The following is a 49,771-nucleotide window of genomic DNA, read 5'->3' as shown; positions in this document are numbered from 1 at the left end:
GCCGCTGCCGCTGCCGCCGCTGCCACCGCTGCCACCGCTGCCACCGCTGCCACCGCTGCCGCTGCCGCCGCTGCCGCTGCCGCCGCCGCCGCTACCGCCGCCACTGCCGCCACTGCCGCCACTGCCGCCGCCGCCGCCACCGCCGCCACTGCCGCCACTGCCGCCACTGCCGCCACTGCCGCCGCTGCCGCCGCTGCCGCCGCTGCCGCCGCTGCCACTGCCACTGCCACCACTGCCACTGCCACTGCCACCGCCCTTACCGCCGTTGCCTCCTCCACCACCGCCGTCTCCGCGTGAGCCATTCGCGCCGGCAACCGAAGGACCGCCGCTCGGCGCGCCTTCTGACGTGGCACTGCTATCGGCGCCGCCCACGTCGCCTACATCATTGCTGATACGTTTGAGACATGCCTCATAGTCGGGATTGCCTTCACAAGGATTCTGCTTCGCGGCGGTACCGTTGGCCTCGTTCTGGGTTGGACCCCCGGCGGCCATATCGCCTGCGTCCGCATCGACGATCGTGCTCGGGGCGAGCGTCGAGTTGACCATGTCGTCGGGACTGATGGCGGCATCCGCGTTACTACCGAGCAGAACCACCAACGCACTCGCGAGCGAAAACCTGACGATGTGTGCAGACAGATAGGACTGCTTAGTTTTTTCAGTGCTTTTCATGGTTCGTCCTGCATGAAAACGGCAAGCCGTCGCCGGTGCCGCCCCAGCCCCGACGAGCAGACCCGCATCGGTCCGCATCAGCTACTTATTAAGTAGTCCTAACGAAGCACGAGTAAGGGCGCGCCGACCTCGAAGAGGTAGCGGTGGCTTCGTCGATAGGGAAGGCGCGCGCACGCGCATCCGTGCGGCCTTACTGCGATAACCGTGCCATTGCGGCGAATGCGCCGCCCCATCGGGCGTTCATCGCGCGCGCGCGGCGTGGCGAAGCGAATACCGCAGAAAACGTTTCAGGCTTGATACCCGACGCGCGAAAAAAGGCGGGAAAGGCAGCGCTTGAGTCGGAAATGCGATGGGCATTACACCGCGATGGCGGAGCGCGTGGCGCATGAATACGCCGCTTGTCCGCCGCTGAAGCGCGCGTTATGTCGGCGCGGTCTCGTGGCGTGCGATGTGCAATTCTGAGACTGGGATGTGGCAGCGGATCAAATGGCCGTTGCCCGCATCGGCGAACGGCGGATCGTGCTCTTCGCAGACGGCGCCGAGCTTGCGTGGGCAACGCGTGTGGAACGCGCATCCCGAAGGCGGTGTCGTCGCGCTCGGTGGGTCTCCGAACAGACGTACGCGCTCGCTTTGCGCATGAATCCCCTGCAACGTCGGCATCGCCGACAGCAACGCCGCGGTGTACGGATGATGAGGACCGTCGAACACATCGTGGACCGAGCCGATTTCGAGCAGCCGTCCCACATAGAGCACAGCGATGCGATCGGAGACGTATCGGACGACGTTGAGATCGTGCGAGATGAAGATGTAGCTCACTCCGCGCTGACGCTGAAGATCGACGAGCAGGTTGAGAATGGCGGCCTGCACGGACACATCGAGCGACGACGTCGGCTCGTCGCAGACGACGACGCGCGGCTCGCCCGCGAATGCGCGTGCGATCGCCACGCGCTGCTTGAGGCCGCCCGAGAGCTGCCGCGTGCGAGCGCCAAGATAGCGCTGCGGCAGCCGCACGGCATCGACGAGCATCGCGAGCCGCTCGTCGTGCGCTTTGCCGCGCAGCGCGGCGAGCTTCGAGAGTGCGCGGCCGATCAGATGCTTGACCGAATGAGCGCGGTTGAGCGCCGAGTCGGGATTCTGGAAGACGATCTGCAGTGACTTCACCTGATCGTCGTCGCGGCGGGTGACGCGTGGCGGTAAAGGGGCGCCGTCGAGCTCGAGCACACCGCCCGCATCGGGTGCGACGAGACCCACGAGCAGCTTGGCGAGCGTCGTCTTTCCGCTGCCCGATTCGCCGACGAGTCCGAGCGTCTCGCCGGCCGCGAGCGTCAGCGACACATCGTCGACGGCGCGCAGCGCGTGAGCCGGCGTGGCGAACGTCTTCGAAAGATGCGCCGCGCGCAAGCGCGGTTGTCCGTCGCGCGCGGCGAGGCGTCCGATCGCCGGACCAGAATCTTCCCCGCGCGGATCGGCCCGGTCGCCCGCGCTTTGCGCATCGAACGCCTCTCGCGACGCGGGCAACGCATGGGCCCGCTCGTGATAGTGACAGCGCGCCATTTGCGCGCCGCGCGCCGCGGCAATGCGATAAGGGGGCGGCGCCTCGCGCCGGCAGCGATCGTCGGCGAGCCGGCAGCGTGGGGCATAGATGCAGCCGCCCATCGTCGTGCCCGGTGGCGGAAGGCTGCCTGGGATCGTGTCGAGCCGCTCGACGTCCTTGCTGCGTCCCGGGCTCGGCAAGCAGCGCAGCAGGCCGACGGTATAAGGGTGACGCGGCGCGCGGAGCACGTCTTCGCTCGTGCCTTCCTCGACGAGCCTTCCCGCATAGAGGACGCCGACGCGGCTGCACATGCGGCTGATGACGGCAAGGTTGTGACTGATGAACAGCACCGCCGTGCCCGATTCGGCGCGAAGACGAGCGACGACATCGAGCACCTCGGCCTCGACCGTCGCATCGAGCCCGGTGGTGGGCTCGTCGAGAATCAACAAGGCGGGATTCGAAGCGAGCGCCATCGCGATCACGATGCGCTGCTGCATGCCGCCCGATAGCTGATGCGGGTAGCGCTCCATCACTTGACGCGGGTCCGCGATTCTCACCCGTTCGAGCATCGCGAGTGCTTCCTCGCGCGCTTCACTTCGCCCGATGCCGCGTGCGACCTCGAATGCTTCGGACAACTGAAGACCGACCCTCAGCGACGGATTCAGCGCGCGGGAAGGATCCTGATAGACCATCGAGACCGCTGTCGCCCTCATCGTACGGAGAGCCCTCGCATCGAGCGTCGCGACATCGATTCCGTCGATGGCGATCCGGCCTGCCTTGATCGTGCCGTTTCTCGGCAGATAGGTGAGTGCGGCGAGCGCGACCGTCGATTTGCCGCAGCCCGATTCGCCGACGAGCCCGTAAGCTTCGCCGCGCCGCACGCGAAACGTGACATCGCGCAGCACCTCGCGGTTGCGGCCGCGCACGCGGTAGGCAACCGTCAGTCCGGTCACCGTGAGCGCGTCCTCGCCGGCGCGCGGCGCGGGCTCGAAGCCGGGAGGCGCTTTGCGCGGGACGTCGCTCATGGCTGCAGGATCCCTTGCACGCTGTCGGCGACGAGGTTTACGCCGACGACGAGCGTTGCGATGGCGAGTGCGTCGAACACCACGGTCCACCCGGCACCGCCCGTCATCAGCGAATACGACTCGGAGAGGGCGAGTCCCCAGTCCGCTGAAGGCGGCGCGACGCCGAAGCCGAGAAACGAAAGCGTCGCGACGGCGAAGATGGCGTAGCCGAGGCGGACGGTCGCCTCGACGACGATCGGCGGCAGGACGTTGGGCGCAATCTCCACGAGCATGATGTAGACCGCATGCTCGCCGCGCAGCTGGGCGGCGGCGACATAGTCGAGATGGCGTTCGGCGAGCACGGCCGCGCGCACGGTGCGCGCCGTCATCGGCATGAACGTAAGCGCGATCACGAGCACCACGGTCGCATTCGATGCGCCCAGCGCCGCCAGTGCCGCGAGTGCGACGATGACGAGCGGCAACGCGAGCAGCGCATCGATGAGGCGTCCCGCGATACGATCGAGCCAGCCGTCGAAGTAGCCGAGAAGGAGCCCGAGCGCCGTGCCGGCGAGCGTGCCGACCAGCGTCGCGAGCGGGGCGATCGCGAGGATGTCGCGCGCACCGACGACCACGCGCGAGAAGATATCGCGGCCAAGCTGATCGGTGCCGAACCAGTGCGTGCCATCGGGCGGCATCAACGAGTCGAGCGGATCGGCCGCATAGGGATCGTGCGGCACGACGAACGGGCCGACGAGCGCGCACGCGATCCAGAATGCGACGATGAGCATGCCGACTACGAAGGTCGGCGAGCGCAGCAGCAGGCGCAGTGTTTCCGCCGGCGACGTGGAGGGACCCCGTTCGACGGCCGGTGTCCCGGTCGGAGCCGATGGCGTGGTGCTCATTCCGTTCCCTCCGTGCGCAGGCGCGGATCGAGCGCGACGAGCCAGGCGTCGGCGATGAAATGCGCGATCGTGTAGACGACGCCGACCGTCAGCACGCCCGCTTCGAGCATCGGGAAATCGCGGGCCGTTGCGGCGTTGTAGATGAGCGAGCCGATCCCTTGGTAGTGGAACAGCGTCTCGACGACGACGAGCCCGCCGACCATATAGCCGAGTTGCGTGGCGGCGACGGTGATGGTCGGCGGCAGTGCGTTGCGCAGCACGTGACGAAAGATGACGACGCGCTTCGGCAGCCCTTTGAGGATCGCCGTGCGCGTGTAATCGGCGTCGAGCGCCTCGACGGTGCCGGCACGCGCCATTCGCGCGATGTAGCCGAAAAAGACGAAGACGAGCGGCAGCGCGGGGAGGATCAGATGCCGCAGCGCGCCGAGCCAGCTCGTGCCGGGCGGATAGGCGGCCTCCGTCGGCAGCAGGCGGAGCCAGACGCCGAATACGAGGATCAGCACGATGGACGAGACGAACTCGGGTACGACGGTCGCCGAGAGCCCGACGATCGTCAACGTCCGATCGAGCCAGCGTCCCGCGTTCAGCGCGGCCCACACGCCGCCCGCGATACCGAGCGGCACGACGATCGCAAAAGCGAGCATCGCAAGCTTCGCGGAATTCGCGAGCGCATGAATGACGAAAGGCGCAACGGGTTGGCGAAAGGCGTAGGACATGCCCATATCGCCGTGCAGCAGTCGAGCGATCCATGTGCCGAACTGCACGAGGACGGGCCGGTCGGCGCCGAGTTGATGATCGAGCGCGGCCACGGCGCGCGGGTCCGCTAGCGGCCCGAGCATGGCGCGCCCGACATCGCCGGGCAGCAGCTGCCCGAGCGCGAACACGAGCGCCGAAAGCAAAACGAGCGTGACGAGCGAAAGCGCGAGCCGCACAGCGAGGAAGCGCGCGATGCGCGCGGCGGTGCCATGGGCGACGCGGACGCGCAAGGGAAGGGCGAGGGTCGGCATCTGCTACGTCGTCTCCGATCTCCACTTCGGTTTGCCGCTGCAATACATTCGAGAATGATCAGTACTGCAGACGAATCCGCCAACTCAGGACACTAGTGTGGCACGATCGAAGTACATCTGCGAAATCGCGGTGAAGCGCACGCCGTCGAGGGTTTTGCGTCGAGCGATCAGCATGTCGAAGAAGTAGGGAATGACGACGGGCGTTTCATCGAGCAGCAAGGCTTCGATCTGATGCGCGACTTTCTTTTGAGCACTGACGTCGAGTGCACCGACGTAGTCCGCGACGAGCTTGTCGTACGTGGCGTTCTTGAAATGCGCGGCATTCCAGGCGCCGTTGCTCGTAAGCGGCGCATTGAGAAAAAGGTTCGGCACGCCGCGGTGTCCGTAATCGGTGATGCCGAGCGTCGAGTCCAGCCAATCGGATTTGCCGAACGTGCCGGCGCCATAGTAGAGGCTCTGGCTTTCCACTTTGAGCTGCAGGCGCATGCCGATCGCCTTGGCGGCGTTTTGCACGACCACGGCGAGATCGGGAATCTCCATGAACTTCTCGGTCGTCAGCGTCAGCGTGGCATCGATACCGTTCGGGTGTCCGGCCTGCGCGAGCAATTGCTTGGCCTGACCGACGTCGATCCGGCGTTGCGGCACGGACGGATCGTACGAAGGGAATACCGGCGCGAACGGATGATCATTGCCGACTACGGCACGCCCCTTGAATAGCCCCTTGACGAGACGATCGCGGTCAAGCGCAAGCGCGAGCGCCTGTCTCACACGCTTGTCGTTGAACGGCGGTTGATCGCAGCGCATGTGAATCTGCCGATGCGCGCTCGACCTGACCGACTGGACGACGAACTCCGGATTGTTGAGGAGACCCGCGCCGCCTTGCACGGTGAAGTCGCCCATGACGTCGGCCTGCCTGCCCTCCATCGCGAGGATCTGCGCCTGTTGATCGGCGTAGAACGAGAATTGCACGCGCGAGGGCAGCGCTTTTTCGCCCCAGTATTCAGGATTCCTCACGAACGATGCGCCGACCTTCGGTTCGTATCGCTCGAGCTTGAATGGCCCGGTGCCGATAAAGCTCTTCTCGTATCCGCCGCTGTAGCTCGCGGGAAGAATCACGGCGTTGTAATTGTCGGATGAGACGTAGTAGGGGAAGTTGCCGTTCGGCGCGTCGAGATGAAACGCGACGGTACCGTCATCGATCGCGCGCGTGCCGCCCTTCGAGAGTACCCCTTTGAGCAGCGAAAGCGCGGCCGAGCCGCTTGCGGGGTCCGCAAGCCGATCGAACGTCGCCACGACGTCTTTCGCCGTAAGCGTCTGCCCATCGTGAAACTTCACGTTGGGGCGCAGCTTGAACGTCCAGACGTCGCCCTTCGCGTTCGCTTGCCATGAAAGCGCGAGGGCCGGCGTAAGCGGCTTGTCCGTGCTTTGGTCGTCGATCAGAAACTCGCCCGTTTGCGCGATCAGCGCGAGGCCGGCGGGGTCCGCGACGGTGAGCGGGTCAACGGCGCCAGCCGGCGTCAGATGTGCCACGCGGATCGTCGCGCCGGCGCCGGACGGCTTCGCTTGCGCCGCGGCCGCGCGCGGCAGCGCAAGTCCACCTAGCACGAGCGCGACGCCGGAGAGGCCCATGACGCCGGCATAGCGCAGCAGCTCGCGGCGCGAGAGGCGCTCAGCCAGGTACTCGTCGATGGCATGGTTGCCGAGCTCGCCGGCATCGCGGCGCACGGCGTCGAGCAGGGAGGGGCGATCGGAGCGAGTTTTCATCGGCGGGCGCCTCATGTCGGATGCGCGCTCAAAAGCCAAGCGCGAAAAGCGGCGAAAAGCGGCGCGGCGGCGGGCACGCCCGGTCGCCGCGCCGCGCGGGGATTACTTCGTCTTCGCGCTGATGACGGCGTCGGCCACGTGCGCGGGCGCCTCGGCGTAGTGCTTGAACTCCATCGAATACGTCGCGCGGCCTTGGGTGAGCGAGCGCAGGGACGTCGAGTAGCCGAACATCTCGGCGAGCGGCACCTCCGCCTTCACGAGCTTGCCGCCGCCGCCCGCGATGTCCTCCATCCCTTGCACGATGCCGCGCCGGCCCGAGAGGTCGCCCATCACGTTGCCCATGAAATCCTCGGGCGTCTCGACTTCGACGGCCATCATCGGCTCGAGCAGCACGGGCTTCGCGCGCCGCATCGCCTCCTTGAACGCCATCGAGCCGGCCATGCGGAACGCGTTTTCGTTCGAGTCCACGTCGTGGTACGAGCCGAACGTCAGCGTGACCTTCGTATCGACGACGGGGTAGCCCGCGAGCACGCCGCTTTGCAACGCTTCCTGAATGCCCTTGTCGACGGCCGGAATGAACTCGCGCGGAATCACGCCGCCCTTGATCGCGTCGACGAACTCGTAGCCCTTGCCGTGCGGCTGCGGCTCGAGCTTGATGACGGCATGGCCGTACTGGCCGCGCCCGCCCGACTGCTTGACGAACTTGCCCTCGACATCCTCGACGGTGTTGCGGACCGTTTCGCGGTACGCCACCTGCGGCTTGCCGACCGTCGCCTCGACGCCGAATTCGCGCTTCATGCGGTCGACGATGATTTCGAGGTGCAGCTCGCCCATGCCCGAGATGATCGTCTGGCCCGACTCCTCGTCGGTCTTCACGCGGAACGACGGGTCTTCCTGCGCGAGCCGGTTGAGCGCGATCCCCATCTTTTCCTGATCGGCCTTCGTCTTCGGCTCGACGGCTTGCGAGATGACAGGATCGGGGAAGATCATCCGCTCGAGGATGATCGGCTTGGCCGGGTCGCAAAGCGTATCGCCCGTCGTCGCTTCCTTCAAGCCGACGGCCGCGGCGATGTCGCCCGCGTAGACTTCCTTGATCTCCTTGCGATCGTTCGCATGCATCTGCAGGATGCGGCCGACGCGTTCCTTCTTGCTCTTCGTGGAGTTGAGCACGGTGTCGCCCGAGTTGACGACGCCCGAGTAGACGCGAAAAAAAATCAGCTGCCCGACGAACGGATCCGTCATGATCTTGAACGCGAGCGCGGAGAACGGCTCGTCGTCGCTCGGATGACGCTCGGCCTCGCGATCGTCCTCGTCATGACCGAGAATGGCCGGCACGTCGATCGGCGAAGGCAGGTAGTCGATCACCGCGTCGAGCATCGCCTGCACGCCCTTGTTCTTGAACGCGCTGCCGCAAAGCATCGGCACGATTTCGTTGGCGATCGTGCGCTTGCGCAGGCCGGCCTTGATTTCATCCTCGGAGAGGGAGGTATGGTCTTCGAGGTACTTCTCGAGCAGCTCCTCGCTCGCCTCGGCGGCGGCCTCGACCATCTTTTCGCGCCATTCCTCGGCCGTGGCGAGCAGCTCGGCCGGAATGTCGCGGTATTCGAACTTGACGCCCTGGCTCTCCTCGTCCCAGATGATCGCTTTCATTTTCACGAGATCGATCACGCCCTGGAAGCTGTCCTCGGCGCCGACCGGAACCTGGATCGGCACGGCGACGCCCTTCAGCCGCTCGCCGATTTGCCGCTGCACGCGGAAAAAGTCCGCGCCCACGCGGTCCATCTTGTTGACGAACGCGATGCGCGGCACCTTGTACTTGTTCGCCTGCCGCCAGACCGTCTCCGATTGCGGCTGCACGCCGCCCACCGAGTCGTAGACCATGCAGGCGCCGTCGAGCACGCGCATCGAGCGCTCGACTTCGATGGTGAAGTCGACGTGGCCCGGCGTGTCGATGATGTTGATGCGGTGCTCGGGATAGTTGCCGGCCATGCCCTTCCAGAACGCGGTCGTCGCGGCCGACGTGATCGTGATGCCGCGCTCCTGCTCCTGCTCCATCCAGTCCATGATCGCCGCACCTTCGTGAACCTCGCCGATCTTGTGGCTCACGCCCGTGTAGAACAGGATGCGCTCGGTCGTCGTCGTCTTGCCGGCATCGATGTGAGCGCTGATACCGATATTGCGGTAGCGCTCGATGGGAGTCTTGCGGGGCACGTCGATCTCCTTGCAAACGGGCGCCGGCATCGAGCCGGGCATGATTGCCGGCGCGTCACGCGGCGCGTAGATTTTGGTTGCAAGGATAGCGCCTGGCGGTGGCTTTTGCAGCCTCGTTCGTCACTGGGGCCGCGGGAGCCCCTGAATCCTGGTGCCGGGCGTGATCCCTTTGGAGGAAAACCAGCCCTTGCTCATTTCCAGCGCATAGACGCCGTTGTTGCGCGGACAATGATTGTTGGTCGTTTCCGCCTGCATTTCGTCGATGTCGGTAATTGTGCCGTCGGCGCGCATGAATGCGATCGACAGCGGAATCAGCGTGTTCTTCATCCAGAAGCAATGGACGGCGTTCTCGCCGAACACGAAAAGCATGCCTTCGTTCGGCGCGAGCTGGGTCCGGTACATGAGCCCTTGCTCGCGATCGGCGTCATTGGCGGCGACGGCCGCGTCGATGACGAACATGCCGGCGGTGAGCTTCGTGCGCGGAAACTCGGACGGCTGCTTCACGCCGGCGGGCATTTGCTGCGCAAAGGCGTTGGCGGCGGTGAGCGAGGCGGCGCCCATGACGGCGGCCGGGATCGCGGCGGCGATGCGCGCGAGAAGCGGGCGAAGCGAAACTCCCACGAGAGGCTCCTTGCTGAAGAGATCCGCGCATGTTACGCGAGCGGCTGGCGGCGAGGCAAAGCGAATGAATATCGGCCGTGCCAAACGACAAAAAGGCAGGCGCCCTGCGGCAGCCTGCCTTCAACGCCGTTGAAAACGGCTGGTGCTTCTTTTTGACTTCTTGCTTTACAGGAAGCTTACTCCGAAGCGCCCGAAGCGGCTTCAGCCTTGGCGGCCTTCTTCGAGTGCTTCTTGGCGTGCTTCTTGGCGTGCTTGGCGGGAGCGGCAGCCGGAGCCGAAGCGGCTTCCGTGGCCGAAGCTTGTGCGAAAGCAGCCGTTGCGAACAGGCCAGCGATGAGAGCGGCGATCAGCTTCTTCATGTCTTGAATCCTCAGCTTTAGTTGATTAACCAAATGACCCGGTCATTGAGTCATGTCGGTAAACGTGCCATCCACCTTTCGGTTGACAGCCGCATCGAAAGAATTCGTCGATACGTCTGCAAGCGCATCAGACCCGCTCTTCGCCGCTGAAAGACTCGGAAACGGAAACCCGCACGCTAATGCCGGATAGCTTAAAAGCGGCATCTGCGTCGAATAACGCATGATCGGTTGCGGTGGTTGACGCCGCCGCCTCAATTTTGTCGAACCTGAGGACCGGGGCCGTGAGGCGGGCTCGGCAAGGATCGGCGGCAGGCCTGTTGCCGCCGAAAAAAGCCTGCGGCGACAAGCAGTTAAGGCTTGCGGGAGCGCCGAGCGGGTGCGGCGCGCGGCTTGTCTCTCCCGATCTCGCCGGCCTCGCCGGCCTGGCCGCCCTCGCCGCCGTGCCACGGCGCCGTCGGCGGCAGCGTGCGCCACTTGCCTGGCTCGAGTCCGAGCGCGAAGAGATCGAGCGCGCCGATGCCGACTCGCACGAGACGCAGCGTCGGAAAGCCGACGGCCGCCGTCATGCGCCGTACCTGGCGGTTCTTGCCTTCCGTCAGCGCGAGCTCGATCCAGGCCGTCGGAATCGCCGCGCGATAGCGTACCGGCGGGACCCGCGGCCAAAGCGATGCCGGCGCCTCGATCGCCGCCGCGCGGCACGGGCCCGTCACGTAATCGCCGAGGTCGACGCCGCGCGCGAGCGCTTCGAGCGCGGCCCCGTCGGGCACGCCTTCGACTTGCGCCCAATAGCGTTTGACAAGTTTGTGACGCGGCTCGGCAATGCGCGCCTGCAAGGCGCCGTCGTCCGTGAGCAGCAGCAGGCCTTCGCTGTCGGCATCGAGCCGCCCGGCCGGGTAGACGCCCGGCAGCTCGACCCAATCCGCCAGCGACGCACGCGTTTCATGAGGTGAAAACTGGCAGATCGTGCCGAACGGCTTATTGAGAGCGATGAGGCGCATGACGAGCGTCTATGGCAAATGGCGGGATCTTAATGCATAATACGGCACCGCAAGTCTTCTGTCTTATATAAGACCTCGAAGCACTCCCGCATCTCCGATCGTCCCGTGGTCGCTGCGCTGTCGCCGCGAGAGCGGCGGCCGGCCGCGGTTCGGGCGCTTGCGGTCGCCGTCGTGGATACGTGGGCTAGAATAGCGAGCCAGCCGTATCTACGCGGCGCTGTCAAGCCGACGCGATTCGAACGCACGAGGCGAAACTCGAGACCCACTGCGAAACGCAACGGGGTGGATGGCTCGATTTCGCGGGGTCCGCTTGCTCATCACCTGCACAGCCAACACTGGAGTCGATCATGCCGTATCAGCACATCAAGGTTCCGACGAGCGGTGACAAGATCACCGTCAATTCGGACTTTTCGCTCAACGTTTCCGATCAGCCGATCATTCCGTACATCGAAGGCGACGGCACGGGCTTCGACATTACGCCGGTCATGATCAAGGTCGTCGATGCGGCGGTCGAGAAGGCGTATGGCGGCAAGCGCAAGATTCAATGGATGGAAATCTTCGCGGGCGAGAAGGCCACGAAGGTCTACGGCCCGGATGTCTGGCTGCCCGAAGAGACGCTGCAGGTGCTGAAGGAGTACGTCGTTTCGATCAAGGGCCCGCTGACGACGCCTGTCGGCGGCGGCATCCGCTCGCTCAACGTCGCGCTGCGCCAGGAGCTCGACCTGTACGTCTGCCTGCGCCCCGTGCAGTACTTCAAGGGTGTGCCGTCGCCGGTGCGCGAACCCGAGAAGACGAACATGGTGATCTTCCGCGAGAACTCGGAAGACATCTATGCCGGCATCGAGTGGGCCGCCGATTCGGAGCAGGCGAAGAAGGTCATCAAGTTCCTGCGCGAAGAAATGGGCGTGAAGAAGATCCGCTTCCCGGAAACGTCGGGGATCGGCGTCAAGCCCGTCTCGAGCGAAGGCACGCAGCGGCTCGTGCGCAAGGCGATCCAGTACGCGATCGACAATGACCGCCGCTCGGTCACGCTCGTCCACAAGGGCAACATCATGAAGTTCACGGAAGGCGCGTTCCGCGACTGGGGCTATGCTCTCGCGCAGAAGGAGTTCGGCGCCGAGCTCGTGGACGGCGGCCCGTGGATGAAGTTCAAGAACCCGAGGACGGGTAACGAGATCGTCGTGAAGGACGTGATCGCCGATGCGTTCTTGCAGCAGATCCTGTTGCGCCCGGCCGAGTACGACGTGATCGCCACGCTGAACCTGAACGGCGACTACGTCTCCGATGCGCTGGCGGCGCAGGTGGGCGGCATCGGCATCGCACCCGGTGCGAACATGTCCGATTCCGTCGCGATGTTCGAAGCAACGCACGGCACCGCACCGAAGTACGCGGGCAAGGACTACGTGAACCCGGGCTCGGAGATCCTCTCGGCCGAGATGATGCTGCGTCACATCGGCTGGAAGGAAGCGGCCGACATCATCATCTCGTCGATGGAAAAGTCGATTCTGCAAAAGCGCGTCACCTATGACTTCGCCCGCCTGATGGAAGGCGCGACCCAGGTGTCGTGCTCGGGCTTTGGTCAGGTGATGATCGAGAACATGTAACAGGGCTCGCTTGTAGTTTCAAGCAGCGTCATGCGGTAGCAAAACGCCGATAGATCAACGATTTATCGGCGTTTTTGTTTGGTGGTTGTGTGTTACCTGCTGTCACGGGATGGAGCTGGATGAGCTCATCCATCAATGGCGGCATGTCGCGGAGCGCGGTGTCACCGATTTGTCCGAGAAAGCCTGATCCGGTGCTTTTTGTCGCGAGCCGATGGTAAAGTCCAGACAAAACAGCACTAAGAGAGGGCCACGTGTCACGCAGCATCATTTGCGTCGGCGACACCACGTCGCACGGCGGCAAGGTTCTTGAAGGAAATCCGACAGCCACACTCGACGGCAGGCCGATTTCCGGCGTCGGGCACATGGTCGCATGCCCGCAATGCAAGGGCATATTTCCGATCCTGCCTGACCTGCTGGGTCGCCGTTATCCCCATGTGATGGACGGTCGCGATACAGCCGTCGAAGGTATGCGCACTGCATGCGGCGCGACGCTGATCGCGTCACAGTCGAATTCCACCATCAGCGACGAAGGCGAAGGCCATGCAAGTACCGGCGTAGGCGTCGCAACGTCGGCGACTGCATTGCCGCTGTCGCCAAGCCCGACGCTTTGTCTCGAATGCTTGAAAGCGGCCGCGCAAAGCGGCGCAACGATGGTCATGCGGGGGTAGTCGTGCCGCCCGCAAAAATCGAAGAGTATTTCTCGCAGCGTCAGGCGCAGGCGTCATTGCCCGTTCGCCTGTACGCGCTTGTTGACGCGCTGTTATACGGACGCGGTGAAACGGTCGGGCGGCCGGCAGCCACTATCGGATTATTCGACGGTACGTCGGACGCATCGTTGGCTGACGCCGGGCCGTGGCTGATCGATTTCGCGGAAGCGTCCCCCAGCGTCAAACAGTCGTTATTCGCGATGGGCGCGGGTGCAGAGGGCGTTTCTTGGCTCATTAGCGCATATCCCTTTGCCGCGCTTGCCGAAGTGCTCGCAGGGCGTTTGAACGCTCGCATGCCTGACGGTCGTACCGCGTTGCTGCGCTTTTACGACGCGCGGTTGATGGGAGAAATCGCGCGTTTGTTCTCGTTCACGCAGCGCATCGAATTCTTCGCGCCGACATTCGACTGGCTCGCGCAAATCAACGGTGAACTGACGAGGTTGCATCCGCATGCTTGAACTGACGACAGAGCAGATCGCAGCGCTTGCCGAAATCGATGCGAAGCGGTTCGTTGAAGGCGTGCGCGTGGATTTGTGCAACGACGATCCGAAGCTGGCCGACGACGCGACACTTTCATCACGGTTGTGGCGTGCGTTCAAGGCCGCGCGCGAAATCGGCATCCAGCGCGACGAAAATCTGGTTGCGTTCCTCCGCGTCGAAGCATATGCGCCGGGCTTCTACGAGCAGCCTGCGATACGCGCATGGCTGACGCGCCCGGGCCGCACGCCGGATGAACGGTTTCACGACTATATGCGCGTGGTGCGCTGGCATATTGAACATCCTGAATTTGAGGGAGGATTGAATTATGGCGGGTCTGGCGGTTCCGATGATAGCGGGGGCAGCGCGAGCCCTTGGTCCGGTCTTGGCGCGCGCTGGCGCAGCTTTATTGGGCGGGGCGGCGGTAGGGGCAACGGGTAGTCTCTCGGGCGATACGAAGAAAGAAGACAGCAAGGCCGCGCCTGCGGCACGGACGCTGCCGCGTACTGATGAAAGCTGCAAGAAGTGCCCGCCAGAAGGCGGTAAGTTCAGGCACGCCAATCACCACATGACGAAGGCGGCACGAGAATACCAAGGCCGGATTACCGGCTGGCCGTATAGTGTCGAGGAAGGATGGAGCCAAGAGTGGGAATGGTTGGACACTGATTTCGATGGCTTCATCCCGGCACAGTGCATGTTGCAGGAAGCCAAGGGCAACTACGACCAGTTTGCCGAAGCCGAGTGGGCGAAAGATGTGTTCAAAGGTTTCGATGTGATGGAAGATACGATAGCAAGGCATGGGCGACTAGTGCGCCAGAATCCGCCGACTCAACTCATGTGGTACTTCCAAGGCCCGAAAACGCGAGCAAAAATGGTCCGGTTGCTTGGGCGCTGGGGCATTCAGTCTGTTGTTGTACCTTGAGGCATCGATATGACGAACATCGAAATTCACGCTGAATTCCTTGACGACGCGCTCGGGCTGCACGATTTTGAGACGGTGATAACGCGGCTGGGCCGGATCGCGGATGCGATTGCGCAGCGCGGCGGGATCGCAAAAAGCGAGTGGCACTTGAAGGGCTATACAGAGGAAGAGGCGAGCCTGTATCCGGTTTTCAATGGCGATGTACCGGCAACGGCGGCGCTGGCCGTCACCCGGGAAGAATTCCGAAATATTAACGATGTAACATCGGTAGGCATGTGGGCGCATCCGGAAGGAACGCAAATCGGCGGCAGCATGACATGTCGCCTATTGCCGCAGGGTGAGCCGAAATCCATTGAGGTGTCGCTGACAAATCGCGCCGAAGTAAGCAACGGTGAGTTAATAAATTACGGAGACTTTGTTCACTACGTCACCCTGATCGCTAAGGAATTCAACCCGATCATTACTGAAGTGTCGCCGCCCGATTACTTCGAAAAACGGGTGTTCGATGACAAGCCGGGCGTCGGCTGGATGCTGTATCTGCCGAAGGTCATCACTGTGCAACAGGTGCCGGAAGCTCGCGCGTTGATTCCTGTTCCCGAGCCAGACAAGAAGCAGGTCGGCACGATCATAGTTAGCGTCGCGGATGGCGTGTTTTCTGCGGACAACCCCGAGCATGTCGAAGTCGCGAACCGCATCGAAATCCGGTTGGTCGATCAAGACTTGTTGCCCGCATACGCGGATATCTGACGCCTGACTGGAGCGCCGACGCAACGTCTTCCAACCGTGATCCGAACATGGAAATACATGCGATGTTTCGGGACGCTTCACTGTCGTCTCAAGACTTCCGGGAGATGCTGACACGTGAATCGCGGCTCGTAGCTGCGCTGGCCGCCAAACAGCCTCGGATGGCTCATGTGAACTGGCGGCTCACTGCGGATTCGCTCGAAGAGGCGAACGTTTATCCCGCCTTCGATGAGAACGGGGACCCTTCGACGCCAGCACTGGCGGTGTTGACGACACGCGCCGGGAGCAAACGCCAAAGCGTGTCACACGCCGCGATTTGGAATGCAGCGGAAGGGGATGATAGTGCCGTGATTTCCTGTCAGGTGTCCGACGCAAAGGTATTGCCTGACCGTGTGACGCTTGATATCGATGCGGGCCTCTGTCCGCCGTCCGCCGATGATATGGCTGCCAGCATTCAGGCCGTCGTTGCCAGCTTCGCGCCCCTGGTCGTGGAGGTGGCGCCGAAGGAGTATTTCGACAAGCGCGTGTTTGACGACAAGCCTGGCGTCGGCTGGATGCTGTTTCTGCAGAAGGCCATCACCGTACAGCAGGTGCCCGAGGCCCGCGCGTTGATTCCCGTTCCCAAAAGCAGGCAAGAAGCAGGTCGGCACCATCATCGTGAGCGTCACGGATGGCGCATTTTCCGCAGACAACCCGGAGCATGTCGAAGTCGCGAACCGCATCGAAATCCGCTTGGTCGATCAGGATTTGCTGCCCACATACGCGGACATCTGAGCGCTCAAATGAACGTCTACACCTTTGACCATCCGGTAAAGAAAGAACTAGAGGATGTGATCGGCTTGCGGGGCGACATGCAAACTGCGCGCGACTGCATACGGCTCCTGATTGGCCCACCCGCGTCGCTCGGCGGGGCTCGGCTTTTGTCGCGCGCGCTCTACACGCAGGCGTTGGTATCATATGTCCGTTGCTTTGCGTCTGGCCGCAGGAAGTGGCTGCGCAGGGAGTTATTCGCTGACCGCCCGGACCTTGCGGCACGCCATGAAGACCTCAAAGCAATGCGGGACAAGCACGTCGCCCATTCCGCTGAATACGCAGAGCACGTGAGCGTAGTGGTAGCGGCTGAGCACGAAACTGCGCCAGCGGTGGGGCTCAGCGTCCGCAACTGGTTTTTTGTCGGTGACGGCCCAGACGGCTTAGCAACGTTCCTTGAATTGGTCGAGTTTGTCGAAGCGCACCTTGCCGAAGAAGAAATTCGACTCGGAAACGAAGTTGCAACGCTCGTTCTGGGCGAAGGGGCGACATGGCAAAGCGCGTTGCAGGCTTTCAGCGAGGCAACGAGCTACCACCATCCAGTGTACGGAATGACGAAGCAACTTGTGAGGGGCGAAGACGATGGAATCGTCTGCTAGGCTCGGCATTCGTTCGCGCCATTGCGTACGCATGCATTTCTTTCGTCAGACGCAGAGTAGGCTGCGGGAGCCCAGAGCTACTTGAAATGGAATGGGCGAAAGACAGGTTCAAAGGCTTCAGAACGATCATGAGGCAGGCGCTCATAGTCCGCGCAAGCTCCGCCTGCTAAGCTCATATGGTATTTCCAGGGTCCAAAGACCCGAGCAAGAATGCTAACGTTGCTCAGGCGCTGGGGCGTTCAATCTGTTGTCGTACCTTGAGCCATCAACATGACGAGCATCGAAATTCATGCTGATTTCCGCGACACCACGCTTGCGCCCACCGACTTCGAAACGCTGCTAACGAGGCTAGGTCGGATCGCGGACGCAATCGCGCAGCGCGGCGGAATCGCGAAAAACGAGTGGCATTTGCAGGGCGACACAGAGCAAGAAGCCAAGCTGTACCCGGCGTTCGATGGTGACGCGCCATCAACGGCAGCGCTGGCCGTCATCCGAGAGGAATTCCGCAATGTCACAGATGTGACTTCTGTGGGCATGTGGGCGCACCCGGAAGGAACGCAAATCGGCGGCAGCATGACCTGTCACATACTGCCGCAAGGCGAGCCGGATGCCTTTACTGTATCGCTCACGAATCTAGCCGACGTAAGCAACGGTGAACTAGTCAATTACGACGACTTCGTGCATTACGTAAGCTTGATCGTAGCGGAGTTCAGCCCGGATGTGATCCAAGTAGGGCCGGTGGAATATCGCGAGAAACAGGTGTTCGATGACAAGCCGGGCGTCGGCTGGATGCTGTATCTGCCGAAGGTCATCACCGTGCAACAAGTGCCAGAAGCCCGAGCGTTGATTCCGGTTCCCGAAGCCGGCAAGAAGCAGGTCGGTACGATCATCGCGAGCGTCACAGATGGGGTATTTTCAGCGGACAACCCTGAGCATGTTGAGGTTGCGAACCGCATCGAGATCCGGTTGGTAGATCAAGATTTGTTGCCAGCATACGCGGATATCTGAGCATAGGGCCGCCGCAAATTTGAAACATCTGCCGCCGAGCCGCGACGGCGACGGGGTACAGATCAGCCGTGATCCTATGAACATTCTTGCTCAATTTCGTGATGCGCCAGACTTCGCTGGCGCGGGTCAATTCGAGGTTCATCTGCGGCGATTGTGGTCTGTAGTGGAACTGCTCGCGAGTAAGGACGAGCGCCTTGCGCAGTGGTATTTGACAGGCGACACGGAGTTCGAGGCACGTCTACATCCAGTCTTCGAGGCTCCCGGCGTGCCATCGTCTGCGATATCGGCCGTTCTTTCCATCCGATACGAAGGCGCAAGAAAAAATCGGCCCAAAGTGATGGGCTTTTGGAACGGTCACAACAGTTCGACCGATGGCGCGCAATTAAAGCTCTCGATTGACACGGGCGTGATGCCCTCGGAAGTCGAAGTTGACCTGCCGGAGCAAGCAGAGCCGACGCAACGGCTTGGCGACTACGCGGCTATGGAGGACGGCGTTTCTGTGATTGCTCGCCTCTACAACCCTGCTTATGTGTCGGTCGCTCCTAGGGCATATTTCGGGAAACAGGTGTTCGATGATAAGCCGGGCGTCGGCTGGATGCTGTATCTGCCGAAGGTCATCACCGTGCAACAGGTGCCGGAAGCCCGAGCGTTGATTCCGGTTCTCGAAGCAGGTGAGAAGCAGATCGGCACGATCATCGTGAGCATCACGGATGGCGTATTTTCCGCGGACAACCCGGAGCACGTCAAAGTCGCGAACCACATCGAAATCCGGTTGGTCGCTCAGGACTTGTTGCCCGCATACGCGGATATCTGACTGCAGGCTACGGACGGCGCGTTCGCCGAAACGCCCGTTTCTTGACTCAACGCAATAATCCGGCGTCAGCCTGCGCCGAGAATGGCATCGTGATGCTTTGGGAAGGTGTACTGACCGGACTGGTCGGGTTCAGGTGGCCGCGGCGGGATTTCACAGCGCGAAAAAAACCCGGCCGCAGCCGGGTTTTCGAATGCACAACGCTCGAACGATGTCAGGCAGCAGCCTGGATGTTCGACGCTTGCTTGCCCTTCGGGCCTTGGACCACCTCGAAGGACACCTTCTGACCTTCCTTGAGCGTCTTGAACCCGTTCATCTGGATGGCCGAGAAATGCGCAAACAGATCCTCACCACCTTCGTCCGGCGTAATGAACCCGAAGCCCTTCGCGTCGTTGAACCACTTGACCGTACCAGTTGCCATACCAACTTCCCCTGTAACTCTCATGTCCTACCACGAGCACGCTCGAAAAGCCGGACAGCCGCTCTCGCAGCCGCCCCCTCCGCACAAGCTCACCTCGGCATTTTTTCGTACTTGCACTTGTTGCAGCCAGCTGAAAAAAAGTGCCAGCTTGATTGTTGGACCTCTTTAAGGAAGTGTCAAGGGAATTTTGAGATGATGCGTGCGCGCTTGCGCGCGGTTGTTGCCTGTGAGGGTTTTTCCGACTTCTCAGTGTGCGCTGACGCAAGCGAGGTCACTTGAAAAGTCGCATAATCGACGCACATCGGAGTAGTGCGAGACATATCAGCCGGTGTGCGCCGCATCGCCGGCGGCGCGACCGGCACGCGTTGTGCGATACTCGATCGAACTGCGGACCGCGCCCTCGAAGGGTCGCCCAACGGCGACGGGGAAGCGGCTCCACGGCGGGTTCGCGCGGTGCATGGGGTTCGCGCGGGTGCATGCCGATCGCACCGCGGCGGTGCGCTCGGCGGCTCTTCGGTCGGGTTTCCGGAGGATTGCGGGCGCGACCGAGTTGTTTAGAATGGGTGTATGGCGATTATCCCGGACAGGCAGGACGGCACGGTACTCGAGCGGCAGGAAAACGAGCTGAAACCGCCGTCCATGTATAAAGTGGTACTGTTGAATGACGATTTCACGCCAATGGAGTTTGTCGTGATGATCGTGCAGGAATATTTCAATAAAGACCGAGAGACCGCGACGCAGATCATGCTGAAGGTGCATCGCGAGGGGCGGGGAGTTTGTGGGGTCTACACGCGGGACATTGCGTCGACCAAAGTCGAGCAGGTTGTTACGCACGCACGGCAGGCAGGGCATCCGCTGCAGTGCGTGATGGAGGAAGCATGATTGCCCAGGAACTGGAAGTCAGCTTGCACATGGCGTTCATGGAAGCGCGCCAGGCACGGCATGAGTTCATCACCGTCGAACATCTTTTGCTGGCATTGCTGGACAATCCCACAGCGGCGGAAGTGTTGCGCGCCTGCGCGGCCAACATCGAGGACTTGCGCCAGAACCTGCGCAACTTCATTCATGACAATACGCCGACGGTGCCCGGCACCGACGACGTAGACACGCAGCCTACACTCGGCTTTCAGCGAGTGATCCAGCGCGCGATCATGCATGTGCAGTCGACTTCGAACGGCAAGAAGGAAGTCACGGGTGCAAACGTCCTCGTCGCGATCTTCGGCGAGAAGGATTCGCATGCCGTCTACTACCTGCAGCAGCAGGGGGTGACTCGGCTCGACGTCGTCAACTTCATTTCGCACGGCATCGCCAAGACGAACAGCAGCGATGCGGCGAAGGCCGGCGATTCGAACGCCGAGTCGGAGGACGCGGCTTCGCAGAAGGAAACGCCGCTCGCGCAGTTCACGCAGAACTTGAACCAGATGGCGAAGGACGGTCGCATCGATCCGCTCATCGGGCGCGAGTCCGAGGTCGAGCGCGTCGTGCAGGTGCTCTGCCGGCGCCGCAAGAACAACCCCTTGCTCGTCGGCGAGGCCGGCGTCGGCAAGACGGCCATCGCGGAAGGGCTCGCCTGGCGCATCACGCGCGGCGAGGTGCCCGACATTCTGGCGGACGCACAGGTCTACTCGCTCGATATGGGCGCGTTGCTCGCCGGCACGAAGTACCGCGGCGATTTCGAGCAGCGGCTCAAGACGGTGCTCAAGGAGCTCAAGGAACGTCCGCACGCGATTCTCTTCATCGACGAAATCCATACGCTGATCGGCGCGGGCGCCGCATCGGGCGGCACGCTCGACGCATCGAACCTGCTGAAGCCGGCGCTCTCGTCGGGCACGCTCAAGTGCATCGGCGCGACGACGTTCACGGAATTCCGCGGCATCTTCGAGAAGGATGCGGCGCTTTCGCGGCGCTTCCAGAAGATCGACGTGACGGAGCCGACGGTCGAGCAGACCGTGGCGATCCTGCGCGGGCTCAAGTCCCGGTTCGAGGAGCATCACGGCGTCAAATACTCGTCGGGCGCGCTGTCGGCGGCGGCCGAGCTGTCGGCGCGTTTCATCACGGACCGTCATCTGCCTGACAAGGCCATCGATGTGATCGACGAGGCCGGCGCGGCGCAGCGGATCCTGCCGAAGTCGAAGCAGAAGAAGACGATCGGCAAGGGCGAAATCGAGGAAATCATTTCCAAGATCGCGCGCGTGCCCGCGCAAAGCGTGTCGCAGGACGATCGCAGCAAGCTGCAGACGCTCGATCGCGACTTGAAGGCTGTGGTGTTCGGTCAGGATCCGGCGATCGATGCGCTCGCGGCCGCGATCAAGATGGCGCGCGCGGGGCTCGGCAAGACCGACAAGCCGATCGGCGCATTCTTGTTCTCGGGCCCGACCGGCGTCGGCAAGACCGAAGTCGCGCGGCAGCTCGCGTTCACGCTCGGCATCGAGTTGACCCGCTTCGACATGTCGGAGTACATGGAACGCCACGCGGTGAGCCGCCTCATCGGCGCACCGCCCGGATATGTGGGTTTCGATCAAGGCGGGTTGCTCACCGAGGCCGTGACGAAGAAGCCGCACTGCGTGCTGCTGCTCGACGAAATCGAGAAGGCGCACCCGGACATCTTCAACGTCCTGCTGCAGGTGATGGATCACGGCACGTTGACCGACAACAACGGACGAAAGGCCGATTTCCGCAACGTCATCATCATCATGACGACGAACGCGGGCGCGGAATCGATGCAAAAGGGCACGATCGGCTTTACGACGCGTCGCGAGACCGGCGACGAAATGGCCGATATCAAGCGGATGTTCACGCCCGAGTTCCGTAACCGGCTCGATGCAACCATCAGCTTCCGCGCGCTCGATCAGGAAATCATCATGCGCGTGGTCGATAAATTCCTCATGCAGCTCGAGGATCAATTGCACGAGAAGAAGGTCGACGCGGTCTTCACCGATGCGCTGCGGCAGCATCTCGCGAAGAACGGCTTCGATCCGCTGATGGGCGCGCGGCCGATGCAGCGGCTTATCCAGGACACAATCCGGCGCGCGTTGGCGGACGAGTTGCTGTTCGGCAAGCTGATGAACGGCGGGCGCGTGACCGTGGATGTCGACGAAGCTGACAAGGTGCAGTTGACGTTCGACGAGAACGCAGTGCCGCGCAATCCGAACCCCGAGACGGTCGAAGTCGAATAAGGGCGCGGTTGCAGCGGACCGTTCGGTCCGACATGGAAAAAGCGGCGCGGGAAAACTCCCGCGCCGCTTTGTTTTGTGGGGGGCGCCGCGCACAGGCAGCGGCGCGCCGTTCAGTGCTTGCCGGTGCTGCCGAAGCCGCCCGCGCCGCGCTCGCTTTCGACGAAATCATCGACGATATTGAATTGCGCCTGCACGACCGGCACGATGACCAGTTGCGCGAGACGCTCCATCGGATTGAGCGTGAACGTCGTCTGGCCGCGATTCCACGTCGAAATCATCAGCTCTCCCTGATAGTCCGAGTCGATCAGGCCGACGAGGTTGCCGAGCACGATTCCATGTTTGTGGCCGAGGCCCGAACGCGGCAGGATCAGTGCCGCGAAGCCTGGATCGCCGACATGGATGGCAAGGCCCGTCGGCACGAGCCGCGTCTCGCCGGGCTCGATCACGAGCGGCTTGTCGAGGCAGGCGCGCAAATCGAGGCCGGCACTGCCCGGCGTGGCGTAAGCGGGCAAGTATTCGCGCATGCGCGCATCGAGGATCTTCAGGTCGAGTTTCATTCGTTCGTTGCGTTTACTGACGGAAAACGATAAGCGACCGGCGCGCCACGCTTCTCGCACCGCTCATGAAATGAGGCTCGCGTCGGGCAGCCGGCGCGCGATTTCGCGCACGAGCGCGGCCGCAAGCGCGTCCTTGTCCATCCGGGGGAGCCGCGTGACGCCGTGCGCATCGAAGAGGACGACCTCGTTGTCGTCGCGCCCGAACGTCTTGGGCCCCAGATTGCCGACGAGGAGCGGCACGTTCTTGCGCACACGCTTTTCCTCGCCGTGCGTCTCGAGATTGCCGCTTTCGGCCGCGAAACCGACGCAGTAAGGCGCGTTGGGCAACTGCGCGACCGTCGCGAGGATATCGGGATTCTCGACGAAAGCGAGGCTCGGCACACGATGCCCCGCCGTCTTCTTGATCTTGTCGACGCTCGCCTCATCGACGCGCCAGTCGGCCACGGCTGCGACGGAAAAGAAGACATCGCAATCGGCTGCGGTCGAGAGGACCGCATCGTACATTTGCCGGGCCGTTTCCACGTCGTCGCGCACGACGCCCCAGGGCGTCGCCAGTGCGACGGGGCCCGCGACGAGACGAACGGCGGCGCCGGCTTGCTGCGCCGCGCGGGCGATCGCGAAGCCCATTTTGCCGCTCGAGCGGTTCGTGATGCCGCGCACGGGGTCGATCGGCTCGAACGTGGGGCCAGCCGTGATCAATACGCGCCGGCCGGCGAGGATTTTGGGCTGAAAGAACGAAACGACCGCCTCGTAGGTCGCCTCGGGCTCGAGCATGCGCCCGTCGCCGATTTCACCACAGGCCTGCGAGCCCGAATCGGGGCCGAGCACGAGTATGCCGTCGGCGCGCAGTTGCGCCACGTTGCGCTGCGTGGCCGGATTTGCCCACATCTGGCGGTTCATCGCCGGCACGACGAGCAGGGGGCAATCGCGCGCAAGACATAGCGTCGAAAGCAGATCGTTCGCCATGCCGTGCACGAGCTTGGCGATGAAGTCCGCCGACGCGGGAGCGATCACGATCGCGTCGGCCTCACGCGACAAATCGATGTGCGCCATGTTGTTGTCGATGCGCGTATCCCACTGGCTCGTGAAGACAGGGCGGCCCGAGAGCGCCTGCATCGTGACGGGCGTGATGAACTGCGTCGCCGCCTCCGTCATCGCGACTTGCACCGTTGCGCCGGCCTTCGTCAGAAGCCGCGTCAGCTCGGCGATCTTGTAACAGGCGATGCCGCCCGTCATGCCCAGTACGAGATGCTTTCCTGCGAGTTCCGCAATTGCCAACGTTGCCTCCGAATGCGCGTATCGGCGAATGAGCCTCGCGCGCCCAATCTCGCTCAGCGGGATCCGCCCACGCGCCGCAGCTCGTCCAACACCAGCAATAGTGCACCGATTACGATCGCGCTGTCGGCCAAGTTGAATGCGGGCCAATGCCAGCCGCCGACGTGAAAGTCGAGAAAGTCGATCACGTGGCTGTGCACGAGCCGGTCGATGACGTTGCCGAGCGCGCCGCCCATGATCAGCGACAGCGATGTGCAAAAGAGCCGCTGGTTGCCGTGGCGCTTGAGCAGATACACGATGACGAGCGCTGCGACGACGCCGAGCGCCGTGAACGCCCACCGCTGCCAGCCGCCCGCCGCGGCGAGAAAGCTGAATGCCGCGCCCCGGTTGAATACGAGCAGCAGATTGAAGAACGGCGTGAACGGGTAGGGCGTCGCGTATGCGAGCACTTTCGTGACGGCGATCTTCGTCAACTGATCGCACAAGATGACGATGAGCGCGATACCGAGCCACGGCGCGAGCGTGCCGCTCGCTTGAATCGGACGGGTCTTCGCCATTATGCCGCGCTCCTCGTTTCGCCGTTGCCGAACAGGTTGCTGACGCAGCGGCCGCAGAGCGTCGGGTGCGCGGCGTCGGCGCCGACGTCCGCGCGATAGTGCCAGCACCGCTCGCATTTGAGGTACTTCGACGCGATCACATCGACGCCTTCCTCGGCTTCCGAATCGACCTCGACGACCGTCGCGGCCGAGGTGATCAGCACGAACTTGAGATCGTCGTCGAGGCTCTTCAGCGCGTCGAAGGCCGCGCCGGTCGCGCGGATTTCGACTTCGGCCTGCAGTGAGGAGCCGATCAGATTGGCCACGCGTGCTTCCTCGAGTGCCTTCGTCACGTTGCCGCGGATCGTTCGCAGGAGCGCCCACTTCTCGCGTAGCGTATCGCCGCCGGGAACCTCGGGGTAGCGGTAGTAAAGCTCCGTGAAGATCGTGTCGTTGCCGGGCTGGAATACCTGCCACGCTTCTTCCGCCGTAAACGAGAGGAACGGCGCCATGATCCGCAGCAGGCCTTGCGCAATGTGATAGATGGCCGTCTGCGCCGCGCGGCGCGCATTCGAATCGGGCGCGCACGTGTAGAGCCGGTCCTTCAGCACATCGAGATAGAAGCCACCGAGATCCTCGGAGCAGAACGTGAGCAGCTTCGCGACGACCGGATGGAACTCGAACTTTTCGTAGTGGGCGAGGATGTCGCGCTGCAGCTCGTCGGCAAGCGCCACCGCATAGCGATCGATCTCGAGCCATTCGTCGATCGGTCGCGCGTCCTTCGCGAAGTCGAAGTCCGATAGGTTGGCGAGCAGGAATCGCAGCGTGTTGCGGATGCGGCGATAGCTCTCCGTTACGCGCTTCAAGATTTCCTCGGAAATCGCGAGCTCGCCCGAGTAATCGGTCGAGGCGATCCAGAGGCGGATGATTTCGGCGCCGAGGCGGCTTGCCACGTCGTGCGGATCGACGCCGTTGCCGAGCGACTTGCTCATCTTGCGGCCTTCGCCGTCGACGGTGAAGCCGTGCGTGAGCAGCGCCTTGTAAGGCGCGCGGCCGTCGAGCATCGAGGCCGTCAAGAGCGACGAGTGAAACCAGCCGCGGTGCTGGTCCGAGCCTTCGAGATAGAGGTCGGCCGGGAACGCGGACACGTCTTTGTGCGAGCCGCGCAGCACGTGCCAGTGCGTCGTGCCCGAATCGAACCAGACGTCGAGCGTGTCGCGGTTCTTCTCGTACATGTTCGCGTCGTCGCCGATCAGCTCGCGCGGATCGAGCGTTTGCCATGCCTCGATGCCGTGCTTTTCGACGCGCTCCGCGACGGCTTCGAGCAACTCGAGCGTGCGCGGGTGGAGCTCGCCGGTTTCCTTGTGCACGAAGAACGCCATCGGCACGCCCCATTGGCGCTGCCGCGAGAGCGTCCAGTCCGGGCGGTGCGCGATCATGTTGTGAAGGCGCTGCTTGCCCCACGACGGATAGAATGCGGTGGCCTCCACGCCCGCCAGCGCCGTTTCGCGCAGCGTCGGTCCGCCGTCCTTCGGCGCGACATCCATGCCGGCGAACCATTGCGACGTCGCCCGATAGATGATCGGCGTCTTGTGGCGCCAGCAGTGCATGTAGCTGTGCGTGTACTTTTCCTTGTGGATCAGCGTGCCCGCGGCATCGAGCGCTTCGATGATCTTCGCGTTGGCCGTCCAGATCGAGAGACCGCCGAAGAGCGGCAGCGATTCGATGTAGCGGCCGTCGCCCATGACGGGGTTGATGATGTCCGAATCGGCGAGCCCATGCGCCTTGCACGACTCGAAGTCCTCGACGCCGTAAGCCGGTGACGAATGGACGATGCCCGTGCCCGTATCGATCGTCACGTACTCGCCGAGGTACACGGGCGACGTGCGCTTGTAGCCGGGATGAGCCGAGGCGAGCGGATGATGGAACCGCACGTTGGCAAGCTTCGCCCCGGGCGCCGTGGCGACGACGTTGCCCGTCAAGCCGAATTCCTGCAAGCAGGCCGCGACGCGCTCTTCGGCAACGATCAGCATGCCGCGCGGCGTATCGACGAGCGCATAGACGAGTTCGGGATGGACGTTGAGCGCCTGGTTGGCCGGAATCGTCCACGGCGTGGTGGTCCAGATGACGATGCCGCCCTCGGCGCGCGGCAGTGCTTCGAGCCCGAACGCGCGCGCCGTTTTCTCGGGATCGGCGAACGGGAACAGCACGTCGACGGAAGGGTCGGTCCGATCCTTGTACTCGACTTCGGCCTCGGCGAGCGCGGAGCCGCAATCGAAGCACCAGTTCACGGGCTTCAATCCGCGAAAGACGTAGCCCTTCTCGAGGATCTTCGCGAGCGCCCGGATTTCGCCGGCCTCGTTCGAGAAGTTCATCGTCTTGTACGGATTGTCCCAATCGCCGAGCACGCCGAGCCGCTTGAAGCCGGCTTTCTGTTTCTCGATCTGCTCGGCCGCATAGGCGCGCGCCTTTTGCTGCACCTCGGTGACGGGCAGCGACTTGCCGAACTGTTTTTCGATCTGGATCTCGATGGGCATGCCGTGGCAGTCCCAGCCGGGCACGTAGGCCGCGTCGAAGCCGGCCATGTTGCGCGACTTGACGATGATGTCCTTCAGGATCTTGTTGACCGCGTGGCCGAGGTGGATGTCGCCGTTCGCGTAGGGCGGCCCGTCATGCAGCACGAAGCGCGGCCGGCCCCGGCTTGCCGCGCGGATCTTGTCGTAGACGCGCTTTTCCTCCCACTCTTTGACGCGTTGCGGCTCGCGCTTCGGAAGGTCGCCGCGCATCGGGAACGGCGTGTCGAGCAGGTTGACCGGGTACTTGGCCTGAGATTTCGAATCGGCTTTCTTGTCGCTCATAGTGAGATCGCTGAAACTTCGTTTGGGCGTCCGGACTGCGGGCGCCACTCAATCGGTGTCGGTCGGCGGCGCGGCGGTGCGAGCGCCACGAGGCCCCAAGGTCATGACCCGCCGGGCCGCCGCTGCATTTGGGTGTTGCGCTATTGCTAGCGAATAATTCGATCGGTCGCCGATGTCGAAAATCCGGTCGCACGGCTACCCGGCGCGCTCGGGGCGGCAGGATGAGCGGCGGCCGGCGCCGCCATGCCCACGCGCGCGCCGCCCGTCGCGGCGAAATAGGCCCGCGCGTTCGCGACGTCGCGCGCGATCGCCCGCGTCAACGCTTCGAGGTCCGTGAACTTCTCCTCGTCGCGCAGCTTCTTCAGGAATTCGACGCGCACGAGTTTGCCATACGCGTCGCCATGCCAGTCGAGCAGATGGACCTCGAGCAGGACGCGGCCCGAATCGTCGACGGTCGGGCGCAGTCCAAGGCTCGCGACGCCCGCGAGCGGCTCGGCTTCGATCCCGTGCACGCGCACGATGAAGATGCCGGCAAGCGCGGGGCGCTTGTGCGCGATCGGCAGATTCAGCGTCGGAAAGCCGAGATCGCGGCCGAGCTTGAGGCCGTGCACGACATGTCCGCTGATCAGATAGTCGCGGCCGAGCGCTTCGCGCGCGGCGTCGAGCTCGCCCGCGGTCAGGAACGCGCGCACCGCCGAGCTCGAGATGCGCGCGCCGCTCGGATCGACGATCGTCGCCATTCGCTCGACTTCGAAGCCATGGCGCTCGCCGGCCGCCTTCAGCGATTCGAAATCGCCGGCGCGCTTGGATCCGTAGCGGAAGTCGTCGCCGATCAGCACCCAGCGCGCATGCAGGCCGCCGACGATGATCCGCTCGACGAACGCGTCGGGCGACTGGCTCGCGAACGTGCGGTTGAAGTGCTCGACGACGACGCGGTCCACGCCGTTCATGCGCAGCGCTTCAAGCTTGTCGCGCAGCATGGCGATGCGCGGGGGGGCGCCTGCCGGATCGAAGAATTCACGCGGATGCGGCTCGAAGGTCATGACGCAGGCGGGCAGGCCGCGCTCGCGCGCCGCTTCGCGCACGCGTGCGAGCAGGGCCTGGTGCCCGCGGTGGACACCGTCGAAGTTGCCGATCGTCAGCGCGCAGGGCGCGCGGCTCTCGGCGTTGGGAAGACCGCGGAAGACTCTCACGATAGCCGTTGGGGTGGGCGACAAGGGCGTGAGCCGCGAGCCGCGAAACCAAAGATCGACGCGCGCCGCGAGGCGCTGCGAAGCAGGAGATTATAAACGGTCACGGCGTTCACTGCCCCCGGAGGCCGTCGGATATCGCCCAACGGCGCTTCCCGCGCAAGCCCCCGCAGGGTGCTCCCGTCGGGGCGACCCGCACCTGAATGATAAAATCCTTGAATGAAGAATATTGTGATTTTGATTTCAGGGCGGGGCAGCAACATGCAAGCGATCGTGCGCGGCTGCGCGCGCGAGGCTTGGCCGGCGCGCGTCGCGGCCGTCGTCGCGAATCGGCCCGACGCGGCGGGGCTGGCGTTTGCGGCCGAGAACGGCATCGCCACGGCCGTCGTGGATCACCTCGAATTTCCCGAGCGCGAGGCGTTCGATACGGAACTGGCGGCCGTCGTCGATCGCTACGAGCCTGATCTCGTCGTGCTCGCCGGGTTCATGCGCGTCTTGACGACGCGGTTCGTCGAGCGCTACGCGGGGAGGATGCTGAACGTGCATCCATCGCTATTGCCGTGCTTCCCGGGACTCAAGACCCATCAGCGCGCGCTCGAAGCGGGGGTCGCGCTGCACGGAGCGACCGTCCATTTCGTCACGCCGCAGCTCGACCACGGACCCATCGTGATCCAGGCCGCGGTCCCCGTCGTCGCCGGCGACGACTCAAAGCGGCTCTCGGCACGCGTGCTCGCCTGCGAGCACATCATCTATCCGCGCGCCGTGCGCTGGTTCGTCGAGGGGCGCCTTGCGCTCGACGGCATGCGCGTCGAGGTGACGCCGCCGGAGCCGCGCTGGTTGTTCGCTGACGTTCGCGAAGAGGAGCAACAACAATGACGAGCCGCCCCCCGCGCCCGCAACGCCCCCAGCGCCCGCTGCGGCCTCAACGTTCGCAGGAGCGCCGCGCGCAAGGGCGAGCCGACTCGCAGCCGCGCCGCGAGCAAGGGCTGCACGGCTTCCTGATCGGCCAGACCGAAGCGCTGCTCGATGAGATTCTGAAGTTCGTCGGACCGGCCGACGCGACGACGAGCCGCTTCTTCCGCGCGCATCCGAAGCTCGGTCATTTCGAGCGCGGCGTCATCGCCGAGGCCGTGTTCGCGGTGCTGCGCAGGCGCATGGAGTTCGCGCATCTGGCGGAGAGCGGCGTCGGCAGCCCGACGCGCCGGCTCGCGCTGCTCGGCCTCATGCAGACCGTCGGCCGCTCGGCGGTGAAGCCGTTCGTCTCCGAGGACGAAAACGCGTGGCTCGAGCATGTCGCGAAGATCGACCCGGCGAGCCTGCCATTGCGGATCCGGCTCAATCTGCCCGAATGGATCATTGAGGCGCTGGCCACGCGGTTTGCTGGCGAAGAGCTCGCGCAGCTCGCGGCGGCGCTCAACTACCCGGCCCCGCTCGATCTGCGCACGAACCCGATCAAGGCGAGCCGCGACCAGGTGCTCGACGCGCTGAAGGAGGCAGGTATCGACGCCGGCGCGACGCCGTTCGCGCCGTTCGGCGTGCGCGTGGCCGGCAAGCCGGCCCTGACGAAGCTCAAGGTGTTCGAGGAAGGGTGGGTCGAGGTGCAGGACGAGGGCAGCCAACTGCTTTGCGCGCTCGTCGCGCCGCGGCGCGGCGAGATGATCGTCGATTTTTGCGCCGGCGCGGGCGGCAAGGCGCTTGCGCTCGGTGCGGCGATGCGCTCGACGGGCCGGCTCTATGCATTCGACGTGTCCGAGCGCCGGCTCGCGAAGCTGAAGCCGCGTCTCGCGCGCAGCGGTCTTTCGAACGTCCATCCCGTGCTCATCGATAGCGAGCACGACGTCAAGATCAAGCGGCTGGCCGGCAAGATCGATCGCGTGCTCGTCGACGCGCCGTGCAGCGGGCTCGGTACCCTGCGCCGCAACCCGGACCTCAAGTGGCGCCAGAACGCGGCCGCCGTCGCCGAGTTGACGCCGAAACAGGCGTCGATTCTCGCGAGCGCCGCGCGCCTCGTGAAGCCGGGCGGTCGCCTTGTCTACGCCACGTGCAGCGTGCTCGAGGCGGAGAACGAGGCCGTCGTCGCCGCGTTTCTCGCCGATCACCCCGATTTCGCGCTCGTCCCGGCGGGCAAGCTGCTCGCCGAGCAGCGCATCGAGCTCGAGATGGGCGACTATCTCTCGCTCTGGCCCCACCGCCATGCCACGGACGGATTTTTCGCGGCCGTGCTCGAGCGTCGGCCGGAACGTGAGAACGCTCCGACATGATCCAGAACCACATCCTCTCTCACATGCTCGCGGACATCGTCCGCGACTTCGGCGAGCCGGTGATGGTCTGGCAGGGCGGCACGCTGCTGGGGCTGCTGTTGGCCGCCTGGCTTCTCGCGCGCTTTTTGCGCCGTAAGCTCGAAGTGCACCGCCGCGCGCGCCACGAGGCGCTGCGCTTCGGCGCCGAGAGTCTCGACAAGGCGCTCTTCCCGTTGCTCGGCAGCGTCCTGGTCTGGTTCGCGCAGGCGATTCTCGCCGACTACATGTCGACGTCGCTGCTCGAACTCGCTCTCGTGCCGCTTTTCGGCATCGCGCTCATCTACGTCGTCTTCTATGTCGCGCGGCGCGTCTTCAGCCACGGAAAGCAGGCGCACGCCTGGCTCTTCATCGTCGAGAAGCTCGTGACGGTGCTCGTCTGGGTCGGCATGGTGCTTACCGTGCTCGGTATCCAGGACCAGGTGCTGCGCTGGATGGCGTCGGTGCGGTTTCGTGTCGGCAACGAACGCATGACGCTGCTCTCGCTCACGACCGGCGTCCTCTGGGTCTGCGTGACGATGGTCGTGGCGCTCTGGCTGGGCTCGATGCTCGAGGAGCGGCTCATGCGCTCGCGCTCGATCGATGCCAACCTCAGGGTCGTGCTCGCGCGCGTCGGTCGCGCGCTGCTCATGCTCGCGGCGGTGCTCGTGAGCTTTTCGCTCGTCGGCATCGACGTGACGGTGCTCGGGGTGTTCGGCGGCGCGCTCGGCGTGGGGCTCGGCTTCGGGCTCCAGAAAATCGCCAGCAACTATGTGTCGGGATTCATCATCCTCATCGATCGATCGCTGCGCATCGGCGATTCGATCAACGTCGGCGGCCTGCAAGGGATCGTGACCGAGATCCGCACGCGCTACACGACCGTGCGCGGGCTCGACGGCATCGAAACGCTGATCCCGAACGAGAAGCTCATCACGGACGTCGTTCAGAACCATTCGTCGTACCTGACACGCGGCTACGCGAAAGCGCCCGTGCAGGTGGCCTACGACATGGACGTCGAGCGAGCGATGGCGCTGCTCGTCGAGGCGGCGCGCGGCGTCGAGCGGATTCTCGAAGACCCGGCGCCGACCCCTTATCTCGTCTCGTTCGGCGCGGACGGCATCAACCTCGAGCTCGGCTTCTGGATCGAGGATGCCGCGAAGGGCACGGCCGGCGTGCGATCGGCCGTGAATTGCAACATCTGGCGTCTTTTCAACGAGCATGGCATCGCGATCCCGTATCCGACGCGCGACGTGCGCATCGTCGGCGAGCTGCCGGCGGCCCTCGCGCCGGCGAACGACAACGCCGCGGGCGCGGCCGGGACCGTCGCCGACGTCACCCGACTGGGCATGAATCGCGCTCGCGATGCCACTTGAGTCGGCTTGGGGGCGTGGCGCTGCGTCGCGTGCGCGAGAGCACTTTTGTTACAAACTGCCGAGTGCGTTGAAGTACAATGCCTCCCAGCCCAACAGTTTGCTTACGTCTATGTGACTGTGCTCGGTCGCGCGCCCCGGCGCCCGACGTTGCGCAGCCGTCGTTGCTCCACAGGTAAATGCCTTGCTGAACTCCCTGCTCGACTTTCTCGCCCACGGCACGCTGCACTTCTCGTGGTGGCAGATCGTGCTCTTCACGCTGGCCGTGACACACGTCACCATCATCGGCGTCACCGTTTATCTGCATCGCTGCCAGGCGCACCGCGCGCTCGACCTGCATCCGGTCGCGAGCCATTTTTTCCGCTTCTGGCTCTGGATGACGACGGGCATGCTGACGGGGCAGTGGGCCGCGATCCACCGCAAGCATCACGCGAAATGCGAGACCGAAGAGGATCCGCACAGCCCGCAGACGCGCGGGATCTGGAAAGTCCTGCTCGAAGGCGCCGAGCTCTATCGCGCCGAGGCGCGCAACGAAGAAACGATGCGCCGCTTCGGCCACGGCACGCCGAACGACTGGATCGAGCGCAATCTCTATACGAAATACCCGATTCTCGGCGTGAGCCTGATGATGGTCATCGACGTCGCGCTGTTCGGCGTCGTCGGCCTGACCGTCTGGGCGGTGCAGATGGCCTGGATCCCGTTCTGGGCGGCCGGCGTCGTCAACGGTCTCGGACATTTCTGGGGCTATCGCAACTTCAATTCGGAAGACGCGAGCACGAACCTCTTTCCGCTCGGCATCCTCATCGGCGGCGAGGAGCTCCACAACAATCACCACACCTATGCGACATCGGCGAAGCTCTCGAACAAGTGGTTCGAGTTCGACATCGGCTGGGCCTATATCCGTCTCATGTCGGCCTGCCGGCTTGCCAAGGTGAAAAAAGTCGCGCCCACGCCGCGCCTGGCCTCGCGCAAGCTGGTCCTCGACCAGGACACGCTGCAGGCCGTCCTCTCGAACCGCTATGAGGTCATGGCGCGCTATGCGAAGACGGTCAAGCGCGCTTACCGGCAAGAGCTCGCGCGCCTGAAGGAAATCGGCGCGCGCGAAAAGTACGCGCTCATGAAGAGCGCGGGCAAGTGGTTCCACAAGGACGAAAGCGGCCTCGACGAGCCGCAGAAGCGCCAGCTGCCCGAGATCTTCGCGAACAATCAGACGCTTTTGACGTTCATCGAGCTGCGCAAGGACCTCGCGGCGATCTGGGACCGCTCGAACGCTTCGCGTGAGCAGTTGCTGGCCCAATTGCAGGACTGGTGCCACCGCGCCGAGCAAAGCGGGATCAAGGCTTTGCAGGAATTCGCGCTGCGCCTGCGCCGATACGCCTGATCGCGAAATCCATTACAATTTCGAGACGTCACAAGACACCCCGCGCTGGCGGGGTGTTGCTTTTTAGGCGCATTGGAGATGAGGGCAGGCCGGCCTTTTCGGGCTTCCGTCGCGACCTCGATCGCTTCCGGTGCCGCCGGCAGCGTTGCTTCGGGAGGGGATGATGGGTGCGACGATCAGGACCGTCGAGTTCGATAAGCCGCTGGTTTCGAGCACGGCGGGGGCCGTCTGCGGCGTGGGTCAGGCGTGGGCGAAGGTGCCCGTCGTGCCGTCGCCCGAAGAACGGCACGCATTGAAGGCACGTATTCGCGCGCTGCTCGCACGGGAAAATGCGGTGCTCGTCGCGCATTACTACGTCGATCCCGAACTGCAGGAACTCGCCGACGAAACGGGCGGCTGCGTGGCCGACTCGCTCGAGATGGCCCGCTTCGGCCGCGACCATGACGCCCGCACGCTCGTCGTAGCCGGCGTGCGCTTCATGGGCGAAACAGCGAAGATCCTGAGCCCCGACAAGCGTATTCTCATGCCCGATCTCGACGCGACGTGCTCGCTCGATCTCGGATGCCCAGCCGACGAATTCTCCGCATTTTGCGATGCGCATCCCGATCGCACGGTCGTCGTGTACGCGAATACGAGCGCGGCGGTCAAGGCGCGCGCCGACTGGATGGTGACTTCGTCGATCGGCCTCGAGATCGTTGCCGACCTCCATGCGCGCGGCGAGAAAATTCTCTGGGCGCCCGATCGCCATCTGGGTAGCTATATCCAGAAGCAGACGGGCGCCGACATGCTGCTGTGGCAGGGCTCATGCCTCGTTCACGACGAGTTCAAGGGCATCGAGCTCGATTTGCTGCGTGCCGAATACCCGGAGGCCAAGGTGCTCGTGCACCCCGAGTCGCCCGAGAGCGTGGTCGCTCAGGCCGACGTCGTAGGTTCGACGACGCAATTGATCGACGCCGCGAAGCGGCTCCCCGCGACGCACTTCATCGTCGCGACCGATCTCGGCATTCTCCACAAGATGCGCCTGGCGGCGCCCGGCAAGACGTTCATCGAAGCGCCTACCGCCGGCAACAGCGCGACCTGCAAGAGCTGCGCGCATTGCCCGTGGATGGCGATGAACGGGCTCGTCAATCTGGCCGACGTGCTCGAGCGCGGCCATAACGAGATCTTCGTCGACGCGGCGATTGGCGAGCGGGCACGCGTGCCGATCGACCGTATGCTTGCTTTCGCCGCCGAGCGCAAGCACCGCGTGCAGGCAAGCGGCGACCTCGCGCGCGACACGGCGCTGTTCGCCAACGTCGGCGCGGCCTGATGCCAATAGCAGGAACTTCGTCGATGTCCGAACAGCACATGGTTCAAGGCGACGCAGTGTCGCCGCTTTATACGGAAATCCGCACGCAGTACGGCGCGGCGTTCGACGCCGCACTGGCGCGCAACGTCGCCGATGCACTCGCCGAGGATATCGGCAGCGGCGACGTGACGGGGCGTCTCGTGCCGGCCGACGCGGTGCGTCACGCACGCATCGTCGTACGCGAGGAGGCGATCCTTTGCGGCGTGCCGTGGTTTGCGGCCGTGATGCGCCAGGTGGAGCCGTCGATCGAAATCGACTGGCGCTACCGCGAGGGCGATCGCATGACGGCCGATTCCGTCGTCTGTGAATTGCGCGGCCCTGTGCGTGCGCTGTTGACGGCCGAGCGAAATGGGCTCAATTTTCTGCAGTTGCTTTCGGGCGTGGCGAGCGCGACACGCCGTTACGTCGATGCGATCGCGGGCACACGCGCCCGTATCCTGGACACGCGCAAGACGCTGCCGGGCCTGCGGCTCGCGCAAAAGTACGCAGTACGCGTGGGCGGCGGCGCAAATCAGCGGCTCGCCCTTTACGACGGCATTCTCATCAAGGAAAACCATATTGCCGCGGCGGGCGGCGTCGGGGCGGCGCTAGAAGCGGCCTATGCGCTCGATGCGGGCGTTCCCGTTCAGATCGAGGTCGAGACGCTCGAGCAGCTCGAGTCCGCGCTCGCGCATGGCGCGCAGTCGATCCTGCTCGACAATTTCTCGTTCGCGGCGATGCGCGACGCCGTGAAGCTGACGGCCGGCCGCGCCGTGCTCGAAGTGTCGGGCGGCGTGAACTTCGATACGGTGCGTACGATCGCCGAGACAGGGGTCGACCGCATCTCGATCGGTTCGCTGACGAAGGATGTTCGCGCGACCGATTATTCGATGCGGATCGTGTAGGGCGGCTACTCGCGTGAGCTTCGCAAGGCGTGGCCAGCGCACCGGGCTCGGATAACGCCCGCGGTTGCCGTGGCATCCGCGCGGGCCGCTGTCAGACTTGCCGGTTTCGCACGCGCTCGGGAGCAAGCACGGTCGGCAGTGCCTTGGGGAGTGCCGCGGGCCAGTCGCGTGAGAAGTGCAGTCCGCGGCTTTCGCGCCGCGAGCGTGCGCTGTCGACGATCAGCATCGCCACATCGACGAGGTTGCGCAACTCCAGCAGGTCGCGGCTTACCTTGAAGTTCGCGTAGTACTCCTGAATTTCGTCGCGCAAAAGCGCGATCCGATGTTTGGCCCGCGTGAGCCGCTTGTCGGTGCGCACGATGCCGACGTAGTTCCACATGAGCCGCCGCAGTTCGTCCCAGTTGTGCGCGACGACGACTTCCTCGTCGGGATCGGACACGCGGCTTTCATCCCAATCGGGCAACGGCGCGTGCGCGCCAGCCTCGAAACCGTCGCTTTCGATGACAGCCGACGTCGAGCGGCCGATGACGAGGCATTCGAGCAGCGAGTTGCTTGCCAGCCGGTTCGCGCCGTGCAGACCGGTGCAGGCCGTCTCGCCGACGGCGTAGAGACCCGCGAGATCGGTGCGGCCGGCGAGGTCCGTGACGACGCCGCCGCAGGTGTAATGCGCGGCTGGCACCACGGGAATCGGGTCTTTCGTGATGTCGATGCCGAACTCGAGGCAGCGCGCGAGAATCGTCGGGAAATGTTCACGCAGGAAGGCAGCCGGCTGATGACTGATGTCGAGATAGACGCAGTCGATCCCGCGTTTCTTGATCTCGAAGTCGATCGCTCGCGCCACGATGTCGCGCGGCGCGAGCTCGGCCCGTTCGTCGTGCGCCGGCATGAACCGCGTGCCGTCGGGCAGCAGCAGCCGGCCCCCTTCGCCGCGCACGGCCTCCGAAATCAGGAACGATTTCGCGTAAGGGTGGAAGAGGCAAGTCGGATGGAACTGGATGAACTCCATGTTCGAGACGCGGCAGCCGGCGCGCCAAGCCATCGCAATCCCGTCCCCGGTCGCGGTGTCCGGGTTGGTCGTGTACAAATAGACCTTGCCCGCGCCTCCCGTTGCGAGCACCGTATGCGGCGCCTGCAGCGTGACGGTGCGTCCGCTGGCGAGATCGAGCGCGTAGAGGCCGTGGCAGCGGCGGCCGGGCAATCCGAGCCTGTCCGACGTAATGAGGTCGATGGCATAGTGATCCTCGAGCAGCGTGATGTTCGGATGCTGACGCACGCGCTCGGACAACGTCTCGACGACGGCGTGCCCCGTTGCATCTGCCGCATGAATGATGCGCCGGTGACTGTGCCCGCCTTCCCGCGTCAAATGAAATCCGAGCTCGGCTGCTTCGTCGCGCGTGAACGGTACGCCCCGCTCGATCAGCCATTCGATGGCGGCGCGGCCGCCTTCGACGATGAAGCGTGTCGCGGCTTCGTCGCACAGGCCCGCGCCGGCGACCAACGTGTCGCGGACGTGGTTCTCGATGCTGTCGGCCGAGTCGAGTACGGCCGCGATGCCGCCCTGAGCCCAATCGCTCGCGCCCTCGGTCATCGATCGCTTGGCGAGGACCGCGACGCGGCGCTTCTCGGCGAGGTTCAATGCGACCGTCAAACCCGCAAGTCCGCTGCCCACGATCACGACGTCGAAATTCATGTGCCTTGCTCCTGCCCGTTGGATCGAGGGCTCTTGCTCCGGTAAACGCAAAAGCCCCGCTGCAATGCGGGGCTTTTGCCGTCTTTGTCGTTCAAGCTCGAAGGAAACAACCGATCACTTGATCTTGGTTTCCTTGTACGCGACATGCTTGCGAGCGACGGGATCGAACTTCATGATCTCCATCTTCTCAGGCATGTTGCGCTTGTTCTTCGTCGTGGTATAGAAGTGACCCGTGCCTGCGGTCGACTCAAGCTTGATCTTGTCGCGTGCGCCTTTCGCCATGATTCAGACTCCTTCGCTTAGATTTCGCCGCGTGCGCGCAGGTCGGCAAGCACGGACTCGATGCCCTTCTTGTCGATGAGGCGCAGACCCGCGTTCGAGACGCGCAGGCTCACCCAGCGGTTCTCGCTCTCCACCCAGAAGCGGCGGTTTTGCAGATTCGGCAAAAAGCGCCGCTTCGTCTTGTTGTTCGCGTGGGAAACGTTGTTGCCGCTCATCGGCGCTTTCCCAGTTACTTGGCATACGCGTGCCATATGAGAGCACTCCTAAAACGCTTATATTCGGTTCAAGCCTGGGTTCGAGAGCCGGACCGGCCTACGCTACTGCTTTCGGGCGTATCCGCTCTGATTCCTTCAGACCTCTTCGCCTTACCGGCCGTTGTTCGTCGCTCGCTTCGTTCGACTTCCTGCTCGACTCTCGCCGTCGACGATCGTTCGGCCGCCGCTCGTACTTGCCGGTACCACGCCGGTACGAATGCGGGCGCGGCGTCATGACCGCATCCGAGCGTCCGTCCGGATTCCGGATGCGATTCGGATCGGAAAAAATAGGCAGACGGCGATTCTAGCAGAAAAACCGCCGAAAAATCAAACGTTATTTGCGTTTTCCTCGCCGGGCGCGCCGGCGCGCCCGCCACCTCAAAGCAAGCCCGAATTCGCGAACGAGAAGACCGTGTTTCGTCCGACCACGAGATGATCGACGAGCCGCACATCGATGAGCGAGAGCGCGTCGCGCAGCACGCGCGTGAGCTGACGATCGCTCGCGCTCGGCTTGGCCGCGCCCGACGGATGGTTGTGCGCGACGATCAGCGCGGCCGCGTTGGTCGCCAGGGCTCGGCGCACGATCTCGCGCGGGTAGACGGCCATGTGCGCGATCGATCCGCGTGAGCACTCCTCGCTGTCGATGAGGCGGTGCCGCGCGTCGAGAAAGAGGCAGAGAAAGACCTCGTGAGGGCGCGTGCCGATCAGCAGCCGCACGTAGTCCTCGACGGCGGCGCTCGAATCGATGAGGGGCTGCTCCCTGGCTTTTTCGGCGAGCGCGCGCCGCGCCATCTCGAAGACGGCGAGCAGTATCGCCTTCTTTGCCGGTCCGATGCCGCGCATTCCGGCGAAATCCGCCGAGCTGGCATCGAGCATCCCGCGCAGTGAGCCGAAGCGCTCGAGCAGCGCCCGCGACACCTCGAACACGTTGTGACCCGGCACGCCGCAGCCGAGAAATAGCGCGATCAGCTCCGCGTCCGACAGCGCGCAGGCGCCGACCTTCAGGAGCCGCTCGCGCGGCATATCGTCGCGCGGGCGGAGTTCGCGTGATTTCGCGGGCTCGGCCGCTACGACCGTTTCAGCCATTTCGGTTTCAGCAATGTCGGAACTAAATTCCATACCGTACTCTCCCACATTCGCATATCAGCGGGCCGTCGCGAAAGCGGCGGCAGGGCGGCGGACCGCGGCCGCGGTCCGGCCCCCGCCTCGCTCGGCAACGTGCCTTACAATAGAGACTTTGCGCCTGGGGCGCGGAACGGTTTCCCTCTTCCCTGCGCGCGCCGCGCGGATCGCGCCCCGACGAAACGAGTCATCTCATGAGCATCATCGACATCTCCGAAGTGAAACCCGGCTCCCATGTGACGCTTCACTACCGGCTTTCACTTGCCGATGGCGGCGATATCGTCAACACTTTCGCCGATAAGCCGGCCACACTGCTCATCGGCGCCGGGCAGATCGCGCCGCCGCTCGAAGACATTCTCGTGGGGTTGAAGACGGGGCACCATTCGACCTTCCGGCTAGGTGCCGGCGTCGCCTTCGGCGAGCGCAACCCCGATCTCGTCCAGCGCGTGTCGCTCGCCGCGCTGCGCGCAAACGGGATGGTCGACGACGATTTCACCCCCGGCGAGGTCATCGAGTTCAACGCGCCCGACGGCGGCCGCTACGCGGGCGTGCTGAAGGAAATCGGCGAGACGTCCGCGCTTTTCGACTTCAACCACCCGCTCGCCGGGCAGGCGTTGGCGTTCGAAGTCAAGATCATCGGGATTCTGTAAGACATGAGCCTCACAGATACTTCTCTTGCCGCAGCGGATGCCGAAATCCTGCTTGCGCAGCCGCGCGGCTTCTGTGCGGGCGTCGATCGCGCGATCGAGATCGTCGAGCGCGCGATCAAGCTCTACGGCGCCCCCATCTACGTGCGTCATGAGATCGTCCACAACGCGTATGTCGTGGACGATCTGCGCAAGAAGGGCGCGATATTCGTCGAAGTGCTCGACGAAGTGCCGCCGGGCAGCACCGTCGTTTTCAGCGCGCACGGCGTGCCGAAAGCCGTGCGCGAGGATGCCGAGGCGCGTGGGCTGCGCGTCTACGATGCGACTTGTCCGCTCGTGACGAAGGTGCACATCGAGGTCGCGAAGATGCGGCAGGAGGGCCTCGACATCATCATGATCGGCCATCGCGGCCACCCCGAAGTCGAAGGAACGATGGGCCAGTGCCGTGAGGGCATGTATCTCGTCGAGAGCATCGAAGACGTGAATGCGCTCGAGCTTGCCGATCCGGGCCGGATCGCGTTCGTCACGCAAACGACGCTCTCGGTCGACGATGCTTCGGAAATCATCGCCGCCCTGAAGGCTCGCTTTCCGGGTATTCGCGAGCCGAAGAAGCAGGACATCTGCTACGCGACGCAGAACCGGCAGGACGCCGTCAAGTTCATGGCGCCGCAATGCGACGTCGTCATCGTCGTCGGCAGTCCCAACAGTTCGAACTCGAACCGGTTGCGCGAAGTGGCGGAAAAGCGCGGCGTGCCGGCCTATATGGTCGATTCGCCCGATCAGATCGACCCGGCCTGGGTCGAGGGCAGGCGGCGCATCGGCGTGACGGCGGGGGCGTCGGCGCCCGAGGTGCTCGCGCAGGCCGTGATCGCCCGCCTGCGCGAACTGGGCGTGCGCAACGTGCGCGCACTCGAAGGAATCGAGGAAAGCATCGCATTTCCGCTGCCGCGCGGTTTGTCGCTCCCCGAATGAGACGGCGACCGGTGGCCGGATGAGCGGCCGCCAAAATCAAGTTCCCATGGAAGAAGAGAAAAGCGCGCCGCGGGCGCGCTTTTTTCATTGTCGATTCGCGCGCATTCGGCGCTCGGGCCTGTCCTGGTTGCGCCAGCCGACTGTCGGAAGATTGCAACCAGGTTGCAATCGAATCGCGTTAGTTACCTCAAAAAAAGGTTGCAATGCAGGAAAACCCTGCCGACTCAGCTTTTTGGCCAGTCGATAATTGGAGTTACAATGCGCCCGTCCTAGAGGTCTTGCGGCCTTCAGGCATCAGTTTCGGAAGGCGCAGGAGACCGAGTTAATGCATGTTCAGTTTGCTCACGCCGCGCTTTGCAAGGCCAACGGCGGCGAGGCGAGCACCGGTAAGGCGGCACGCACCGTTTCGCCGGCAGACGAGGAAACCCGGACGCTTCCGGGGTTCGGACTTCCTCTGCGCGTGACGTCGCGAAGCGCGTCTGCCGTGGCGGAATTCAGTGGCGAGACGTTTGCCCGAACGGGCATCGTTTTTTGCGATGGGACAAGCTGGGAAACCCGACGGCACCGGATACCCGACGGTGCCGTTTTTGCATCCGCCTTATCGGACCGCCCGCCGGATCACGGCATAAGCGGTGCGTGAGGCGGCCAACCCTTACCGGTTTTTTTATCAGTACCCGCAGTGCCGTTGCGGTTTTCGCCGACGGTTCACATTACGGTGAACGAAGGCGGAAATCCAGTCGCACGGGCTAAGGAGCATTAAATGGATATCTTCATCCAGCAGATCCTCAACGGTCTGGTGCTGGGCAGTGTCTATGCCATCATCGCACTGGGCTACACCATGGTTTACGGCATTCTGGGCATCATCAACTTCGCGCACGGCGATGTTCTGATGATCGGCGCGATGGTTGCGCTCTCGGCCATCACGGTGCTGCACAATCATTTCCCCGGTCTCGGCAATGTGGCGACGCTCGTCATCGGGCTCCTCATCGCCGCGATCGTCTGCGCGGTGGTCGGCTATGTGATCGAGCGCGCCGCGTACCGGCCGTTGCGCCGCGCGCCGCGCCTCGCCCCGCTCATCACCGCGATCGGCGTCTCGATTCTGCTCGAGACGATCGCGATGATCATCTGGGGCCGCAATCCGCTGCCGTTCCCGCAGCTGCTGCCGACCGATCCGATCAACGTGATCAAGGCCACCGACACGACGCCCGGCGCAGTGATATCGATGACCGAGATCGTGATCATCGTGACGGCGTTCGTCGTGATGGCGGGGCTCTTGCTGCTCGTGCACAAGACGAAGCTCGGCCGCGCGATGCGCGCCATCGCCGAGAACCCGAGCGTCGCCAGCCTCATGGGCGTGAACCCGAATTTCGTCATTTCGGCGACCTTCATGATCGGCTCGGCGCTGGCCGCGCTCGCGGGCGTCATGATCGCGTCCGAGTACGGCAACATCCACTTTTACATGGGCTTCATTCCGGGCATGAAGGCGTTCACGGCGGCGGTGCTGGGCGGGATCGGCAACCTCGGGGGCGCGATGGTAGGGGGCGTGGTGCTCGGTCTCATCGAACAGCTGGGTGCCGGCTACATCGGCAACCTCACGGGCGGCGTCTTCGGCAGCAACTATCAGGACGTGTTCGCTTTCATCGTGCTGATCATCGTGCTGGTGTTCCGTCCGTCGGGCCTGCTCGGCGAGCGTGTCGCGGATCGCGCGTAAGGGTAAGGAGCAAAACATGACTTCAATTCAACCGATCGAGCCGTCCACGACGCTCGTTCCCGAGAAAAGCGCCGCCAAGACTCTCGTCGTCGGCTTGATCACGGCCGCGTTCGTGATCGCGGCGCCATTCATCATCGGCTCGGCAGGGGGCAACTACTGGGTGCGCGTGCTCGACTTCGCGATGCTCTACGTGATGCTGGCCCTGGGCCTGAACGTGGTGGTCGGGTTCGCGGGGCTGCTGGACCTCGGCTATATCGCGTTCTACGCGGTGGGCGCCTACACGGCCGCGTTGCTGACTTCGCCGCACCTGGCCAATCAGTTCGAGTGGTTCAACCACATGTGGCCCGGCGGCATGCACTTGTCGTACTTCATCATCGTGCCGATCGCGATGGCGCTCGCGGCGTTCTTCGGCGTCCTGCTCGGCGCTCCGACGCTGCGCCTGCGCGGCGACTACCTCGCGATCGTGACGCTCGGCTTCGGCGAGATCGTGCGGATCTTCATGAACAACCTCGATCGGCCGGTCAACATCACGAACGGGCCACAGGGGATCACGGGCATCGATCCCGTGCACGTGGGTGGCTTCAGCCTCTCGCAGACGCATTCGATCTTCGGCTTGCAGATTACGTCCGTCTACTTTTACTACTACCTCTTCGTGCTCTGCGCACTGCTCGTGATCTGGGTCTGCACGCGCTTGCAGCACTCGCGTATCGGCCGCGCGTGGGCGGCGATTCGCGAGGACGAGATCGCCGCGAAGGCGATGGGGATCAACACGCGTAACGTGAAGCTGCTCGCATTCGCGATGGGGGCGTCGTTCGGCGGGCTGTCGGGCGCGATGTTCGCGGGCTTCCAAGGGTTCGTGTCGCCCGAGTCCTTCACGTTCTGGGAATCGGTCGTGGTGCTCGCGTGCGTGGTGCTGGGCGGCATGGGCCATATCCCGGGCGTGATTCTCGGCGCGGTGCTGCTTGCGGTGTTCCCCGAGTTCCTGCGCTCGACGATGGGCCCGCTGCAGAACATGCTGTTCGGTCACCAGATCGTCGATACGGAAGTGATCCGCCAACTGCTGTACGGTCTCGCGATGGTGCTCATCATGCTGTACCGCTCGGAGGGCTTGTGGCCCGCCGCGAAGCACGAGGACAAGATCGCGAAACTGGCAAGGCGCAACGGCAAGAAGCCGGCGCGCGCCTAAGGCCCGGCAGCGTTGGATGAGACCGGAGTAGTCGCTCAAGCGCTGACTCCGGTCGACAGGAGAAAACTTCATGAGCAAAGATATTCGTTTGTCCGTCAAGGGCGTGAACAAGCGTTTCGGCGGTCTGCAGGCGCTCTCGGACGTCGGGCTGACGATCGAGGAAGGGCAGATCTACGGTTTGATCGGACCGAACGGTGCCGGCAAGACGACGTTCTTCAATGTGATTACGGGGCTTTACACGCCTGATTCGGGCGATTTCGTGCTCGACGGCAAGCCGTACACGCCGACGGCCGTTTATCAGGTCGCCCAGGCGGGCATCGCGCGCACGTTCCAAAACATTCGCCTCTTCGGCGGCATGACGGCGCTCGAGAACGTGATGGTGGGGCGCCACGTGCGCACGAAGCACGGGCTTTTCGGCGCGGTGTTCCAGACGCCGGCCGAGCGCCAGGAAGAGCGCGAGATCAAGGAGCGCGCGCTGGAGCTGCTCGAGTACGTGGGCGTGCTGCAGTACGCGGACTACACGGCGCGCAACCTGTCGTATGGGCACCAGCGGCGGCTCGAGATTGCGCGCGCGCTGGCAACCGATCCTAAACTGCTCGCGCTCGACGAGCCGGCCGCGGGCATGAACGCGACGGAAAAGCTCGAGCTCACGAGGCTGCTCGAGAAGATTCGCAACGACGGCCGCACGATCCTCTTGATCGAGCACGACGTGAAGCTGGTGATGCACCTGTGCAACCGCATGACGGTGCTCGATTACGGCAAGGTGATCGCCGAAGGGCTGCCGCAGGACGTGCAGAAGGACCCGAAGGTGATCGAGGCATATTTGGGCGCGGGGGTCCACTGATGGCTACGGCAATGTTGAAAATCAAGGGCCTGCAAGTCAACTACGGCGGCATTCAGGCGGTCAAGGGCGTCGACATGGAAGTCGGCCAGGGCGAACTCGTGACGCTGATCGGCGCGAACGGCGCCGGCAAGACGACGACGATGAAGGCCATCACGGGTCTGAAGCCGTACTCGGCGGGCGACATCGAGTACCAGGGTCAGTCGATCAAGGGGATGTCGGCGCACGATCTGCTCAAGCGTGGTCTGGCGATGGTGCCGGAAGGGCGCGGGATCTTCGCGCGCATGTCGATCCTCGAGAACATGCAGATGGGCGCGTATCTGCGCTCGGACAACGACGGCGTCAAGAAGGACGTGGAGCGAATGTTCGGCTATTTTCCGCGGCTGAAGGAACGCGCGTCGCAGCTGGCGGGCACGCTTTCGGGCGGCGAGCAGCAGATGCTGGCCATGGCGCGCGCGATCATCAGTCGTCCTAAATTGTTGCTGCTGGACGAGCCATCGATGGGTCTCTCGCCGATCATGGTCGAGAAGATCTTCGAGGTGGTGCGCGATATCTCGAAGGAAGGGCTGACCGTGCTGCTCGTGGAGCAGAACGCGCGGCTCGCGCTGCAGGCCGCCAACCGGGGTTACGTCATGGATTCCGGGTCCATCACCATGTCGGGCAACGCCAAAGAGATGCTCGACGATCCGAAGGTGCGCGCCGCCTATCTGGGCGAGTGACGCAACCGCGCCTTCGCCACGCGCGGGCATCCGCGTGCGGCGAAGGCTCAAGGGCCTGTCCCGCCCTGGGGCGGGCCCTGACAAAGGGCCCATCGCTGTGCGCGCAGGGTCCTGAGCCTCCGAGGGCATCGTAAGGGCTCGAATATCTTTTAAACCCGATCCAACAAGGGGAACCAGTAGTGAAGAAATCGCTCATCGCCAGTGGCGTTGCGGCGGCGTTCGCGCTCGTCGCTCATTCCAACACGGCATTCGCCGATATCGTCGTCAAGATCGGCCATGTCGCACCGCTTACCGGCGGGCTCGCGCATCAGGGCAAGGACTGCGAAAACGGCGCCCGCCTCGCCGTCGAAGAGATCAACGAGAAGGGCCTCGTGATCGGCGGGCAGAAGGTCACGCTGCAGCTCGACGGCCAGGACGACGCGGGCGACCCGCGCACCGCGACGCAAGTCGCGCAACGTCTCGCCGACGAGAAAGTGGTTGCCGTCGTCGGTCACGAAACCTCGGGTACGTCGATTCCGGCATCGAAGATCTATAGCGATGCGGGCATCGTGCAGATCTCGCCCGCGGCGACGAATCCGACCTACACGCTGCAAGGCTTCAAGACGACCTATCGTGTCGTCGCGACCGATGCGCAGCAAGGTCCCGCGCTCGCGAACTATGCCGTGAAGAATCTCAACGTGAAGACGGTGGCCGTGGTCGACGATTCGACCGCCTATGGCCAGGGGCTTGCGAACGAATTCGAAAAGACGGCGAAAGCGCTCGGAATAAAAGTCGTGTCGCACGACGCGACGAACGACAAGGCCGTCGACTTTCGCGCGATCCTGACGAAGATCAAGGGCGAGAACCCGGACGCGATCATGTACGGCGGCATGGATGCGACGGGCGGCCCCTTCGCGAAGCAGGCACGGCAATTGGGCTTGCGCGCGAAGGTGCTCGCCGGCGACGGCCTCTGCACGAGCTCGATCGCGGCGCTCGCGGGCCAGGCGGCCGACAACATCGTTTGCTCGCAGGCGGGCAAGGGCGTCGACCAGATGGCTCAGGGCAAGGTGTTCGAAGCGAAGTATCAGAAGCGTTTCGGCCAGCCGGTCACGCTCTACGCGCCCTATACCTATGACGCCGTCTACATCATCGTCGATGCGATGAAACGCGCTCAGTCGACCGATGCGGCGAAAATCCTCGCGGCGATGCCGGCGACCGACTACAAGGGCATCATCGGTGACACCTCGTTCGACGCGAAGGGCGACCTGAAGCACGGCGTGGTTTCGCTTTACGGCTACAAGGACGGCAAGAAGACGTTCATCGACGCCGTGAAGATGTAATCGACCAGTCGACCGGTCGGGCTCACCCGAGAAAGAAAAGGCCGCATGCAGCGACGCATGCGGCCTTTTTGTTCGATTCGCCGGGATTTGCTACGAGCGCAGCGTTTTCGAGCTTAGAACGAATCGAGCACTTCGCGCAGCATCGCCATCATCTGATCGATCTCTTCCGTCGTTACCGTCAGCGAAGGCATGAAGCGCAGCAGGTTCGGCCGCGGCGCATTGAGCAGCAGGCCGTCGGGTTGCATGAGCCGCGCTTTTTCGACGATCTGCGGCCCGATGTCCTGGCTCAGCAGCAGCGCGCGCAGCAAACCGTCGCCACGTTCGCCATGAAAGCCGCGCTCGGCGGACAGCGCGAGCAACTGTTCGCGCAGATAGTTGCCGCGCGCACGCACGCCTTCGAGAAAGCCGGGCGCCGTCAGCTCCGAAATGACCGCATGGCCCACCGCCGTCATCAGCGGATTCCCGTTATAGGTACCGCCCTGATCGCCCGCTTCGAAGACGGCGACGTCGCCCTTCGAGAGCAATGCCGCGAGCGGAACCCCGCCGCCGATGCCTTTGCCGAGCGTCATGATGTCAGGCTCGATGCCGGCAAGCTCGTAGGCGAAGAGCGTACCGGCACGGCCGCAACCGGTTTGCACTTCATCGACGATGAGGAGCAGGCCATGGCGCTTCGTCAGCTCGCGCAGTTCGCGCATGAACTCGCGCGTCGCCGGGATGACGCCGGCTTCGCCCTGGATCGGCTCGAGCATGACGGCCACGGTCTTTTGGCCGATGAGACGCTCGACCGATGCGATGTCGTTGAGTTCGGCCTTCGGAAAGCCGGGCACTTGCGGCGCATAGAGCGTGTCCCAGCCGGCCTTGCCGCTTGCCGACATCGTCGCCAACGTCCGGCCGTGGAACCCGTGGTCGAAGGTGATGATCTCGTACGCCCCGTTCCTGAACTTCTTGCCCCACTTGCGAGCGAGCTTGATCGCGCCTTCGTTCGCCTCGGCGCCGCTGTTCGCGAAGAACACTTTGTCGAAGACGCTATGCTCGGTCAAGCGTGCCGCGAGTTGCGCCATCGGCTCGTTGTAGAAGGCGGGCGAAGGATTGATCAAGAGACGCGCCTGCTTTTCGAGCGCTTCGATCATCGCCGGGTGGCAGTGCCCGAGGCAGTTGACGGCCCAGCCCTGGACGAAATCGAGGTAGCGCTTGCCCTCGTTGTCGAAGAGCCAGGAGCCCGAGCCGTGCGTGAAGACGACGTCGGGCCGGTTGGTGATGTACATCAGCGACTGCGTCGGGTACTCGTTGAAATGCATGGGGCGGCTCCGCGGTAAGTGAGTAGAGGACAAGGGAGATCCAAGCCGGGAAAGAAAAAAGCCACGGGATCCCGTGGCTTTCGCTGTTTGACCGGTAGTGCGCCTAGCGTTGGTACTGCAAGGCGCACATCCGCGACGAGCCAAGGGCTTCCCATGCGGGCAGCGAGCGGCGACGTCGGAGGGCGGTCTGAATGCGGTTCATGCGCGCAAGAATACGACAGCGTGCCAATCGGTGCAATCGCGAGGGCATGACAGTGTCGCGAATTCGCCATGGCCGCGTTGCACTGTCATCGCGCCGTCGCGCCGCGCGCGCATCCAGCGCGGAGTCACACCGCGTTCACGAGATCGGCTTCGCTCGTAAACGAGTCGGCGTAGAACTCGTCGGCCGGCAAACCATGATGGCTCGTGAAATCGCGCTGCGCCGCCTCCACCATCACGGGCGCACCGCACGCATAAACCTGGTAGCCCGACAAGTCCGGCAGGTCCTCGATCACCGCCCGGTGCACGAAGCCTGAGCGGCCCGTCCACGCATCGCCGGCATCGGCCTCCGAGAGCACCGGCACGAACTTGAAGTTCGGATGGTCCTGCTCCCATTGCCGGGCGAGATCCATCAGATAGAGATCTTGCTTGCGGCGGCCGCCCCAATAGAGCGTCATCGGCCGGTCCGTGTTCTTGAAGAACGCGTGCTCCACGATGGCCTTGATCGGTGCGAAGCCCGTGCCCGAAGCGAGCAGCACGATCGGCTTCTCGGAATCCTCGCGCAGGAAGAACGTACCGAGCGGACCTTCGAAGCGCAGAATCTCGCGCTCCTTCATTGTGTTGAAGACGTGGTCCGTGAAGGCGCCGCCCGGCATGTGCCGGATATGGAGCTCGAGCGGGCCCTCCGCGTGCGGCGCGCTCGCCATCGAGTAGCTGCGGCGCTTGCCGTCCTTCAGGATGAATTCGATGTACTGACCGGCAAGGTATTGAAGGCGCTCGTTGGCCGGCAACTGCAGCTTGAGCACGACCACATCGTCGGCCTTGCGCTCGATCGCGTTCACGCGGCACGGCAGCTTCTTGACCTGCACATCGCCGACGCCCGCGATTTCGCGCACGTCGATGACGAGGTCGCAATTCGCCGTCGCGCAGCAAAAGAGCGCCATACCGCGCGTTTTCTCGTCGTTCGAGAGCGCGGAGGACGAGTGCGCGCGCTGCTCGACTTCGCCCGAAACGACCGTCCCCTTGCAGGAGCCGCATGCCCCGTTCTTGCACCCGTACGGCAGGCCGACGCCCTGACGCAGCGCGGCCGAGAGTACCGGCTCGTCGGGTTCTACTTGGAACTGCCGGCCGCTTTGCCGGAGAGTCACGTTATATGCCATAGCATTCGAAACAAAAATGGAAAATCGTCCTGCCTGCCGCAGCGGGCCTGCCCCGATACAATGCGCGCATGACCATCACTCGACTTCTGCGGCGTCCGCGCGTGCTGATCGTCGGCTGCGGCGACGTAGGCCTGCGTGCCGCGCGAATGCTGCTCGCTCGCGCGGCGCCCCCTCGTGTCATTGCGCTCACGAGCCGGCCCGAGCGCAAGGCGGAGCTGCGGGCAGCGGGCGCGTCGCCCATCTTAGGCGACCTCGACGCCGCGCGCAGCCTGCGGCGCTTGACCGGCCTCGCGCCGACTGTCCTGCATCTCGCCCCTCCGCCGCAGCAAGGCGAAGACGATCCGCGTAC

45 protein-coding genes and 2 pseudogenes (1 of these 47 only partly in view) are annotated in these 49,771 nt (G+C 63.8%); 26 read left to right on the top strand and 21 right to left on the bottom strand.

The window, feature by feature from the left end:
- The 9 genes and pseudogenes from C9I57_RS32455 to C9I57_RS18315 all read right to left on the bottom strand — a co-directional run.
- A pseudogene (locus C9I57_RS32455) lies at positions 1 to 669 on the bottom strand (hypothetical protein); the annotation flags it as partial.
- A gap of 420 nt (positions 670 to 1,089) precedes the next feature.
- Positions 1,090 to 3,228 (bottom strand): ABC transporter ATP-binding protein, encoded by a 2,139-nt coding sequence (locus C9I57_RS18350; RefSeq protein ID WP_107152037.1) that lies wholly within the window; start codon positions 3,226 to 3,228, stop codon positions 1,090 to 1,092.
- The gene (locus C9I57_RS18345; protein ID WP_258187704.1) at positions 3,225 to 4,109 is read right to left on the bottom strand and encodes an ABC transporter permease; all 885 of its coding nucleotides are present in this window, start codon (positions 4,107 to 4,109) and stop codon (positions 3,225 to 3,227) included. The genes C9I57_RS18350 and C9I57_RS18345 overlap by 4 nt, the downstream gene beginning before the upstream one ends.
- On the bottom strand, positions 4,106 to 5,116 hold the full coding sequence (locus C9I57_RS18340; protein WP_107152036.1) for an ABC transporter permease: 1,011 nt from the start codon (positions 5,114 to 5,116) through the stop codon (positions 4,106 to 4,108). The genes C9I57_RS18345 and C9I57_RS18340 overlap by 4 nt, the downstream gene beginning before the upstream one ends.
- A gap of 84 nt (positions 5,117 to 5,200) precedes the next feature.
- A complete protein-coding gene (locus C9I57_RS18335; RefSeq protein ID WP_107152035.1) occupies positions 5,201 to 6,880 on the bottom strand; it encodes an ABC transporter substrate-binding protein in 1,680 nt (559 codons plus the stop codon).
- A gap of 102 nt (positions 6,881 to 6,982) precedes the next feature.
- Positions 6,983 to 9,091, bottom strand: coding sequence for an elongation factor G (gene fusA / locus C9I57_RS18330; RefSeq protein ID WP_107152088.1), 2,109 nt, complete (start codon positions 9,089 to 9,091; stop codon positions 6,983 to 6,985).
- Between the two features lie 120 nt (positions 9,092 to 9,211).
- Entirely contained in the window at positions 9,212 to 9,652 is a 441-nt protein-coding gene (locus tag C9I57_RS18325) for a DUF192 domain-containing protein (RefSeq protein ID WP_440130221.1), read from the bottom strand.
- Between the two features lie 236 nt (positions 9,653 to 9,888).
- Complete coding sequence (locus C9I57_RS18320; protein WP_107152033.1) at positions 9,889 to 10,071, bottom strand: hypothetical protein; 183 nt, start codon at positions 10,069 to 10,071, stop codon at positions 9,889 to 9,891.
- 350 nt (positions 10,072 to 10,421) lie between these two features.
- Positions 10,422 to 11,069: a pseudouridine synthase gene (locus tag C9I57_RS18315; protein ID WP_107152032.1), complete on the bottom strand. Its 648-nt coding sequence runs from the start codon at positions 11,067 to 11,069 to the stop codon at positions 10,422 to 10,424.
- Positions 11,070 to 11,416: 347 nt separating this feature from the next.
- On the opposite strand from C9I57_RS18315, the gene icd reads away from it, so the two are divergent.
- The 10 genes and pseudogenes from icd to C9I57_RS18265 all read left to right on the top strand — a co-directional run bounded on the left by icd (position 11,417) and on the right by C9I57_RS18265 (position 18,754).
- Positions 11,417 to 12,673, top strand: a complete 1,257-nt coding sequence (icd, locus tag C9I57_RS18310) for an NADP-dependent isocitrate dehydrogenase (protein ID WP_107152031.1) — start codon at positions 11,417 to 11,419, stop codon at positions 12,671 to 12,673.
- A 251-nt stretch (positions 12,674 to 12,924) separates the two neighbouring features.
- Positions 12,925 to 13,341 carry a PAAR domain-containing protein gene (locus C9I57_RS18305; RefSeq protein ID WP_107152030.1) on the top strand — a complete coding sequence of 139 codons (417 nt, stop codon included), beginning with the start codon at positions 12,925 to 12,927 and terminating at the stop codon, positions 13,339 to 13,341.
- Positions 13,342 to 13,343: 2 nt separating this feature from the next.
- A complete protein-coding gene (locus C9I57_RS18300) occupies positions 13,344 to 13,838 on the top strand; it encodes a DUF4123 domain-containing protein (protein WP_107152029.1) in 495 nt (164 codons plus the stop codon).
- Entirely contained in the window at positions 13,831 to 14,298 is a 468-nt protein-coding gene (locus C9I57_RS18295; protein ID WP_107152028.1) for a hypothetical protein, read from the top strand. Before C9I57_RS18300 ends, C9I57_RS18295 begins: the two co-directional genes overlap by 8 nt.
- 127 nt (positions 14,299 to 14,425) lie before the next feature.
- Positions 14,426 to 14,779, top strand: coding sequence for a restriction endonuclease fold toxin 5 domain-containing protein (locus tag C9I57_RS33630; protein WP_308836361.1), 354 nt, complete (start codon positions 14,426 to 14,428; stop codon positions 14,777 to 14,779).
- Positions 14,780 to 14,797: 18 nt separating this feature from the next.
- Positions 14,798 to 15,526 (top strand): immunity 52 family protein, encoded by a 729-nt coding sequence (locus C9I57_RS18285; RefSeq protein WP_107152087.1) that lies wholly within the window; start codon positions 14,798 to 14,800, stop codon positions 15,524 to 15,526.
- A 47-nt stretch (positions 15,527 to 15,573) separates the two neighbouring features.
- A pseudogene (locus tag C9I57_RS18280) lies at positions 15,574 to 16,297 on the top strand (immunity 52 family protein).
- An 8-nt stretch (positions 16,298 to 16,305) separates the two neighbouring features.
- The gene (locus C9I57_RS18275; protein ID WP_107152026.1) at positions 16,306 to 16,932 is read left to right on the top strand and encodes a hypothetical protein; all 627 of its coding nucleotides are present in this window, start codon (positions 16,306 to 16,308) and stop codon (positions 16,930 to 16,932) included.
- A 279-nt stretch (positions 16,933 to 17,211) separates the two neighbouring features.
- Positions 17,212 to 17,940, top strand: a complete 729-nt coding sequence (locus C9I57_RS18270; RefSeq protein ID WP_107152086.1) for an immunity 52 family protein — start codon at positions 17,212 to 17,214, stop codon at positions 17,938 to 17,940.
- Between the two features lie 76 nt (positions 17,941 to 18,016).
- Positions 18,017 to 18,754, top strand: a complete 738-nt coding sequence (locus C9I57_RS18265; RefSeq protein WP_107152025.1) for an immunity 52 family protein — start codon at positions 18,017 to 18,019, stop codon at positions 18,752 to 18,754.
- A 211-nt stretch (positions 18,755 to 18,965) separates the two neighbouring features.
- Here C9I57_RS18265 and cspD read toward each other — a convergent pair whose 3' ends face one another.
- Positions 18,966 to 19,172 carry a cold shock domain-containing protein CspD gene (gene cspD, locus C9I57_RS18260; RefSeq protein WP_017776809.1) on the bottom strand — a complete coding sequence of 69 codons (207 nt, stop codon included), beginning with the start codon at positions 19,170 to 19,172 and terminating at the stop codon, positions 18,966 to 18,968.
- 567 nt (positions 19,173 to 19,739) lie between these two features.
- Here cspD and clpS point away from each other — a divergent pair.
- A complete protein-coding gene (gene clpS, locus C9I57_RS18255; protein ID WP_018443197.1) occupies positions 19,740 to 20,054 on the top strand; it encodes an ATP-dependent Clp protease adapter ClpS in 315 nt (104 codons plus the stop codon).
- Positions 20,051 to 22,348: an ATP-dependent Clp protease ATP-binding subunit ClpA gene (gene clpA, locus C9I57_RS18250; protein WP_107152024.1), complete on the top strand. Its 2,298-nt coding sequence runs from the start codon at positions 20,051 to 20,053 to the stop codon at positions 22,346 to 22,348. Before clpS ends, clpA begins: the two co-directional genes overlap by 4 nt.
- A gap of 110 nt (positions 22,349 to 22,458) precedes the next feature.
- Here the strand turns inward: clpA and dut are convergent, their stop codons facing one another.
- From dut to C9I57_RS18225, 5 genes are all read right to left on the bottom strand, one after another.
- Entirely contained in the window at positions 22,459 to 22,905 is a 447-nt protein-coding gene (gene dut / locus C9I57_RS18245) for a dUTP diphosphatase (protein WP_107152023.1), read from the bottom strand.
- A 63-nt stretch (positions 22,906 to 22,968) separates the two neighbouring features.
- Positions 22,969 to 24,183, bottom strand: coding sequence for a bifunctional phosphopantothenoylcysteine decarboxylase/phosphopantothenate--cysteine ligase CoaBC (gene coaBC, locus C9I57_RS18240; protein ID WP_107152022.1), 1,215 nt, complete (start codon positions 24,181 to 24,183; stop codon positions 22,969 to 22,971).
- A gap of 53 nt (positions 24,184 to 24,236) precedes the next feature.
- Positions 24,237 to 24,737 (bottom strand): signal peptidase II, encoded by a 501-nt coding sequence (lspA, locus tag C9I57_RS18235; RefSeq protein WP_107152021.1) that lies wholly within the window; start codon positions 24,735 to 24,737, stop codon positions 24,237 to 24,239.
- The gene (gene ileS / locus C9I57_RS18230; RefSeq protein WP_107152020.1) at positions 24,737 to 27,574 is read right to left on the bottom strand and encodes an isoleucine--tRNA ligase; all 2,838 of its coding nucleotides are present in this window, start codon (positions 27,572 to 27,574) and stop codon (positions 24,737 to 24,739) included. Before ileS ends, lspA begins: the two co-directional genes overlap by 1 nt.
- Positions 27,575 to 27,720: 146 nt before the next feature.
- Positions 27,721 to 28,767, bottom strand: coding sequence for a bifunctional riboflavin kinase/FAD synthetase (locus C9I57_RS18225; protein WP_107152019.1), 1,047 nt, complete (start codon positions 28,765 to 28,767; stop codon positions 27,721 to 27,723).
- A gap of 216 nt (positions 28,768 to 28,983) precedes the next feature.
- On the opposite strand from C9I57_RS18225, the gene purN reads away from it, so the two are divergent.
- From purN to nadC, 6 genes are all read left to right on the top strand, one after another.
- Positions 28,984 to 29,640, top strand: a complete 657-nt coding sequence (gene purN / locus C9I57_RS18220) for a phosphoribosylglycinamide formyltransferase (RefSeq protein ID WP_107152018.1) — start codon at positions 28,984 to 28,986, stop codon at positions 29,638 to 29,640.
- The gene (locus C9I57_RS18215) at positions 29,637 to 31,025 is read left to right on the top strand and encodes an RsmB/NOP family class I SAM-dependent RNA methyltransferase (protein ID WP_258187701.1); all 1,389 of its coding nucleotides are present in this window, start codon (positions 29,637 to 29,639) and stop codon (positions 31,023 to 31,025) included. The genes purN and C9I57_RS18215 overlap by 4 nt, the downstream gene beginning before the upstream one ends.
- Positions 31,022 to 32,413: a mechanosensitive ion channel family protein gene (locus tag C9I57_RS18210; protein ID WP_107152017.1), complete on the top strand. Its 1,392-nt coding sequence runs from the start codon at positions 31,022 to 31,024 to the stop codon at positions 32,411 to 32,413. Before C9I57_RS18215 ends, C9I57_RS18210 begins: the two co-directional genes overlap by 4 nt.
- Positions 32,414 to 32,594: 181 nt before the next feature.
- The gene (locus C9I57_RS18205) at positions 32,595 to 33,791 is read left to right on the top strand and encodes a DesA family fatty acid desaturase (RefSeq protein ID WP_107152016.1); all 1,197 of its coding nucleotides are present in this window, start codon (positions 32,595 to 32,597) and stop codon (positions 33,789 to 33,791) included.
- A gap of 163 nt (positions 33,792 to 33,954) precedes the next feature.
- A complete protein-coding gene (gene nadA / locus C9I57_RS18200) occupies positions 33,955 to 35,100 on the top strand; it encodes a quinolinate synthase NadA (protein WP_107152084.1) in 1,146 nt (381 codons plus the stop codon).
- Positions 35,101 to 35,123: 23 nt separating this feature from the next.
- The gene (nadC, locus tag C9I57_RS18195; RefSeq protein ID WP_107152015.1) at positions 35,124 to 36,023 is read left to right on the top strand and encodes a carboxylating nicotinate-nucleotide diphosphorylase; all 900 of its coding nucleotides are present in this window, start codon (positions 35,124 to 35,126) and stop codon (positions 36,021 to 36,023) included.
- Between the two features lie 91 nt (positions 36,024 to 36,114).
- Here the strand turns inward: nadC and nadB are convergent, their stop codons facing one another.
- From nadB to radC, 4 genes are all read right to left on the bottom strand, one after another.
- Positions 36,115 to 37,713: an L-aspartate oxidase gene (gene nadB, locus C9I57_RS18190; RefSeq protein WP_107152014.1), complete on the bottom strand. Its 1,599-nt coding sequence runs from the start codon at positions 37,711 to 37,713 to the stop codon at positions 36,115 to 36,117.
- Between the two features lie 114 nt (positions 37,714 to 37,827).
- Positions 37,828 to 37,995, bottom strand: coding sequence for a 50S ribosomal protein L33 (gene rpmG / locus C9I57_RS18185; protein WP_004185395.1), 168 nt, complete (start codon positions 37,993 to 37,995; stop codon positions 37,828 to 37,830).
- Positions 37,996 to 38,012: 17 nt separating this feature from the next.
- The gene (gene rpmB, locus C9I57_RS18180; protein ID WP_026230132.1) at positions 38,013 to 38,246 is read right to left on the bottom strand and encodes a 50S ribosomal protein L28; all 234 of its coding nucleotides are present in this window, start codon (positions 38,244 to 38,246) and stop codon (positions 38,013 to 38,015) included.
- A 381-nt stretch (positions 38,247 to 38,627) separates the two neighbouring features.
- Positions 38,628 to 39,368 (bottom strand): RadC family protein, encoded by a 741-nt coding sequence (radC, locus tag C9I57_RS18175; protein ID WP_107152013.1) that lies wholly within the window; start codon positions 39,366 to 39,368, stop codon positions 38,628 to 38,630.
- 197 nt (positions 39,369 to 39,565) lie between these two features.
- Here radC and C9I57_RS18170 point away from each other — a divergent pair, with 197 nt between their 5' ends.
- From C9I57_RS18170 to C9I57_RS18135, 7 genes are all read left to right on the top strand, one after another.
- Entirely contained in the window at positions 39,566 to 40,021 is a 456-nt protein-coding gene (locus tag C9I57_RS18170) for an FKBP-type peptidyl-prolyl cis-trans isomerase (RefSeq protein ID WP_107152012.1), read from the top strand.
- Between the two features lie 3 nt (positions 40,022 to 40,024).
- Positions 40,025 to 40,990, top strand: a complete 966-nt coding sequence (gene ispH / locus C9I57_RS18165; protein WP_107152011.1) for a 4-hydroxy-3-methylbut-2-enyl diphosphate reductase — start codon at positions 40,025 to 40,027, stop codon at positions 40,988 to 40,990.
- Positions 40,991 to 41,750: 760 nt separating this feature from the next.
- Complete coding sequence (locus tag C9I57_RS18155) at positions 41,751 to 42,701, top strand: branched-chain amino acid ABC transporter permease (RefSeq protein ID WP_107152009.1); 951 nt, start codon at positions 41,751 to 41,753, stop codon at positions 42,699 to 42,701.
- A 16-nt stretch (positions 42,702 to 42,717) separates the two neighbouring features.
- On the top strand, positions 42,718 to 43,887 hold the full coding sequence (locus C9I57_RS18150; protein WP_107152008.1) for an ABC transporter permease subunit: 1,170 nt from the start codon (positions 42,718 to 42,720) through the stop codon (positions 43,885 to 43,887).
- Positions 43,888 to 43,957: 70 nt separating this feature from the next.
- Positions 43,958 to 44,731, top strand: coding sequence for an ABC transporter ATP-binding protein (locus tag C9I57_RS18145; RefSeq protein ID WP_107152007.1), 774 nt, complete (start codon positions 43,958 to 43,960; stop codon positions 44,729 to 44,731).
- Positions 44,731 to 45,447: an ABC transporter ATP-binding protein gene (locus tag C9I57_RS18140; protein ID WP_107152006.1), complete on the top strand. Its 717-nt coding sequence runs from the start codon at positions 44,731 to 44,733 to the stop codon at positions 45,445 to 45,447. The genes C9I57_RS18145 and C9I57_RS18140 overlap by 1 nt, the downstream gene beginning before the upstream one ends.
- Before the next feature lie 179 nt (positions 45,448 to 45,626).
- On the top strand, positions 45,627 to 46,766 hold the full coding sequence (locus C9I57_RS18135; protein WP_107152005.1) for a branched-chain amino acid ABC transporter substrate-binding protein: 1,140 nt from the start codon (positions 45,627 to 45,629) through the stop codon (positions 46,764 to 46,766).
- Positions 46,767 to 46,879: 113 nt separating this feature from the next.
- On the opposite strand, the gene C9I57_RS18130 is transcribed toward C9I57_RS18135, so the two are convergent.
- Complete coding sequence (locus C9I57_RS18130; protein WP_107152004.1) at positions 46,880 to 48,064, bottom strand: acetylornithine transaminase; 1,185 nt, start codon at positions 48,062 to 48,064, stop codon at positions 46,880 to 46,882.
- A gap of 326 nt (positions 48,065 to 48,390) precedes the next feature.
- On the bottom strand, positions 48,391 to 49,422 hold the full coding sequence (locus C9I57_RS18125; protein WP_107152003.1) for a CDP-6-deoxy-delta-3,4-glucoseen reductase: 1,032 nt from the start codon (positions 49,420 to 49,422) through the stop codon (positions 48,391 to 48,393).
- Positions 49,423 to 49,490: 68 nt separating this feature from the next.
- Here C9I57_RS18125 and C9I57_RS18120 point away from each other — a divergent pair, with 68 nt between their 5' ends.
- On the top strand, positions 49,491 to 49,771 hold the beginning of the coding sequence (locus C9I57_RS18120; protein WP_107152002.1) for an NAD-dependent epimerase/dehydratase family protein. Its footprint extends 754 nt past the window's final position; 281 of the gene's 1,035 nt are visible here — the first part of the coding sequence; its start codon is at positions 49,491 to 49,493; its stop codon lies beyond the right edge, outside the window.

Source organism: Trinickia symbiotica, from assembly GCF_003028655.1.
Taxonomy (GTDB): domain Bacteria; phylum Pseudomonadota; class Gammaproteobacteria; order Burkholderiales; family Burkholderiaceae; genus Trinickia; species Trinickia symbiotica_A.
Note: the sequence above shows the minus strand (reverse complement) of the source record. Positions and strands in the feature narration are given on the sequence as shown.

Excerpts from the sequence above, each read along its gene's own strand:
- clpA (WP_107152024.1), top strand. The coding sequence starts at position 20,051 with ATGATTGCCCAGGAACTGGAAGTCAGCTTGCACATGGCGTTCATGGAA.
- C9I57_RS18130 (WP_107152004.1), bottom strand. The coding sequence starts at position 48,064 with ATGCATTTCAACGAGTACCCGACGCAGTCGCTGATGTACATCACCAAC.
- C9I57_RS18340 (WP_107152036.1), bottom strand. The coding sequence starts at position 5,116 with ATGCCGACCCTCGCCCTTCCCTTGCGCGTCCGCGTCGCCCATGGCACC.
- C9I57_RS33630 (WP_308836361.1), top strand. The coding sequence starts at position 14,426 with ATGACGAAGGCGGCACGAGAATACCAAGGCCGGATTACCGGCTGGCCG.
- cspD (WP_017776809.1), bottom strand. The coding sequence starts at position 19,172 with ATGGCAACTGGTACGGTCAAGTGGTTCAACGACGCGAAGGGCTTCGGG.
- C9I57_RS18325 (WP_440130221.1), bottom strand. The coding sequence starts at position 9,652 with ATGGGCGCCGCCTCGCTCACCGCCGCCAACGCCTTTGCGCAGCAAATG.
- ileS (WP_107152020.1), bottom strand. The coding sequence starts at position 27,574 with ATGAGCGACAAGAAAGCCGATTCGAAATCTCAGGCCAAGTACCCGGTC.
- C9I57_RS18320 (WP_107152033.1), bottom strand. The coding sequence starts at position 10,071 with ATGAAGAAGCTGATCGCCGCTCTCATCGCTGGCCTGTTCGCAACGGCT.
- C9I57_RS18315 (WP_107152032.1), bottom strand. The coding sequence starts at position 11,069 with ATGCGCCTCATCGCTCTCAATAAGCCGTTCGGCACGATCTGCCAGTTT.
- C9I57_RS18215 (WP_258187701.1), top strand. The coding sequence starts at position 29,637 with ATGACGAGCCGCCCCCCGCGCCCGCAACGCCCCCAGCGCCCGCTGCGG.
- C9I57_RS18170 (WP_107152012.1), top strand. The coding sequence starts at position 39,566 with ATGAGCATCATCGACATCTCCGAAGTGAAACCCGGCTCCCATGTGACG.
- lspA (WP_107152021.1), bottom strand. The coding sequence starts at position 24,737 with ATGGCGAAGACCCGTCCGATTCAAGCGAGCGGCACGCTCGCGCCGTGG.
- rpmB (WP_026230132.1), bottom strand. The coding sequence starts at position 38,246 with ATGGCACGCGTATGCCAAGTAACTGGGAAAGCGCCGATGAGCGGCAAC.
- C9I57_RS18265 (WP_107152025.1), top strand. The coding sequence starts at position 18,017 with ATGAACATTCTTGCTCAATTTCGTGATGCGCCAGACTTCGCTGGCGCG.
- C9I57_RS18155 (WP_107152009.1), top strand. The coding sequence starts at position 41,751 with ATGGATATCTTCATCCAGCAGATCCTCAACGGTCTGGTGCTGGGCAGT.
- nadA (WP_107152084.1), top strand. The coding sequence starts at position 33,955 with ATGGGTGCGACGATCAGGACCGTCGAGTTCGATAAGCCGCTGGTTTCG.
- purN (WP_107152018.1), top strand. The coding sequence starts at position 28,984 with ATGAAGAATATTGTGATTTTGATTTCAGGGCGGGGCAGCAACATGCAA.
- ispH (WP_107152011.1), top strand. The coding sequence starts at position 40,025 with ATGAGCCTCACAGATACTTCTCTTGCCGCAGCGGATGCCGAAATCCTG.
- C9I57_RS18150 (WP_107152008.1), top strand. The coding sequence starts at position 42,718 with ATGACTTCAATTCAACCGATCGAGCCGTCCACGACGCTCGTTCCCGAG.
- nadB (WP_107152014.1), bottom strand. The coding sequence starts at position 37,713 with ATGAATTTCGACGTCGTGATCGTGGGCAGCGGACTTGCGGGTTTGACG.
- rpmG (WP_004185395.1), bottom strand. The coding sequence starts at position 37,995 with ATGGCGAAAGGCGCACGCGACAAGATCAAGCTTGAGTCGACCGCAGGC.
- C9I57_RS18145 (WP_107152007.1), top strand. The coding sequence starts at position 43,958 with ATGAGCAAAGATATTCGTTTGTCCGTCAAGGGCGTGAACAAGCGTTTC.
- C9I57_RS18350 (WP_107152037.1), bottom strand. The coding sequence starts at position 3,228 with ATGAGCGACGTCCCGCGCAAAGCGCCTCCCGGCTTCGAGCCCGCGCCG.
- C9I57_RS18275 (WP_107152026.1), top strand. The coding sequence starts at position 16,306 with ATGAACGTCTACACCTTTGACCATCCGGTAAAGAAAGAACTAGAGGAT.
- C9I57_RS18210 (WP_107152017.1), top strand. The coding sequence starts at position 31,022 with ATGATCCAGAACCACATCCTCTCTCACATGCTCGCGGACATCGTCCGC.
- C9I57_RS18125 (WP_107152003.1), bottom strand. The coding sequence starts at position 49,422 with ATGGCATATAACGTGACTCTCCGGCAAAGCGGCCGGCAGTTCCAAGTA.
- C9I57_RS18140 (WP_107152006.1), top strand. The coding sequence starts at position 44,731 with ATGGCTACGGCAATGTTGAAAATCAAGGGCCTGCAAGTCAACTACGGC.
- clpS (WP_018443197.1), top strand. The coding sequence starts at position 19,740 with ATGGCGATTATCCCGGACAGGCAGGACGGCACGGTACTCGAGCGGCAG.
- radC (WP_107152013.1), bottom strand. The coding sequence starts at position 39,368 with ATGGAATTTAGTTCCGACATTGCTGAAACCGAAATGGCTGAAACGGTC.
- C9I57_RS18335 (WP_107152035.1), bottom strand. The coding sequence starts at position 6,880 with ATGAAAACTCGCTCCGATCGCCCCTCCCTGCTCGACGCCGTGCGCCGC.
- C9I57_RS18295 (WP_107152028.1), top strand. The coding sequence starts at position 13,831 with ATGCTTGAACTGACGACAGAGCAGATCGCAGCGCTTGCCGAAATCGAT.
- C9I57_RS18345 (WP_258187704.1), bottom strand. The coding sequence starts at position 4,109 with ATGAGCACCACGCCATCGGCTCCGACCGGGACACCGGCCGTCGAACGG.
- nadC (WP_107152015.1), top strand. The coding sequence starts at position 35,124 with ATGTCCGAACAGCACATGGTTCAAGGCGACGCAGTGTCGCCGCTTTAT.
- dut (WP_107152023.1), bottom strand. The coding sequence starts at position 22,905 with ATGAAACTCGACCTGAAGATCCTCGATGCGCGCATGCGCGAATACTTG.
- icd (WP_107152031.1), top strand. The coding sequence starts at position 11,417 with ATGCCGTATCAGCACATCAAGGTTCCGACGAGCGGTGACAAGATCACC.